Genomic DNA, 56,957 nt, shown 5'->3' with positions numbered 1-56,957 from the left:
ACCGCCTTCGATCGCGTCGTTGAAGCACGCGAGCGTCAGGTCAGCCGCCATGTCAACGCCGCCCTTCTGAACCTCGACGACAAGTCGCTCGAAGCGCTCGGCATGAACCGCGCCGATCTGCGTCGCAAGGCAAAGTCCAGCTACGTATTCTGATAACGTCAGGCGCGGCGATCCTCCCTCCACCGCGTCTGAACAGGAATACGTCGACCCGCTTGAGCAAGCTCCTCCCACGCTCGCGGGTTCCAGGCGGCGCGAAAGCGCCGCCTTTTCTTTTGCGGTAAAGGCGTTGCCGGGAACTCAGTCCTTGCGCAGGTGGAGCGTTACCCAGCCATTACGCCAGATGGTGCGAATATGGGAAAGCCTTGCGCCATTATAGGCGGAGAGCACCTTCCAGCGCTGCGATGCCAGAATGCCGGAGAGAATCACGGTGCCGCCGGGTGCAAGATGCGTGACAAGCTGCGGCGCCATCTTGATAAGCGGCCGCGCCAGAATATTGGCGATGATGAGATCGAACGGGCCATGCTTGCGGAAGGCATCCGAATGAAAGCCCGGCGCTGTCTCCAGCGTCATACCGGAAACGATGCCATTCAGCCGCACATTTTCCTTCGCCACCTTCACCGCGACGGGATCGATATCAGTCGCCAGCACGGGAATGGGACGCATCTTGCGCACGGCAATAGCGAGAACGCCGCTGCCGGTGCCGAGATCGAGCGCATTGCGCACGGTGCGCGCCCGCAGCACGTCCTCGATCATTTCAAGGCAGCCAGCCGTCGTGCCGTGATGGCCGGTGCCAAAGGCTTGGCCGGCCTCGATTTCAATCGCGAGATCGTTTGCCCGCACCTTATCTCGATCATGAGCGCCGTGAACGATGAAACGGCCTGCCCGGACCGGCTTCAAACCCTCTAGCGATTTGGCGATCCAGTCGACATCGGGAACGATCTCCTTGTCGATGACAAGGTCCGGAAAGGCGGGCGCAAGCAGCGTGCCGATACGCTCACGAAATTCCTCTTCCTGCTCGGCCATCAGATAGACCGAGGCTTCCCAGATGTCGCGCTTCTCATCCACCTCGGTCGTGGCGATCGCAACGTCCTCTTCGCCAAAATAATCCGACATCAGATCGAGGATTTCACCGGCCTTGATTTCGGTCGTGGTGACGTAAAGTCGGATTTCGCTCACGGCAGGCTGCTTTCTCTGGCTTTGGCTGTTCAATCTGCCTTTGCCATAAAACTGTCGCCAGTCCAATAAGCGCCGCGCAATTATACCTTCACGCCCTTCAGAAGGTTCTGCAGCTTCTGCTCGGCAACATCAGGATTTTCCCCGTAAGCAATTGTTCCCGCAAAGCGACCGTTGGCATCGAGCAAAATGACGGAGGCCGTATGATCCATGGTGTAATCGCCATTCGGATCCTTCTCGTCGACAGGCACCTTTTTGGCGTAGATGCGATAGCCTTTGAGCGTCTCTGCAATCTTGTCGGCAGGGCCGGTGATGCCGGTAATGCGCTTCGAGACGTTGGACACATATTGCTGCATGATCTCGGGCGTATCACGCTCGGGATCGACGGAGACGAAGTAGGCCTGCAGCTTGTCGCCGGCCGGGTCCACTTTCTCCATCCAGCCATTCAACTCAAACAGGGTCGTCGGGCAGACTTCCGGGCAATGGGTAAAGCCGAAGAACAGCGCTGTCGGCTTGCCCTGAAAAGCTTTTTCGGTGATAGGCGATCCATTTTGCGCCGTCAGTTCAAACGGCACGCCATAGGCCGTTTCCACCATCTGCTCACGGGTTTTCGTCATCTCGAGCGTCAGCCAACTGACCACACCGGCGAGAACGACCACCACGGCCCACAATACGATACGAATATTCTTCATAGTCCAATCCTACCCCGAAAGCCTTGCATATCGCAGGCTACGCACTGATAGCGAATGGGGGCCATGGCAGCAATTCAACTGACCGTATTTTGGCCGACCGCGCTGATTTGTCACAAATCGCCGCCGGCGACTTCAGATGCACCAGGCGATGCCGCTCTGCAAGGCGGAAAGGAAGATATCCGTTCCGTGCCGCACCCATCCCTCAAAGGTCAGAATTACGATGGCAAGCGAAGCCAAAGCGGCAAGACTTGCCAGAATAAACTTCAGCGGGTGAGAGACGAGCGTGTTCATGTGACGATGATAACCTGTTTCCACGGTCGCGAAAACCGCCAAAACACTGGGTTTCCACTATGCAAACCCGCAATTGTTAGGGAAAGTTTAAAATCTTGCTGCGCATGATGACCCCAGCGGTTTTCAAAGCCTCGACATGATGTCTCCCGGTTCATTTCCGGCACCGCATAAAGCTCAATCCTGCGCGGGCCTGTTAGAGAGCCATCAGAGGAAACCTGCCGTCATGTCCAACGCCATCAAGCAATCTGGCGCATATCTCGAAATCGTTTCCTTCCATCTGGGCGATCAGGAATTCTGCATCGACATCATGGCGATCCGCGAAATCCGCGGCTGGGCGCCGGTGACGCCGATGCCGCACACGCCGCCTTACGTCCTTGGCCTTATCAACCTGCGCGGCGCCGTCATTCCCGTCATCGACATGGCCGGTCGCCTCGGCATGAAAATGACCGAGCCTTCGGAGCGCTCGGCGATCATCGTTACCGATATCGGTGGCAAGCTGGTCGGACTTCTTGTGGAACAGGTCTCCGACATGATGACCATTCGCTCCGAAGACCTGCAGCCGGCGCCCGATATCATTCCGGAAGAACAGCGCAGCTTCTGCCGCGGCATCGTGGCGCTCGAAAAGAGCATGGTCTGCTTCCTGAACCTCGACACCGTCATTGCCGACGAGTTGGCGCGCGAAGCGGCTTGATCCAGGCATCTATAACGAAATTGAGAGGGGCAGGCCTTAAGGCTTGCCCTTTTGCCATGTGACCTGCTGATTATAAAGCGGCACCGTGGAAATCGCCATCTTGGCCGAACCGTCGGTCAGCTCCCGCGCATGCACCAGATAGATCAGCGTGTCATTGGCCTTGTCATAGACGCGGCTGACGACCAGTTTCTTCCAGACCAGCGACATACCCTGCCGGAACACCTCTTCCCCGCCCTTCGACAGATCGATATCGCCGATTTCCACCGGTCCCGTCTGGCTACAGGAGATGGCGTTGTTGGAGGGATCTTCGAACCAGTTGCCGTTTTTCAGCCGGTCGATGACGCCACGGTCGAAATAGGTCACGTGGCAGGTGACGCCCTTGATTTTCGGATCGGCGATCGCCTCGATAACGATGTCATTGCCCATCCAGTCGACGCCGACCTTGCCGACAACCTGCGAATGCGCGAGCGCAGCTGGCAGAAGCACCAGCAGACCCGCAAACAAACCCGACAGCGTTTTCATCCTCATCGCACCTTCTCCGTTACTCTCGATTAGACATTGGTGGGAAAGCCGCTCAGGCAACCCGTGCTACGGGACGTTTTTTCATGCTGCATGGCTGGTAACCAGTGGCCGTCAGGCGGCCGGCGACCATGCCGATCCTGTCGGCCAGATCGCGGACATGCGCGACGCCCAGGGCCCGCGCGGCGGCGAGGGAAGCGGCGGCGCAGACGACCGCGTCTTCGGCAGCATTGTGATGCACGAAACGCAGCTGGAGATGATGGGCAATGACATTGAGCTTGTGCGATACCAGCTCGGGCCAGACATGCCGGGCAATTTTGACGCTGCACAGATAGGAAAGATCAGGATAGGACTGGCGGTATTTGTCGAATGACGCCCGCATCACGCTGAAATCAAAGGCGGCGTTATGCGCGATCATCGTCGCGCCATTGATATCGTCGATGAACTCCTCCATCACCTCAGGAAATTCTGGCGCATCCTCGACATCGGCCGGCCGGATGCCGTGAACCGCAATGTTGAACGGCGAAAAGCGCATATCCCTGGGACGGATGAGACGTTCTTCCACACGAACGATCTGGCCGTCCTCTATCCACGCCAGACCGACGGAGCAGGCGCTGCCCCTCTCCTCATTGGCGGTTTCGAAATCGATGGCGATGGTTTTCAAGAGTGATTCCCGTTGTTCCCATCAGGCATAAACCGGATTGGCCTCAAAGAGAACCGGCCTCTCCCGAACGGGCTTCCAAAATCATCCAGTCGATGAACGCCACGAGGTCGGGATTATCCATCGCGCGCCTGGGATAAACGATGAAATAGGCAAGCGTGCTCGCCATGTCCTTGCCGAAGGGGGCAACCAGAGCGCCCTCCGCCAACTCGCGCGCAACAAGCGAGCGGCGCGTGAGCGCGACGCCGTGCCCGGCCTTGGCCGCATCCAGCGCGCCGTTGCTGTCGATGAAGACCGTCCCACCCGATGGATCGACTTCAGGCGCTCCCGCCGCCTCCAGCCAGCGCCGCCACTCATTCCTGTTTTCATCATGCAGAAGTGGCACGGATGCCAGATCTCCAGGCTCGCGTAACGCACCATATTTTTCAAGCAATTGCGGCGAGCAGACTGGAAGCGTGCTGTCATCGATGAAGCGAACACTCTCCAGTCCCTCGTAACGGCCAAAGCCGTGCCTTACGGCAAGATCGACATTATCCCTGGCGAAATCGACCAGCCGATTCGTGACGCTGACGCGAACGTCGACATGTGCATGCTGCTGCTGAAACGCCGGCAATCGCGGCATCAGCCATTGGATTGCAAACGTCGGCGTGCAGCTGAGCGTGATGGCCGTCACCTCGGACCGCGCCGTCAATTCTGCGGTTGCCTCGCGCATCATCCGGAAGGCAGTGCGAAGCGCGCCGTAATACCGCTCACCCTCCCGCGTCAGTTCGATGCTGCGCGGCCTTCGCGAAAACAGCTGAACCCCAAGCCGCGTCTCCAGCTCCCGTATTTGCAGGCTGACCGCGCCGGGCGTGACGTTCAACTCATTGGCGGCGAGCGTGACACTGCGATACCGCGCTGCGGCTTCAAAGGCCTGCAGACCTTTCAGCGAAGGAAGTTCGGCTGCCATAATTTAGCTCACCTCAATCATCACGCGAGAAACAATCGTTTGAATTAATCATAGAATACAGCGTAAATTGGCGCAACAGGACATGACATGGACGGTGAATCACACCGCCTTCCCTTAAGCTAAACTCAACCTGATTTCGGGTGGTCTGCGTCGATCGGCTTTGCGATCATGTCCACACCGATGGTTCCGGAGAGATCACGATGGCAATACAGAAACAGATGGATGCCCGCGAATGGGCGATGCTCATGGCGCTTTCACTGCTGTGGGGCGGATCGTTCTTTTTCATCGGCGTTGCGGTCAAGGAGCTGCCGCCGGTCACCATCGTTGCGTTAAGGGTCACATTTGCCGCGACGGCCCTCCTCATCGTCTGCCGCATCATGGGTCTTCGCCTGCCGCGCGAAACAGCGGTGTGGCGCGCCTTCTTCGGAATGGGGCTGCTCAACAACATCGTTCCCTTCTGCCTCATTGTCTGGGGGCAGACGCATATTGCCAGCGGGTTGGCTTCCATCCTCAATGCCACGACACCGCTTTTCACCGTTATCGTCGCGCATTTTCTGACCGCCGACGAAAAGATGACCGGCAACAAGCTGGCCGGTGTCCTCATTGGCTTCGCCGGCGTGGCGACCATGATCGGGCCGGCAGCCTTTACAGGATCATCCGGGCTCTGGGGCCAGCTTGCCATTCTAGGCGCGGCCATATCCTATTCCTTCGCCGGTATTTTCGGCCGCCGCTTCAAGGCCATGGGGGTGCCACCGCTGATGACCGCCACCGGCCAGATTTCCTCCTCCACAATCATGTTGATACCCGCCGCCCTTCTCATCGACAGGCCATGGACGCTCGCCATACCGAGCCTCGGGACCTGGGGCGCCTTGATCGGCATCGCCCTGCTCTCAACGGCACTCGCCTACCTGATCTTCTTCCGCATTCTCGCCAGCGCCGGCGCCACCAACCTCGCGCTCGTCACCTTCCTCATCCCGGTCAGCGCCATCCTGCTTGGATCGCTGCTCCTTGGCGAGCAACTGGAGTTGAAACATTTCGCCGGCATGACTTTGATCGCCGCGGGGCTGGCCGCAATCGACGGCAGGTTGCCGGCAAAACTCAAGGGCCTGTTTCGCAGCGCCCCGGCTTGACAGACTTGAGGGCTAAAAGCATTCTGCCGCCATGATCGTCATACGCCAGAGACACACCCGTCACTATACCCTTACCGGCCATCCGGCAGGGTCAGGTATGTCGTTGCGTTAAGACGATAGACTTTCACCCTGCCAACACGAGCAGGGTTCGCATTCCTGCTCCTTTCAGGCCACGGAGACAGGCATGCAGAACGCCAAAATTGCCGATAATCAAGACGATGAATTTCAGTTGAGCGATGTCGTTCTGCGCGCTGCGCGCCTGGATGACGCCGAAGCGCTGACAGACATGTTCAATCTGCCCGGTGTCCGCCACGGCACGCTTCGTCAGCCGTTCCAATCGGTGGAGAAAACCCGAAAGGCCATGGAAAATCGTGGTCCGAACGATGTCGTCATCGTTGGCGAATGGCGTGGGAAGATCATCGCCAATGGCGGCCTTTATCGCCGGGCGGGGCGGCAGGCACACATTGCCGATCTCGTCATCAGCGTTCATGACGACTTTGCAGGCAAAAGACTGGGGTCGCATCTCCTGGCAACGTTGATAGACACTGCCGACAATTGGCACGATATCAAGCGAATTGAACTCAACGTCTTCACCGACAACCTCCCGGCCATCAGGCTCTACGAAAAATTCGGCTTTGAACGCGAAGGGACCCTGCGTAACGACGCCTATCGAGACGGCAAATACGTCGATGCCCACGTCATGGCACGCCTTCGTTAGGCGTTCCGGCTCTCGATGTGATCGGCAAACACCTCCCGAATGGTCCGCCGCGACCATTCGGCCATCCTGTCGTTACGTCCGCGCTCCGCATCGAGGACGATCAGCGCTTTCCAGATCGCCCAGCCCCGCCCGCGCTGCCATGTCGCCTCATCCAATGCGAGCGCGCGGCGAAAGACGCTCCGGCTTTCCCTGTCGAGAACGTTCCAGGCAAGGATGAGATCGGCAGAAGGATCGCCAACCCCGCAACTGCCGAAATCGATAACCGCCGACAGGCGGGCGTTCCTTACCAGCAGATTGCCCTCGGCAATATCGCCGTGCACCCACACACCCTGCCGTTCCCAGCGGCTGGAAAGGGCAAGCTGCCATATCTCCATGGCGAGCGCCTGATCAATCTCGTCGGCAACCCGCGCCGCCGAAGCCTTCGCTTCGTCGTCATAGACCGCCAATGATCCCCCTCGGTGGAAATTATGCGCGCCAGCGGGCGGCCCCTGCGAGGCGTCGATTTGCTGAAGGCCATTCACAAAGGACGCAACGTTGATCGCGACCTGCGATAGATCGACGTGCTGCAGATGCTGGGCAAGTGGCTCGCCTTCGAGCCATCGATAAACGGACCAGCTGAAAGGATACCCCTCTCCCGGCCGCCCTAGCGCCAGTGGCACAGGGATCGGAAAAGGCAGGTGCGGCCCAAGCTCCGGCAGCCACCGATGTTCCTTTTCCACCTGCGCACCATAGCGCGCGGCGCTCGGCATCCGGATCAGCATCTCGTCACCGAGGCGGAAGCTGCGATTATCCCAGCCGCTGAGGTCCACAGGCCGCACGTCAAGTGCAGCCCATTGCGGAAACTGGCCCGCGACCAGCCTCCTTACCTGCTCTACCGTAACGACGATGCGATCATCCATCCTGTGCTTCCCGTCTCAGGCGCAAAGCTCTACCGATAGAGGACAACATTGCCATGACAGCGTCAGCCGCCAATCAGCGCCAGCCACTCATCCTCGTCCATGGTCTGTACGCCGAGTTCGGTTGCCTTGGCCAGCTTGGAGCCGGCGCCAGGCCCTGCCACGAGAATATCCGTCTTCTTCGACACCGATCCGGCCACTTTTGCGCCAAGGCTTTCTGCGCGGGCCTTCGCCTCGTCGCGGGTGAATTTCTCCAACGAACCGGTAAACACGACCGTCTTGCCGGCAACCGGGCTACCTTCCGTCGAGGGCCTTTCGGCCTCCTTGGGCCGCAGCTCGCGCATCAGCCGGTCGATGACATCGAGATTGCGCGGCTCCTTGTAGAACTCCACGATGGCGCGCGCCACCACCTCGCCGATGCCGTCGATGCTGTTGAGTTCGGCCCAGGCATCGCTCGCCGGGTCAGCCGCCGCCTTCATGCCCTCTTCGAAATGCTCATAGGTACCGTAGGAACGGGCCAGAAGCTTCGCCGTCGTCTCGCCGACGTGCCTGATGCCAAGGGCAAAAATCAACCGGTTGAGATCGATCTCGCGGCGCGCGTCGATAGCGTCGAACAGCTTCTTAACGCTCACCTTGCCGAAACCGTCGATATTCTCAAGCTTGGTGAGGTGTGAAGCCTCCTGCCGGGTCTTCAGCGTAAAAATGTCAGGCGCCGTCTTGATCGAAAGTGCCGGATCCTCGCTTTCGAAGAAGAAGTCTATCTGTTTGGTACCGAGGCCTTCGATATCAAAGGCATTGCGCGAAACGAAATGCTTCAGATGTTCCACGGCTTGAGCCCGGCACACGAAGCCGCCCGTGCAACGCGTGACCGAATCGAGCTTGCCGGTCTTCTCATTCCGCTCCCGCACGGCATGGCTGCCGCAGACCGGGCATTTTTGCGGAAAGGCATATTTTTCGGCATTAGCCGGGCGCTTGTCCAGAAGCACGTCCAGGACCTGCGGAATAACGTCGCCGGCGCGCTGGACGATCACTGTGTCGCCGATGCGGATATCGTGATCCTCAGGGCGAATCCGCTCGCCATTATTGCCGATACCTTCAATGTAGTCGGCATTGTGCAGCGTTGCGTTTGTCACGACGACGCCGCCGACGGTGATCGGCGTGAGACGCGCCACCGGCGTCAGGGCACCGGTCCGTCCCACCTGGATTTCGATATTCTCCACCGTTGTAAAAGCCTGTTCGGCCGGAAACTTGTGCGCCGTCGCCCAGCGCGGGCTGCGCGAGCGAAAACCCAGACGCTCCTGAAGATCGAGCCGATCGACCTTGTAAACAACGCCGTCGATATCGTAATCGAGATCAGGACGGGCAACGCCGATTTCATGATAATGCTCAAGCAATTGCTCGGCTGATGTGAATCGTTTCATCAGCGGATTGACCGGGAATCCCCATTCCCGGAATTTCCCGACAATGCCGTATTGCGTATCCGCGAGCCGCGTCGCCTGCCCGCCATTGGAGACCTCACCCAGCGCATAGGCAAAGAACCGCAGCTTACGTTTCGCCGTCACATTGGGATCCAGCTGCCGGAGCGAGCCGGAGGCTGTGTTGCGCGGGTTGACGTAAGTCTGCTTGCCTTCGGCCTCCATCTGGGCGTTGAGCGCCAGAAAGTCGCTCTTGGCCATGTAGACCTCGCCGCGAACCTCGACCACATCAGGCGCACCCGATGGCAGGGTATTTGGGATTTCCTTGATGGTCTTGATATTCGCGGTGACGTTCTCACCCGTCGTGCCATCGCCCCGCGTCGCGGCGGTCTTCAGCCTGCCGTTCTCGTAGCGGATGGACATGGACAACCCATCGATCTTTGGCTCGGCAGTAAAGGCAATCGAATCGTCAGGCAGATGACCGAGGAAGCGATAGACCGAGCTGACGAAATCCCGCACGTCCTCCTCGGAAAACGTATTGTCGAGTGACAGCATCGGCCGCGCATGAACGATGGGCGCAAAAGTCGGGAGGGGGGTGAAACCCACTTTTTTTGACGGGCTGTCGGCCCGCACGAGCGCCGGAAAAGCCGCCTCTATCGCATCGTTGCGCCGCTTCAGCGCATCATACTCAGCGTCCGAGATCTCCGGCGCATCCTTGCCGTGATAAAGCGCATCATGGCGGGCAAGCTCCGCTGCCAGAAATGCAAGCTCGGACGAGGCTTCAAGCTCGGTCAGCGTTTCGACGGGTTTCTGGTCTTTCGACATGGAAGAAGCCTCATAGATGAATCTGCAATGCTTTTAGCGAATTATTGCCGAACGCAAAACCATCCTCGCTTCTCATCGCACGAGAATCCGCTATTCTGGGCATCCGGATGAAACACTTGCCGGAGCCCCCGAATGGACGTCACCACACTTCTTGCCTTCGCAGCGGCCTTCCTTGTCTTTGCAGCCAGTCCGGGACCGGACAATATGACAATCGTGGCCCGGACAATCACTCACGGTGCCGCCTCGGGTATTGCCTATGGCGCTGGCACCGTTGCCGGCATCTTGATCTTCCTGACACTCGCAGCCTTCGGCTTGTCGATTCTCGCGGCCGAAATGGGGACGGTGATGGCGGTGTTGCGCTATGGCGGCGCTGCCTATCTGATCTGGATGGGCTATAAGCTCTGGACAGCCGAGCCAGTCGTCCCCGATTTGCAGCCGGTAAGGGACAGACGTGGCCTGCTGTCGATTTTCGCCACGGGAACCGCCCTTAACCTCGGCAATCCCAAAATGCCGCTGTTTTACGTCGCACTCCTGCCGAACGTGGTCGGTACGTCATTGACGGTCAATCACCTCTTGGCGCTCGCATCCGTCATCATCGTCGTGGAAACAGTCGTGATAGGCGGCCACGTGTTGCTGGCGGTGCGCGCAAGAAAAATGCTGCGCGAGCCGAGGATCGTCCGCAAAGTTAACCGCACCGCCGGTGGTGTCATGATTGGCTCTGGTGTGGCGATAGCCGTCAGCCGTTAGTCCTTGGCCGCCAGCAGGCGCGCAGCCGCAGCCCGCGCCTCATCCGTTACCGACGCGCCGGCAAGCATGCGGGCAATTTCTTCGGTGCGGTGCTGCGGCTCCATGGTGGCGACGCGCGTGGCAATGCGCTCACTGCCATCGCCCGAGGGCCCCTTGGAAATGAGAAGATGGGTCGCCGCCCGCGCCGCCACCTGCGGTGCATGGGTAACGGAGAGAACCTGTACGGTTTTGGACAGGCGGCGCAGACGCTGGCCGATGGCATCCGCCACTGCTCCGCCAACGCCGGTGTCGATTTCATCGAAGACCAGCGTGGGTGCCGAGCCGCGGTCGGCAAGCGCGACTTTCAGTGCCAGAAGGAAGCGCGACAGCTCGCCGCCCGAGGCAACCTTCATGATCGGGCCGGGGCGCGTGCCCGGATTGGTCTGGACGTGGAATTCCACCGTATCGATGCCGTCAGCCGTCGCCTGTTCGGGATCGGACGTCACCTCGACCGTAAACCGCGCCCGCTCCAGTTTCAGCGCCGGGAGTTCCGCCATCACGGCGCTCGAAAGAGCCTCCGCGGCATGACGGCGCTTCTCAGAAAGCGAGTGGGCGGCCCGGTCGAAATCAGCTTTGACCACACCGAGATTGGCCTCGAGCTTGCCGAGCTTTTCTTCACCGGCATCGAGGTCGGCGAGATCGGCAACCATTTTTTCGGCGAGAGCCGGAAGGTCAGGTACGGCGACGTTGTATTTGCGTCCAGCGGCGCGCAGCGCAAACAGCCGCTCCTCTACCCGCTCGAGCTCACGCGGATCGAACTCGGTGCGGCGCAGAGCCGCCTCCACTTCCATCTGCGCGTTGGAGAGGCTATCGAGCGCGGCATCCAGCAATTGTACGGTGTCTTCCAGAAGGCCGGGCGCCTCATGGCTCTTACGTTCCAGACGCCGCATCATCGAGGCGATGACAGGCACGGGCGAAGCATTGCCATTCAGAAATTCGCTCGCCTCAGCGATATCACCGGCAATACGTTCGGATTTCTGCATCACGGCCCGACGTTCTGCCAGCTCATCCTCTTCGCCGTCGCGCGGCGAAAGCGTTTCCAGTTCCTCGACGGAGGACCGCAGGTAATCCGCCTCACGCGCCGCCGCCTCCACCTTGGCGCGGTGGGTCTTCAGCGCCCGTTCGGCATCTTTCCAGGTCCGGTAGAGTCCCTGAACGCTCCGCGCCTCATCGCTGAGCCCGGCAAAGGCATCCAGCAAGGTGCGGTGCGCGTCGGTATCGACAAGGGCGCGGTCGTCGTGTTGGCCATGGATTTCGACCAGCAACTGACCGAGCTGCCGCATCATCTGCACGCTTACGGCCTGGTCGTTGACATAAGCCTTGGTGCGCCCGTCGGCCGATTGAACGCGACGGAAAATAAGATCGCCGTCGTCATCGAGACCATTTTCGCGCAGCAGAAGCCGGGTCGGATGATCGTTCGGAACTTCGAAAGTGGCCGTCACCTGCCCCTTGTCTTCGCCGTGGCGCACGAGGCCGCCGTCCCCGCGCCCGCCAAGGGCAAGCGAAAGACTGTCAAGCAGAATGGATTTGCCCGCACCCGTCTCGCCCGTCAACACGGAAAGGCCCGCCTCGAAACCGAGGTCGAGCCTTTCGATGAGAACGATATCGCGAATCGAGAGCTGGACCAGCATGGTCTATGCCCCGTCTCAGGCGCCGATGAGCTTCTTACCGGCGCGCGAAATCCAGGATCCCTTGTTTTCACGCGGTTCGAGACCCTGACCCTTCAGCAGCTTGTAGGAGTCAGCGTACCATTGGCTATCGGGATAGTTGTTACCGAGTACGGCAGCAGCCGTCTGGGCTTCATCCGCCAGACCCATGGCATAATAGGCTTCGGTCAGACGCGCGAGCGCTTCCTCGATCTGGTTGGTGTTTTGATATTGCTCGACCACGATGCGGAAGCGCGACACGGCAGCAAGATATTCCTTGCGCTCGAGGTAATAACGGCCGACCTGCATTTCGCGGCCGGCAAGCTGGTCGCGAGCGAAACGGATCTTGGCCTGTGCGTCGGGCACGTATTCCGAATCGGGATAATCCGTCACGACCTTGTTCATCGCTTCGATAGTACGCTGTGCGGCGCGCTGGTCCTGCGTCACGTCCGAAATCTGCTTCGAATAGGCAAGACCGATCATGTACTGAACGTAGGCGGCATCCTTCGAGCGCGGATATTGGCGCAGGAACCGGCTGCCGGACGCGATGGCCACGTCGTTCTTGTTGGTGCGTGTGGCAATGAATGTCTGCATGACAAGCGCCTTCTGTCCCCATTCGGTGAACGGGTACTGCTTGTCGATCGCCTCGAACTTGCGTGAGGCTTCCGTCATATTGCCTTTGTTCATGTTCGCCAGCGCCTGCTTGTACAGAACGTCTGGCGGATCGGTCTCCACGCCGAGCTTGGTGATGTCGATATCCGGATCGGACTGGCAGGCCGTGACGACGACGCTCGCGCCGACCAACATCAACGAAACGGCGATCCCCCGCATCGTACCCTTCATTGCACCAGACCCTACATGCTTCATTCGACAGTTCCCACTTCCCGCGCAAATACATAAGCATCGGCTTTGTATTGGCGTTCTAGCCATAAAAGCATCCGCAGGGCAACGCAATGATGACGCATTAACGCATTTTTATGGCATCGCCCCATGCAATCGCACGAATATCGGGCGATAATATGCAACTTCCTGCCCAGCCGCACGAAAAAGCCGCCCCAAAGGAGCGGCTTTTCCTGTCAATTGATAGCCCGCAGAAAATCTTATGCAGACCAGGGTGCGAATTCGGGCATGTTGACCGCCACAAATTCGCGCGCGCGAACCATCTGATGGCGGGCAGCCGGGGCTTCGACGATCTCGTAAGCCGTACGGTCGCTCAACAGCGCCTTCAGCGCATTGGCGTTGACCTTGTGACCACCGCGGTACGAACGATAGCAGCCGATGAACTGCGCGCCGGCAAGCGCCAGGTCGCCCACGGCATCCAGCGTCTTGTGGCGGACGAATTCGTCCTTGGCATAACGCAGGCCTTCCATATTGATGACGCTGTTGTCGTCGGAGATGACGACCGAGTTCTCAAGCGAGGAACCCAGCGCATAACCGGCGGCCCACAGACGCTCCACGTCGCGCATGAAGCCGAAGGTGCGGGCACGCGACAACTCGTTCTTGAACGTCTCCGCCGTCAGGTCACCCTTCCACGACTGCTTGCCGATGAGCGGCGTATCGAAATCAATGTCGACCTCGAAGCGCGTGCCGTCATAGGGACGGAATTCCGCCCAAGAAGCACCCGAATCGATGCGTACAGGTTTGATGACCCTGATATAGCGACGCTTCACACCAAGGTTCTTGATGCCAACGGATTCAATCGCCTCGATGAAAGGTGCCGAGCTGCCGTCCATGATCGGAACTTCCGGGCCGTCAACCTCGACGATGAGGTTGTCGAGGCCCATGGCGTAGATGGCTGCCATGACATGTTCGATCGTCGCGACAGACTGCGTCAGCGAGCGGCCGAGCACCGTGCAAAGATCGGTGTTACCGACATTGGCGGAAACGGCCTTCAGTTCGGTAACGCTGCCATTGTCATGAAGGCGATTGAAAACAATGCCCGTTCCAGCTTCTGCAGGCTGGAACGTCATCGAGACCGGATTGCCAGAATGCACGCCAATGCCTTTAAGCTGAACAGCATGTGCGATAGTTGTCTGAAATCCGAGCAGTCCGATGGTCATGCGTCTATGCCTTGTTTTGCAAACAGCGTCGCTTGGGGTCAGCGCCGTTCAAAGTTTTCAAGCCGGGTTTTAACGACCGGCGAAGTCAGTCTGTTCCTTTACCCATCCTCATACATACGCACATGTACGTGCCACGACAAATCACTGTTCGTTTCGGATTGTTACATGCACAAGCGGCTGAAAACGCTGATTAATTTAGTGTTAATAACGTGAAATAAACAAAACGCCCGGATCGTGAGATCCGAGCGTTTCAAGAGGCTTATGGAATCGCCTTTAGTTGGACTGGCGACGCAGGAACGCCGGGATTTCCAGCTGGTCATCATCGTGATGGCTGGAGGAAGCAGGCGTTGCGCGGCCGTGATCGTCAAGCTGGCCACGACGCGGGGCGTAGAGGCTTGCTTCCGGCGAAAGCGGGGCGCGGCGCTGCTGCGGAGCCATGCTCGGTGCGTCCATCATGTCGGAAGGAACTTCTTCCTCTTCACGGCGGCCAAGCGAGTTGGTGATGCGCTTCAGAAGACCCATCGGGCCACGCTCTTCCTGGGCAGCAGGAGCGGCATGGGTGCGGTGGTCCAGCTCAGCCTTCACGACCGGGGGGAAGTCCTCGACCTTCGGCATGCGAACCGGCTCAGGCTGGCGGGCAACCGGCGCGGGTTCCTGATAGACGGGAGCCTGCGGCTGCTGCATGCGCGGTGCCGGAGCGGCATGCTGTTCCGGCGCGTGATAGACCGGTGCCGGAGCAACCGGAGCCGGAGCGGCCTGCTGAACCGGCTGGGCCGGACGCAGTGCCGCCGGTGCTTCAGCCGGAGACGATGCAAACAGCTTGCTCTGCGGACGGAAGTCCTGAGCCGGCTGCTGGTGAGCGGCAAAACCGAGTTCACGTTCCATTTCGGCTTCAGCCGAACGGATGGTCTGAGCGATCGGGTCTATGGCCTTCGGTGCCTGCGAAACTGCGGCAGGCTGTACTGCGGCCGGAGCGGGAGCAACGGCCGCGGAAGGACGGATAAGCGGCTTTGCAGCGGCGGCTGCGGCGCGCATTTCGGCAACGTTCTGTTCGCCGACGCCTGCAACGCGGTCGATGCCCGTTGCGACGACGGAGACGCGGATGAGGCCTTCAAGCGCTTCGTCGAAGGTTGCGCCGAGGATGATGTTCGCATCCGGATCGACTTCTTCGCGAATGCGGGTCGCAGCTTCGTCGACTTCGAACAGGGTAAGGTCGCGACCGCCGGTAATGGAAATCAGCAGGCCCTGCGCACCCTTCATCGAGGTTTCGTCGAGCAGCGGGTTGGCGATGGCCGCTTCCGCAGCCTGCATCGCGCGGCCCGGACCGGAAGCCTCGCCGGTGCCCATCATTGCGCGGCCCATTTCGCGCATGACCGAACGGACGTCGGCGAAATCGAGGTTGATGAGACCTTCCTTCACCATCAGGTCGGTGATGCAGGCAACGCCGGAATAGAGGACCTGGTCGGCCATGGCGAAGGCGTCCGCAAAGGTCGTCTTGTCATTGGCAATACGGAAGAGGTTCTGGTTCGGAATGACGATCAGCGTATCGACGGACTTCTGCAGTTCCTCGATGCCCTGTTCGGCAAGACGCATACGGCGACCGCCTTCGAAGTGGAAAGGCTTGGTAACGACGCCGACCGTCAGAATGCCCTTATTGCGGGCGGCCTGTGCGACGACAGGAGCAGCACCGGTGCCGGTGCCGCCGCCCATGCCGGCGGTGACGAAGCACATATGGGTGCCGTTCAGGTGATCGATGATCTCGTCGATGCATTCTTCAGCGGCAGCGCGGCCGACTTCCGGCTGGGAACCGGCGCCGAGGCCTTCAGTGACGTTGACGCCGAGCTGAATGACCCGATCTGCCTTGGTCATGGTCAGCGCCTGGGCATCCGTGTTGGCAACGACAAAGTCGACGCCCTGAAGGCCAGCCGTGATCATGTTGTTGACAGCGTTACCACCGCCACCGCCAACACCGAAGACGGTGATGCGTGGCTTCAGCTCTGTGATATCAGGCTTCTGCAGCTGTATCGTCATTTTAACATTCCTTCTTTCTCTGGCCGCATCGCCCCGCTGGCCGATTCTTGAAACTCAACTCTGAAACCTCCGGCTTGCGCCCCGAGGCTACTCAAAAACTCTCTTTCAGCCATTGCCCCACCCGGGCTATCCGGCCGCTACCATTGCCAAACGGCGAGAACATTCCGCCTTGCGCCGCATGAATTTCGATGTCCGCCACCTGCGGATAGATCATCAGTCCGCACGCCGTCGAAAAGGCAGGCCCCTTTGCCGCGACCGGAAGACCGGCAACACCCATCGGGCGGCCGATACGGACGTTGCGGGCAAGAATGCGCCGCGCCGTTTCCGGCAGACCCGTCAGCTGGCTTGCGCCGCCGGTCAGGACGACACGCTTGCCGACAATCGGACTGAAGCCGGACTTCTGGATACGATCACGGATCAATTCCAGCGTCTCTTCGATACGTGCCCGCACGATACGGGTGACCAATGCTCTTGAAACTTGCGATGGTTGATCGCGATCATCTTCGCCAATCGGCGGGATCGAAATCATGTCGCGCTCATCCGCGCCATTCAGCAATGCCGAACCATGCACCACCTTCAGTCTCTCCGCATCTTCGATTCGTGTCGAGAGGCCTCGTGCAAGATCTGTCGTAACGTGATGGCCGCCAAGGCCGATCGCATCCGTATGGATGAGCCGGCCTTCGGCGAAAACCGAGATCGTCGTCGTGCCGCCGCCCATGTCGATGGCGGCGCAGCCGAGTTCGACTTCGTCGTCCACCAGCGCCGCGAGACCGCTGGCATAGGGCGTCGCCACCATGCCTTCGACCGACAGATGCGCGCGGTTGACGCAAAGCTCGAGGTTCTTCAACGCCGTGCGTTCGACGGTCACCACATGCATGTCGACGCCGAGAAGGTCGCCATACATGGAGAGCGGATCGCGGATACCGCGCTCACCATCCAGCGAGTATCCCGTCGGCAGCGAATGCAGGATGGCCCGGTCCTGGCGCATGGACTGCTGGCTTGCCGCCACCAGAACCTTGCGCAGATCGCTCGCTTCCACTTCCTGCCCGCCGAGATCGATGCTCGCCGTATAGATATCGCTGGCAAGCCTTCCAGCCGAAACATTGACGATCAGGCTGTCGACGGTAAGCCCCGCCATGCGCTCGGCCGCGTCGACCGCAAGACGAATGACACCTTCCAGCGCATCAAGGTCGGCGATCACGCCTGACTTCACGCCGCGCGAACGCTGGTGGCCGATGCCGATGATTTCCACCTTGTGGGTGCGGCCGGGCAGAATTTCGCTTTCCTGGCGGGGCGTCAGCCGGCCGATCATGCAAACGACCTTGGTCGAGCCGATGTCCAGCACCGAAACGATGTGGCTGCGCTTGGAAGACAGCGGCTTCAGCCGAGGCAGGCCGAAATGGGAAGAACCGAAAAAGCTCATGTGTTCTTCTCCGCTTTCTTGAGAGCCTTGGTGCGCGCGTCGACAGCAGCCTGACGGCGCTCGGCAGCGCCTTCGGTCAATTGAATGGTCGTGCGATCCGAAAGGCGCAGGTCCACCGCAGCGACATCACGCGACAGCACCTTCTCTTCCAGATCGAGCCGCGCCAGCAGTTGCAGCGCCTTCGGCAAATTTTCTTCCGGCAGCTTCACGACGATGCCGTTGTCGAGATGCAGGTCCCAGCGGCGGCCGGCGATGCGCACATAGGCGCGAACCCGGTTGCGGATTTCCGGCCAGTCCGCCAGTTGATCGACGAATCCGGCTGCACCTGTTTCCGCATCGCGCCCGACGAACAGCGGCAGGGAAGCGAACTTATTGTCACGCAGCGGCGCAATCACGCTGCCGCTTTTTTCGATGAGCGACAGTTCCGAACCGTGCTGCCAGATGCCGAAAGCCTGACGCTCTTTCAGGCGGACCTCGATGGTCTTCGGGTAAACCTTGCGGATATCGACGTCTTCGACCCAGGGAAGCTGCACGAGCTTGCGGCGCGCGGCATCGATATCGAGCGCAATCAGCGAGGTGCTGCCATCAAGGCCGAGAAGCTGGAAAACATCGATTTCCGACGTCTGGAGGTTGCCGGAGACCTTGACGTCTTCAACCGCAAAACCGGCGGCAGACGTGGTCGCCTGTGTCACGATGTTGGTGTGGCCGCCAAGCGACATGCCGTAAAGGCCAGTCGCCGCATAAAAGGCGACGGCCGCAATCGTGCCGGTATGGGCGGGAATGTGGATGCGTCCGGTCGCAAGGCTGACGCCGAAGCGCACGACGCGACGCAGCGGACGCGGCAATACCATGCGGTCGTCGGCGCTGGGCGCCGCCGCGAATTGCTCGCGCTTTTTTGCCGTCGACTTTTTGCCGATCATCGCAAACACGAAGCGTCCTCCACCATCCAGCTGACAAGGTTACCAAAGGAGCGGCCAGCATGGGCCGCCATTTCCGGCACCAGGGAGGTCGGCGTCATGCCCGGCTGGGTGTTCACTTCAAGCCAGATAACTTCGCCATCTTCTGAGAAACGGTCGTCGTAACGAAAGTCTGAACGGCTTACGCCACGGCACCCGATCGCCCGATGCGCCATAACCGCCAATGATTGAATCTTTTGGTAAATTTTCGGTGAAATTTCCGCCGGAATGACATGTTTCGAGCCACCGGCGGCGTATTTTGCATCGTAATCGTAAAAATTATGACCAAGCGGCACCACCTCGGTGACACCCAGCGCCTCGCCATCGAGCACGCCGCAAGTCAATTCGCGGCCATGGATATAACGCTCGACCATGACATGGTCGCCGTATTTCCATTCAGAGGACGTGAGTATTTGCGGCGGGTGCGACTGATCTTCCTTGACGATCACGACGCCGAAGCTCGAGCCTTCACGCACCGGCTTCACCACATAAGGTGGCGCAAGGGGATGTTCGCTAGTGAAATCGAAACGGTTCATGACGCGTTCGGCAGCGACAGGAACGCCGGCGGCGGCAGCCACCTTCTTGGCCTGCGCCTTGTCCATGGCAAGGGCGGAAGCCAAGACCCCGGAATGGGTATAAGGAATGGCGAGATATTCGAGGATACCCTGAATGGTGCCGTCTTCGCCGAAGGGCCCATGCAGCGCATTAAAAGCGACATCCGGGCGCAGCTCGTCGAGCACGGCAGCGATATCGCGCCCCACATCGACACGGGTGACTTTGTAGCCCTCGTCTTCCAGAGCCTGCGCGCAAGCATTGCCCGACGACAGGCTGACTGGCCGCTCCGACGAAAATCCACCCATAAGAACAGCTACGTGTTTGCCGCCCATCGAACCCTCTGACACCAACTCTCCGTTACGAACCATGCTGCAAACCGACCGTTTTGGAACGACGGTGATTCTGGCACATGATCCTTGAGATCAGTTAAACGCCATTAAGGTTAATGAATCGTTTACTTTCGTTAACCGCCGCGCCCAACGTGCCAAGTTCCATTAAAGAATCAGCACCGATCCGGATTCCCTCCTTGGAATCAGAGAGTTGCGAGGATTGCAACATGCGGGTTTTCAATGATCGGAAATAAATCGCGGCCATGCCCCCTGTCCATGCGAGACGATGGCAAGGCCGAAACGTTAACAGGAAGCATTATTCCCCAGACAAAATTATCTGACGTTTCAGCGCGTTAAATCCACTGCCTGAATCAGTCTCTCAATCGCTGAACGATCACGGTCTGGCAGCAGCATGCCCACCGCCTGATCAATCACATTATTCGCAATATTTCTTTTTTTGCATTCCATGGGAACGAAAATTGCGTTAACCCACTCAGCGCCTTGTTAGGCATGACATTGCAATCCTCCACAATGGAACCAATACCATGACTGAAGCGATATCTCCGGTATCGCCGACAGCTGACAATTCGAACGTTGTAAAGACAAATTCGCCTGCACGAGTTCTCACTGCCAGCCTGGTCGGCACGACCATCGAGTTTTTCGATTTTTACGTTTACGCCACGGCCGCAGTGCTCGTGTTCCCGGCCCTGTTCTTCCCGAACAATGACCCGATGACGGCGCTTCTGGCGTCTTTCGCGACATTCTCCATCGCCTTTTTCGCCCGCCCGCTCGGCGCGGTGGTCTTTGGCCACTATGGTGACCGCGTTGGCCGCAAGACCACGCTTGTCGCAGCGCTGCTGACCATGGGCGTCTCGACTGTCGTGATCGGCCTGCTGCCATCCTATGAGACAGCGGGCGTCCTTGCGCCGCTGCTGTTGGCGCTTTGCCGCTTCGGCCAGGGCTTCGGTCTGGGTGGCGAATGGGGCGGTGCCGTCCTGCTCGCCACCGAAAATGCCCCTCCCGGCAAGCGCAGCTGGTATGGCATGTTCCCGCAGCTCGGCGCACCCGTCGGCCTGTTCCTCTCGTCAGGCGTCTTCTGGATCCTGCTGCACTTCATGTCGCAGGAAGCCCTGCTCAGCTGGGGCTGGCGCATTCCCTTCGTCGCCTCAATCATCCTGATCGCCGTCGGCATGTGGGTTCGCCTGTCCATCACCGAAACGCCCGATTTCCAGAAGGCGATCGAAAAGGAAGAACGTGTGGCCGTGCCCGTCGCGGAACTGTTCCGCAACCACAAGCGCAGCCTTGTGCTCGGCACCTTCGTGGCGCTGGCCACTTTCGTGCTTTTCTACATCGGCACTGCCTATCTGCTCTCCTACAACGTCAAGGTCCTGAAAATTCCGTTCCTTGACGCGCTGGAAGTGCAGATCCTCGGCTCCGTGGTTTTCGGTATCTTCATTCCGGTCGCCGGCAAGCTTGCCGAGAAATTCGGCCGTCGTGAAATCCTGATCATCACGACCGTTCTGATCGGCCTGTTCTCCTTCCTTCTGCCCAGCCTGATGACCGGCGGGGAAGGCTCGATCTTCGTCTTCGCCGCTCTGGCGATGATGTTGATGGGCATGACATACGGCCTGATCGGCACGGCGCTTGCAGCCCCCTTCCCGACCCGCGTGCGCTACACCGGATCGTCCATCACCTTCAACATGGCCGGCATCTTCGGCGCGTCGCTGGCGCCTTACATCGCCACATGGCTGCAGGTGAACTACGGCATGGGCTATGTCGGCTATTACCTCTGCGTATCCGCCCTCATTACGCTCGCCTGCATTCTTCTGTCGCGCAAGGACGAAGTCTGATCTGAGACGCTCAACGACAAAAGCCCGCGAAACCTTCGTTTCGCGGGCTTTTGTCTGTCAAATTCTGCTTAAGCCACCGACTGTCGGCGCTCCACGTGCCCCGTCATGCAGACGCGATTGCGGCCGCCCTCTTTCGCCCGATAAAGCGCCAGATCGGCATTGTGCATGACCTTGTCGAAAATTTCGGCATCGCCGCGAAAAGCGACACCAATCGAAATCGTTACCGTGATCCGCAAGCCCTGGTAGTCCACCGGCGTCGCCGCGACGGCTGCGCGCACCCTCTCGCACATCTGCAGGAAGGCCAGCCGGTTGGTCTCCTGGACGACCACAAATTCCTCGCCGCCCAAGCGCGCGACATGCGCTGGAGGATCGAAATACTCCCTTATCCGGCTGGCGACGCTCGATATGACGAGATCGCCGACGAGATGGCTGTACCTGTCATTCACCGATTTGAAATGATCGATATCGAAAAATGCGACGCAGTAGTCGGTGCCGAGTTTATCACATGCCGCATAAAGGCCGAGCCGGTTGCTGAGACCAGTCAGGGCGTCCGTATGGCTCAGATGCAGAAAACGCTCGTGAGATTGCACGAGAATTTGTACTTCCCTCGCATTCAGCCAGCAGACCAGCAATGTCACCGTGAACGCCACAGCGCCGCCGAGCGTCACAGCCAACATGATCCCATTGAAGAGATCGGTCACGAGTCCGAACTGGGCGAGAAGCGTCAGGCCGCCAGTGCACATCAGAATGACAATGAGCGTCACGAGACAAGCAATACGAATGGAGAATTCCAGAGGCTTGAGCCGCCGCCGACCCTCGAGCGTCGCGACCGAAAAACTCATCATCTCGATCGGTTTTTTCCAAAGACCCAACATCATGCTCAAAGGCACCCAGATCAAATATTTCTGTTAGTACTTCCTAATAAAAAGACAATATAAAATTCAAAAACGAAACCTTGCTCTGGCCGATCGAGCATTCACCTCAAAAGATAGAGTAAAAAACATTGATCGACCGTTACGAAACACGTAACAGTCGATCAAAAGCAAAATTTTCTTGTCATAGGCAGCATTCGCCGGGGTTTACACCCCGAGGAACGGCTCCACTTCACGACCCGGCATGAAGAGGCCAAGGCGCTTGATTTCCCATTCCAGCCGGATGCCCGATTTCTCGAAAACACGCCTGCGGATGGTCTCGCCGAGATATTCCAGATCGTAACCGGTCGCATGGCCGGTATTGATCATGAAATTGCAATGTAGCGACGACATCTGCGCGCCGCCGATGACCAGACCACGGCCACCCGCTTCGTCGATCAGTTCCCAGGCGGAATGACCGTCTGGATTCTTGAAGGTTGAACCACCGGTCTGTTCCCGAATCGGCTGCACGGTCTCGCGGTGATGCCGCACGGCGTCCATATCCGCACGGATCTTCGCCTTGTCTTCCGGATAACCCTCAAACAGCGCGCCGGTAAAGATAAGGCCCTTGTCGGCGCCGGAATGGCGGTAGCTATAGCCCATATCCGCGTTGGAAAGCACATGCTGATTGCCCTGACGGTCAACCGCATAGACTTCCACAACACGCTCACGCGTCTCGCCGCCGTTTGCGCCCGCATTCATGCGCAGCGCGCCGCCGATGGAGCCGGGAATGCCGTAATAGAAATGGAAGCCGCCGATGCCATTATCCATGGCCATGGCCGCAATATGCTTGTCCGGGCAAATCGCACCGGCCTTGATGCGGTTTTCGCCCGCAAGCTCAACCTGGCCGAAGCCCTTGGCGGATAGGCGCACGACCACACCCGGAATGCCGCCGTCACGTACAAGCAGGTTCGAGCCGACGCCGACCACGGTCAAAGGCACGTCTTCCGGCAGAATTTTCAGGAAGGCAATCAGATCATCCGTATCGTGCGGCTGGAACATCACCTCCGCAAGACCGCCGGCTCTGAACCACGTCACGCGGTCCATGGGCGCATCCGGTGTCAGACGTCCCCGCAATTCATTTACCCCGTCGCCGAGCCTCCCCAGCAATTTAACCCCATCGACCTGTCTCATTCAGACTTTCCTGATATGCTCTTCAATTCCGACGGCAGCGCCGCTGCCCATTGCGTGATATTTCCAGCCCCCAAGAGAACCACGAAATCACCCGGATTCGCAATGGCTGCGACCTCAGACGCCAAGTCTTCCCGTTTTTCGAGGAAACGGGCATCACGGTGGCCGGCGGCCTTGATGGCTGAAACCAGCGCTTCGGAGCTTGCGCCTTCGATAGGATCTTCGCCCGCAGCATAGACCGGGGCAAGAAGAATCGTATCGGCATCGTTGAAACAATGCGCGAAATCATCAAACAGGCTCGAAAGGCGGCTGTAGCGGTGCGGCTGGTGCACGGCGATGATGCGGCCCTTGCAGGCTTCCCTCGCTGCCTTCAGCACGGCCTTGATCTCCACCGGGTGGTGTCCGTAATCGTCAAAAACCTGCACCCCATTGGCTTCGCCGGTGAGCGTGAAACGGCGCTTGACGCCGCCGAAGGATGCAAGTCCCTTCTTGATGTCGGCTTCCGAGATGCCGAGACGATTGGCAACGGCGATGGCAGCGGTCGCATTCGACACGTTGTGGCGGCCAGGCATCGGCAGGACGAGATCCTTGAAGGAGAACACCTTGCCGGTGCGGCGTCGGCGGATTTCCACGTCGAAGACCGAACGCGTGCCATCGATGCGGACATTCGAAAACCGCACGTCGGCCTGCGGGTTCTCGCCGTATGTGATGACCTTGCGGTCTTCGATCCGGCCGACCAGCGCCTGAACCTCGGGATGATCGAGGCACATGACGCCGAAACCGTAGAACGGTACGTTCTCGACAAACTGCCGGAACGCGGCGCGCACGGCATCGAAATTGCCGTAATGGTCAAGATGTTCGGGATCGATATTGGTGATGACGGCGACATCGGCCGGCAGCTTCAGGAAGGTGCCGTCGGATTCATCCGCCTCCACCACCATCCACTCGCCCTCACCCATGCGTGCATTGGTGCCGTAGGCATTGATGATGCCGCCATTGATGACGGTCGGGTCGAGATTGCCGGCTTCCAGCAGCGTCGCGACCATGGAGGTCGTCGTGGTCTTGCCGTGGGTGCCGCCAATGGCGATGGCGTTACGGAAGCGCATCAACTCGGCCAGCATTTCCGCACGGCGAACGATCGGCAGGTGCTTTTCCCGCGCCGCGACGAGTTCCGGATTGCTCTTCTTGATCGCAGTGGAAACGACCACGACTTCCGCATCACCAATATTATCAGCGGTGTGGCCGACAAATACTTCGATACCCTTCTCACGCAGACGCTGCACATTGGCGCTTTCCGCTTGATCCGAGCCCTGCACCCGGTGGCCGAGATTGTGAAGCACTTCGGCAATGCCGCTCATGCCGATCCCGCCTATGCCGATGAAATGCACAAGGCCTATGGCTTTCGGCATCTTCATGCCCCAACTCCTTCATTCTTATTCTTGAATTCCTGTACGGATTGCCCGGAAGCGATTGCTTCCACCAGATCGGCCAGCACATCCGCCGCATGCGGCTTGCCGGTTGCCTTGGCCGCTGCTGCGGTTGCGGAAAGACGATCCGGCTCCGCAAGCGCCGAGGATATGAGGCCGGAGAGCTTTTGCGGCGACAGGTCTGCCTGCTTGATGACACTTGCCCCGCCCGCGGCTGACAGCGCTGCCGCATTCGCCGCCTGATCATGATCCAGCGCATGCGGATAAGGCACGAGGATCGACGGGCGGCCGATCACCGAAAGCTCCGATACCGTCGAAGCGCCCGAGCGGCTGATAACCAGATCGGCCTCACCGATGCGCGAGGCCATGTCGCCGAAGAAGGGTGAAACGTCAGCCTTTACGCCCAGTTTCTGATAGGAGGCGATCACGCTGTCCTTGTCTTCCGGCCGCGCCTGCTGGGTGACGACGATGCGCTTGCGCTGCTCGTCTTTCAGAAGGCAGATCGCAGCGGGGACAGCGCTCGAGAAAAATTGCGCACCCTGACTGCCGCCAAACACGACGAGCTGGAAAGGCTCACCCGTCTGCGAGGCGGTGTATGGTATTTCTGAGGCCGCCAGCACCGCTGGGCGCACCGGGTTGCCTGTCGCGACAGTTTTCTCGGAATATTGACCGTTCGCGGGCGGCAGGAAGCCGCCGGCAATCGCCTTTACCCGTCCGGCAAGCGCCTTGTTGGCCCGGCCCATCACGGCATTCTGTTCGTGAATGATGGAGGGAACGCCAAGCCCGGTGGAGGCCAGCAACGGAGGCACGGTGGGATAGCCGCCGAAACCGACAACAGCGACCGGCTTCAGTTTCGCCACCAGCCGACGCGCCGCGCGCAGGCCAACCCAGAGCTTCCAGAGCGAACGCGCCACGGAAACCGGGTTTTTGGAGCCGATGGTCGCAGACGGCACAACATGAATATCATCCGCCGGGAACTTGCCCGCATAACGCTCGGCGCGGCTGTCGGTGACGAGATGCACCTGGTAACCGCGCGCCTTCAGCGTATGCGCCAGCGCCTCTGCCGGAAACACGTGGCCGCCGGTTCCACCGGCGGCAAGAAGAACGATACCCTTGCTCATGATCGTTTACTCCGCGGGAACGCCGGAACCGACGCGGAAGAAACTCCGCTCCTGCGCCCGCTTTTCGGGTCTGTGGCGTGTCAACGCCAGAAGGAAGCCGGCGGTCACGCATATCGCCATCATCGACGAGCCGCCATAGGAAATCAGCGGCAAGGTCATGCCCTTGGCAGGCATCAGTTCGAGATTGACGCCGATATTGATCATCGACTGCATGCCGATTTGAAGCACCAGACCGGCCACGGCAAAGCGGCAGAAATCGTCCTTCTCCTTAAAGGCGTGCGACAGGCCGCGCAGCACGATGAAGGCGAAGATCGCGACGAGGAACATGCAGAAAACGATGCCGAATTCTTCCGCCGCCACCGAGAAGATGAAGTCGGTATGGCTGTCGGGAATGATGCGCTTGACGATGCCCTCACCGGGTCCGCGGCCGAACCAGTCACCGCGAATGATCGCTTCACGCGCCGTATCAACCTGGAACGTATCGCCCTCACCCGTCCAGAACCGGTCGATACGTCCCGCGACGTGCGGCAACATCAGGTAGGCGGTAATGATACCGCCGACGCCGAGACCGCCGAGCATGATGATCCAGAACCACGGCACGCCGGCCATGAAGAACATGCCGCCCCACACCACCGATGTCAGGATGGTCTGACCGAAGTCGGGCTGGGCGATCAGAAGTGCGGCGACGATGCCGAAGGTGATGATCGCGAATAGATTGCCCGGAATTTCAGGATGGCGCGCCCGTTCGGCGAAGAGCCAGGCGCAGACGATCACAAAGGCCGGCTTCATGAATTCCGAAGGCTGGATCGAGAAACTGCCGATGGAAATCCACCGCCGCGCGCCCTTCACCTCGATACCGAAGAACAGCGCGAAGATCATCATAAGCAGGGAAACGATCAGCATGATGACGGCCACACGCCGCACCTGGCGGGGCGACAGGAAAGACAGGCCGATCATGATCGCCAGCGACGGCACCATGAACATGGCCTGACGTTCCACGAAGAAGAAGCTGTTGAGGCCGATACGCTCGGCGACGGCGGGTGATGCCGCGAAGGACAGCATCAGGCCAATGCCCATCAGTGCGATGAACGCCGCCAGAAAGAAACGGTCGATGGTCCAGAACCATTCCGCGACCGGACCGCGATCAACTCGGCTTACCATGGCCTTCAGTCCCCTTTTCCAGAGTGAACGAGCATCGTCATGCCATCGAGCGCCGCAACCTCTGCGACGAACGAATCACCTCTGACTTCAAAGTTCTTATATTGATCGAAGCTTGCGCAAGCCGGGGACAGCATCACGATATTGCCGGCCGTCGCGTCCTTTTCAGCATCTGCCGCCGCGTGCTGCACGGCTTTATCAAGCGTACCGGATATTTCGTAAGGCACCGCCTCGCCGAGTGTCGCGGCAAATTCCGCAGCCGCCTCGCCGATCAGATAAGCTTTTGCGATGCGCGGAAAGAGCGGCGAAAGGCTGGTGATGCCACCGGCCTTCGGCAGACCGCCGGCGATCCAGTAAATGCGGTCGAAACTCGAAAGTGCGGGTGCAGCAGCATCGGCATTGGTCGCTTTGCTGTCATTGACGAAGGTTACATTGCCGCGTCGACCCACCGGCTGCATCCGGTGCTTGAGGCCCGGGAAGGACTTGAGACCGGCACGAACCTCATCTTCCGAGACGCCGACTGCAAGGCAGGCGGCAATCGCTGCCGCGGCATTCTGTGCATTGTGGCTGCCGCGCAGGGTCTGGATACCCTCGAGATCGGTCAGCAGCGAAGACGTGCCGCCATGCGCCCGGAAAATACGGCTGCCTTCCGCATAAAGTCCTTCGGAAACGACATTACGCTTGGAAATGCGTTCGACCTTCACACCTGCGCGCTCGATGCGATCGGCAATCAGCGTCGAATGACTGTCATCCACGCCGACAATCGCCGTGCCGCTGCCAGCCACCAGCCGTTCCTTGACGTCGGCATAATGCTGCATCGTGCCGTGACGGTCGAGATGGTCGGGCGTCAGATTGAGCAGGATACCGGCGGTCGGATTGATCGTCGGGGCGAGATCGATCTGATAGGAAGAGCATTCCACCACGTAGAAACGTCCCGCCTTCGGCGGATCGAGGCTCAGCACGGCCGTACCTATATTGCCGCCGAGCTGCGTGTCGCGACCAGCCGATTTCAGGATATGCGCGATCAATGCCGTCGTCGTCGACTTGCCGTTTGTGCCGGTAATGGCGATGAAGGGGCAATCGGGCGCATGCGCCCGTCGCTCACGGACGAAGAGCTCGATATCACCGATGATCTCAACGCCAGCGGCTTTCGCCAGATCGACTGACCAGTGCGGCTTCGGGTGAGTGAGCGGCACGCCAGGCGCCAGCACGAAGGATGCGAATGAAGGCCAGTCAATGGTGCGTAGGTCCGCCGTCGTGATGCCCTCGGCCTGCGCTTTGGCGACGCTGTCGGGATTATCGTCGAAAGCCACGACATCCGCCCCGCCAGCCGCCAGTGCACGGGCGGTTACAAGACCCGAACCACCGAGCCCGAACAGAGCGACCTTCTTGCCTTTGAACGACGTGACCGGGATCATCGCTTACCTCAGCTTCAGGGTAGCGAGGCCAAGCAGCGCGAGGCCAACGGAGATGATCCAGAAACGGATGACCACCTGGCTTTCCGTCCAGCCCTTTTTCTCGAAATGGTGATGGATCGGCGCCATCAGGAAGACGCGCCTGCCGGTGCGCTTGAACCAGAACACCTGGATGATGACCGACAGGGTTTCCATGACAAAGAGACCACCGACGATGACCATGACGATCTCATGCTTGGTGGCGACGGCGATGGAGCCGATCAGGCCGCCAAGCGCCAGCGACCCCGTATCACCCATGAAGATGGCGGCGGGCGGCGCATTGAACCACAAAAAGCCGAGACCCGCGCCGATGACGGCGCCGACGATGACGGCGAGCTCACCCGTGCCGGGCACAAAATTGATCTGCAGGTAATTGGCGAAAACCGCATTACCAGCGAGATAGGAAATCACGCCGAACGTCGCGGCGGCAATCATCACGGGGACGATGGCCAGACCATCGAGACCATCCGTCAGGTTCACGGCATTGCCCGCGCCGACGATGACGAAAGCACCGAAGAGCACGAAGAAATAACCGAGATTGATCACGAATTCCTTGAAGAAGGGAAAGGCGATGGAGCTGCCGAGCGTACCGCCATGCGGAGCGGAGGCGAGCGCCACCTTCATCATGAAGAACACGGCAATCGCCGCGATCAGGAATTCGATGCCCAGACGCGCCTTGCCGGAAAAACCCTTGTCGCTCTGTTTCGTGACCTTGAGATAATCGTCGTAGAAGCCGATGGCGCCGAAACCGAGCGTCACCATCAGAACGGCGACGACATAGACATTCGACAGGTCGCCCCACAGAAGCGAGCCGCCGAGGATACCGGCAAGGATCATCAAGCCGCCCATGGTCGGAGTGCCGGCTTTCTTGAAATGCGTCTGCGGTCCATCGGCGCGGATCGGCTGGCCTTTTCCCTGGCGAACGCGCAGCGAGTTGATGATGGCCGGTCCAAACAGGAAGACGATCAGGGCCGAGGTAAACATCGCCGCACCGGCCCGGAAGGTGATGTACCGGAACAGGTTGAAGATTTGAATTTTATCCGACAGTTCGACGAGCCAGATCAGCATAATTGCCCTTTCAAAAGGCTATTTCAGACTTGGCGTTCCGTCTCGGGGAATGCCGGATACTTGTCAAGCAGGGCGGCGACAATCTTGCCGAAACCAAGCCCGAGTGACGATTTTACCATCAGCGCGTCTCCCGGTTGCACCCATTGCAGGGCGAAATCGATAAGTTCCGCCGTCGTCGGGAACCAGATGACGGTGACGCTGTCAGGCAGCGCGTCGCGCAAGGCGGCCATCGCCTCGCCTGCGAGCCACACATGTTCGATACCCGCCGCGAGCAATGGTCCGGCCAATTCTTCATGCAGTTGCGCCGAAAATTCACCCATCTCCAGCATGTCGCCGAGGACGGCAACGCGACGGCCGTGACCCTGCGTCGGCGTTTCCGCCAGCACGGCGATCGACGCCCGCATGGAGGCAGGATTGGCGTTATAGCTTTCATCGATCAGCAGGAAGGAGCCACCGTTGATCTGAAGATGGTGACGCTGGCCACGCCCCTTCACCGCCTCAAGCGATCCAAGCACCTCGAAGGCGCGATCAAGATTGGCGCCCGTGATCGCCACGGCACCAAGCACCGCCATCGCATTGTCTGCAATGTGCCGGCCCGGAATGTTGAGATGCAGTTCGCTGGTCTCGCCATTGAGGATCGCCCAGATCGTCGAGCCGGTCGCTGTGCTCTCGAAATCGGCCAAGCGGAAATCGGCCTTGGCGTGCTGACCGAAGGTCAGGATATGCTCGATACCCTGCTCCTGCGCCGCCTCCTCAAGCTGCTCGAACTGCGCGTTGTCACGATTCAGGATGACGGAACCGCCCTCCTCCACGCCCTCGAAAATCTCCGCCTTGGCGGCGGCTATCTCTTCGATGTTCTTGAAATTGCCGAGATGGGCAGGTGCGATGGTCGTGATGATCGCCACATGCGGACGGACCATCTTCACCAGCGGCCGGATTTCGCCGGAATGATTCATGCCGATTTCGAAGACGCCGAATTCGGTATCGGCAGGCATGCGCGCGAGCGTCAGCGGCACGCCCCAATGGTTATTGAAGGACGCCACTGCCGCATGCACCCGGCCCGAAGGGGCGAGCGCCTGCCGCAGCATTTCCTTGGTCGTGGTCTTGCCGACCGAGCCCGTCACCGCGATGATGCGCGCCGAGGTTCTTTCACGCGCCGCGATGGCGAGCTTGCCGAGTGCGGCAAGCACGTCTTCCACCACGATCATCGGCACGGTCAGGCGGCCGAGCGCCGGCAGCTTGGCCTCGGCCACGACCAGAAGTCCCGCGCCATTGGCAACGGCAAAGCTGGTATAGTCATGGCCGTCCACCCGATCACCCTTGATCGCGAAAAAGGCCTCGCCCTGCTTGACCGACCGGCTGTCGATGGAAATGCCGGTGATTCCCGTCGGCAAATTGCCCACCGGGCGTCCTGCCGTGATGGCGATCATGTCGGCGACTGTCCATAACCAGCTCAAATTTTCGATCCTTCCAGCCCTGCCAGTGCAGCGCGCACCTGCTCATGATCGGAAAAAGGCAGCGTCACGGAACCAACGATCTGCCCCTCTTCATGTCCTTTGCCTGCGACGATCAACGTGTCGCCGTGCGAGAGCATCGATACCGCATGACGGATGGCCTCGGCCCTGTCACCGATTTCCAGTGCGCCCGGTGCGGCGGCCATGACTTCCGAGCGGATGGTCGCCGCGTCCTCGGAGCGCGGGTTGTCGTCCGTGACGATGACGATGTCGGAAAGACGCGTGGCGACCTCGCCCATGATCGGGCGCTTGCCCTTGTCGCGATCGCCGCCACAGCCAAAGACGGTGATGATGCGGCCGGAGGTGAAGGGCCGCACCGAAGTCAGCACATTCTCCAGCGCATCCGGCTTGTGGGCATAGTCCACATAGGCGAGCGCCCCGTTTTTCGTCTGGCCCACAAGTTCGAGGCGGCCTGCGGCGCCGACCAGCTTTTCGAGCGCCTTGAGTGCCGTTGCGGCGGGAACACCCGTCGACATGGCAAGACCGGCGGCGACAAGCGCATTGGCCACCTGGAAATCACCCGCCAGCGGGATATCGACTTCGTGGATGATACCGTCATGATGCACTTCGATCATCTGCTTGTGGCGGAAATGCTCGACGCGCTTCAAAGCGAGATATTGGCCGTTCCGTCCGACAGTGCGGACATCGAGACCGGCTTCGCGCGCTGCCCGGATCGCCTTGTCCGACCAGGGATCATCGGCGAAGATCACCGCGGGAGCGCCTTTTTGCATCAGTGTATCGAAAAGCCGCATCTTCGCGGCCATGTAATCCTCGACGGTCGGATGGTAATCCATGTGATCGCGGCCGAGATTGGTGAAGCCGGCGGCAGAAAGGTGGACGCCATCGAGGCGGCGCTGATCGAGACCGTGGCTGGAAGCTTCCATCGCGGCGTGGGTCACGCCTTCGCTTGCAAGCTCGGCGAGAAGCGCGTGCAGCGTGACCGGATCGGGCGTCGTCAGCGCGCCGTAGTCCTCGCGGCCGGGAGCGATGACGCCGGTTGTGCCGATCTGCGCCGCAGCATGGCCTGCGAAAGCCCAGATCTGCCGCACGAAGGAGGCGACTGAGGTCTTTCCAGCGGTGCCGGTGACGGCGACCATGGTTTCCGGTTGTTTCCCATAAAAGCGGGAGGCGGCAAGGGAGAGATAAAGGCGTGGGTCGGTGACGACCAGAACCGGCACGTCGGCGTCTACTGCGTGCCCGGAAACAACGGCAACCGCACCCTTGGCAACCGCGTCCTTCACATAGGTCGCACCATCGGCCTTGGTGCCAGAAACCGCCACGAACAGGCTGCCCGGCGCAGCCTTGCGGCTGTCTGCGGTGATCCCCCCGATTTCGATCGCCCCTGTTTCAGACAGGAGCAATTCTTTCAATTCCGGAAACGCGTTTCCGGATATATCTCGCAAATTCATCGACTGTGTCCGTCTTGTCCCCCCGGCGCGAATCGCCGGAACATCATAAGCTAACAATCAATAAGACACGAGCAAGGCCGAGCCATCCTTGCCGAACTTCGGCTTCACGCCCAGCACCGCCGCCGTGCGGCTGATGATATCGTGCACCATGGGCGCTGCGGACGTGCCGGCAAGTGCCGCGCCATTGCCCTTGTCCGTCTTCGGCTCATCGATGAAGGACAGCACCACATATTGCGGGTCATCCATCGGGAAAGCCGACAGGAAGGCGTTGAAGTTCTTGTCGTGAACATAGCGACCGTTCACGACCTTGTCGGCCGTGCCGGTCTTGCCGCCGACGTTGAAGCCATCGACGCGCGCATTTCGGCCGGAACCGTTGACGCCGTTCCACTCGAAGAGGAAGCGCATATCCTTGCTGGCGCCGGGCTTCAGGACCTGCTTTGCCACCTGATCCGCCTGTTCGCGGGTGCGCGGCAGGAAGGTCGGTTCGATGAGTTTGCCGCCATTGACGAGGGCCGCACCGGCAACCGCCGTCTGCAGCGGCGTGGTGGAAACGCCGTGACCGAAGGAAATGGTGATGGAGTTGATCTTCTTCCACTCGCGCGGCTGCGAGGGCAGCGCCACTTCAGGCAGTTCGGTCTGCATGCGCGTGAGAAGACCAAGCCTTGTGAGGAATTCCTTGTGGCCTTCGGTGCCAACGGTGTCAGCAATCTTCGCCGTACCGATGTTTGACGAATACTGGAAGATTTCCGGCACCGAGAGCATGCGGCCCTTGCCGTGGAAGTCCTTGATGGTGAAGCCGCCGATGCGGATCGGGTAACGCGCGTCGAACATATCGCCGAGACGGACGCGGCCCGAATCAAGACCCATGGCAATGGTGAAGGATTTGAAGGTGGAGCCCATTTCGAACGTGCCGTTCGACATGCGGTTGAGCCAGCCTTCCTTCGCGCCTTCGGCCGGGTTGTTCGGATCGTAATCCGGCACCGAGGCCATAGCGAGAACTTCGCCGGTATGCACATCCAGAACCACGGCACCGGCGCCGATCGCCTGGAACTTGGTGATGGCCGAAGTCACGACTTCACGCACAATGGACTGCACGCGCAGGTCGATGGAGAGCTTTACAGGTTCCAGCGGCTGATCGCTCGTCATGCCGAGCGCCGTCAGATCGGCAAGGCCCTGGCTGTCGACGTAACGCTCCATGCCGGCAACGCCGCGGTTGTCGATATTGACGTGACCGACAACATGCGCCGCGGTCGGCCCGCCGGGATAAAAGCGGCGCTTTTCCGGGCGGAACCCGATGCCGGGAATACCAAGCGCGAGAATCTGGCTCTGCTGCTTCGGCGTCAACTGGCGGCGCAGCCACTGGAACCGCGAATTGGAGGAGAGCTTCTGGTAGGTCGTGCGCTGGTCGAGGTCCGGCAAGACCGTGCGCAGCTTTTCGATGGCCTCGTCAATATCAACGATACGATGCGGCTCGGCAAACAGCGAGACGGTGCGGATATCGGTGGCCAGCACCTCGCCGTTACGGTCGAGAAGATCAGGGCGCGACGCCATCAAGCGGTCGGCAGGCGCAATGCTCGACACCGTCTCCTGCTCGGCCATGCCATATTGCACCAGACGTCCTCCGACGACGGCGTAAAAGGCGACGAAACCAAAAATGAGAAGGCCCACGCGGCTTTTCGCCTGCGCCGCGCGCTTCTTGCGCGCGCCTTCAAATGCCGCATGATCGGCGTGGATGCCGGTCGTGCTGGCGGAAAAGTGAGCCTTGCTCTTCAAAACCATGGCGCGGGAGAGAAAAGACATCAGCGGTTCACCGATCCTGTTATCGTGTCGTCCATGTCGTCGGTTTCATCACCCACGGTGGCGGAAGCAACGGGCACGGGTGCGGGTGCCGGGCGAGAAACACGGGCACGCGGGGTCGGCACCGGAACGCCGTTCACGGCAATCTGGCCCGCCGGCGGGGATTTTGGTTTGGAAGCGCCGCCCAGCGTCGCGCCGGGCTTGGAGCCATTGACGGCAGCGGCGATGACGTCTTCAACGCTCATGCCTTCCGGCTCGGGCGGCTGCGGCAACTGCGAGCGCAGCATGGGCAACTCGCGCGGCTGCGCCAGTTGCGTCGGCAGCGTCGGCGAAAGACCGAGTTCCGTCTGATAGGCATTGACCAGACGGTGCAGGCGGTTCGGCTGCGTCAGCAATGCCCAGTCTGCCCGCAGGAGATCGATCGTATCCTTTTCAAGCTTTATCTCGGCTTCAAGCTTGCGGACCTCTTCAAGCTTCAGATCGGCCTTGTGCTTGATCGAGTAGGTCACGACCGCCGCAGCGACCATGACCCCCATCAAGATGACATCGAAAGTGCGCAGCATATCAGCCTCCCATCTTTTCAAGGCTGGCGAGATCGGGAAGCTCGAATATCGAGAAATCCGCAGCGCGCGCCGGTGCCGTGGTGCGCAGGCCCGCGCGAAGCTTGGCCGAGCGGGCCCGAGGATTGAGCTCCGCCTCCTCGTCGCTGGCGGCGATCATCGGCTTGCCGATAGTCTCGAAAATGGCGGGCTTGTCCTCCACCATCGGCAGATGCCGGGAACCCGCGGCCTTGCCCGAACGGTCGGAGAAGAATTTCTTGACGATACGGTCTTCCAGCGAATGGAAGGTGACGACGACCAGCCGCCCTCCTGGCTTCAAGGACCGCTCTGCAGCGAAGAGCGCTTGCGCCAGTTCGCCCAGCTCGTCATTGACGAAAACGCGCAGCGCCTGGAACACCCGCGTTGCCGGGTGTATCTTGTCTTTGGCTTTACGCGGCGTGACGATCTCGATCAGGCCCGCCAGATCGCGGGTGGTACGGAAAGGCTCTTCCGCCCGCTTTTTCTCGATGGCGCGGGCAATGCGACCCGGCTGCTTTTCTTCGCCGAGAAAACCGAAGATGCGGATAAGATCCCCAACCTTGGCGCGGTTGACGACATCCGCCGCCGAAACGCCGGAAGCGGACATGCGCATGTCGAGCGGGCCATTTTTCTGGAAGGAAAAACCGCGCTCGGCCTCGTCGATCTGCATGGAGGACACACCGATATCGAGAACCACCCCATCGAGGCCACCCTCCGGCGCATGCTTTGCGAGATCGGAAAATTGCGATTGGATGAGCGAAAGGCGGCCGCCATTGGCCGCGACCATGGCCTGACCGCCGGCGATAGCCGTTGGATCGCGGTCGAGCGCGATGACATTTGCGCCCTGATCGAGAATGGCCTGGGTATAGCCGCCGGCACCGAAAGTGCCATCCAGAATGACCTTGCCGGGGGCGGGTTCAAGTGCGGTGATGACTTCGCGAAGCAGCACAGGAATATGGCGCTGAGGTCCGCCATCGGCATCAGAAGATCGTCCGCCAGAATTCGCCGCCATTGACTGTCCCCGTCCTAGGCGGGGCGAGCAGCCGAAAAACCGCGCCCCGCTCTTGCTTCCGCCTGCGCCGCCAAAAACGCATCCGGTTGCCAAAGCTGAAAATGATCCGCCCGTCCGACGAAGGTGACCTCGGTAGAGATGCCGGTGAATTCCCGCACAAAATCCGTCACCATCAATCGACCTTCCTGGTCGAGCTTCATGAAAACACCGCCGCCGTGAACCAGCAGCGACATTGCGTTCGCTTCCGGCGAGAAGGCATCCATGGACGCGATCTGCCGCTCGTAGCGCTCCAGCAGATCCGGACCGCCGACACTGATTGCCGGAAAGGCGAAATCCTGGAGACAATACAGCTCCTGAATGCCGCGCTTGGCCAGCACCGAACGAAACGGAGACGGAACCGAAACGCGCCCCTTGGCGTCGATCCTGTTCGTCACGTTCGATAAAAAGCGGTCCATTACTCAACTCGCCAAAACCGCATGCCGCAAAGCGATCCATCCGCCCCGCAGCCGACACCGGTACGCACGACACATCGCCAAGCGCCAGGACAACATGCCCTGCAGCAGCCCCTCGCAGGCTCCTCACTTGTTTCAGCGATTGCGGGTCAAAAACACGACCCAATGTGGTGTGCATTTGGGATATCATGGGACACTATGGGCGTCAATGGGATGAAGCCGGCACGATACCGCCTTCGCATCGGAAATTCATAAGCCGTTAAGTTTAACGAATGGTTTACTTTGCAAACTGATACGGCATCAAAACGATGAAAGCCTGGGCAAATTTGTCCATTTTTTCGATTGAGAAACAAATGCTTGCCAGTTCACGTGGAACACGCGTCAATTAAATCTCCAAGGGCGCGGACGCCGCCCGAGGAAACCGCAGGCCGGCGGTCACCGGCCATCTATAGCATTTTGCGACAGACCAATTGCTTGCGGCCCGATTTATGCCGAAGCGACACACGTTGTGCGCCTCAGCCAGAACAGTCATTCTTCCTCAACAACAACACGACGACGGCTTGACTTTTTAAACTTTCAATTGATTTTGATTTTTGAAGTTGTGTTTTCATTGTGAGATAATGATGCTGAATTACGTGGCAGGCTTGCCTGCCTTCATAAGTTATTTTCTAACCAGCCTGCTCTGCCTCGCGGCTTTTTGCGCCGTTTACACCCGCCTAACTCCCCATCGTGAAGGAGAGTTGATCAAGGCCGGCAACATTGCCGCCGTCGTCGCCTTTCTGGGGGCGTTGATCGGCTTCAGCCTGCCGCTGGCCTCGGCGGCGGCCAACTCCGTCAGCCTTCCCGACTATGTGATCTGGGCAGTGATCGGGTTGCTGGTTCAGGTTCTTGCATTCTACATCGCCAAGCTCAGCATGACCGACCTGCACCTCAAGATAACCGAGAACAATGTGGCGGCCGGGCTCTGGAGTGGCGGCATCGCCGTCGTCATCGGCATTCTGAACGCTGCCTGCATGGCCTATTGAGGAACAGACATGTATTTGGACGTGACAGAACATCCGCGTCTTGCGCTCGGTACGATTGCCGCAATAGGCCTCTTTATGGCTTTTTCACCGGACGAAGAGGTACTTTATACCTCAGTGGAAAAATGCGTCGCCTCAGGTGTTTATCCCAAGGCTTGCCAGGCGGCATCCGAAGACGCCAGCCAACATCATCTCGCGACCGCACCGAGATTTCGCAATATGGTCGCTTGCGAGATGGAATACGGTGCGGGAAACTGCTCTGAGCTAAAGCAAAACCTCAATTCCACCAACCCGACCGGCACGGGCGTTTTCACGCCTTCACCAGCCGGGTTCGCCATGCCTCGCTCTATCGAGAACTTTGCTGACTATAGTGATTATCGTCGCCGACAGAAAAATGGCACATCGGGTTCCTCGGGCGCGATGTCGGCCTACCGAAAACGCAACGGCGATCTCGTCACGCCGGATGTGAGAGCGGGCGAACAGAACGGCGGCTCGTCCGGCGGCGGTCCAAGCAGCTGGCTGGCAAATGATGTGAAGACGCTAAACGCCAAAACGAACGTCAAGGGCCGCGGCGGATTTGGCGGCCACTCCTTTTCCGGAAGCTGACATGCGGCGCATCACAGTTCCGCCGCGTCCGGATTGGCGCGAGAAAGCCAATGCCGTTGGCTTCTCCTTTCATGAAATGCACGGCGAGCCTTATTGGGTGGATGATGCTGCCTATTGCTTCGGGCTCGAGGAAATCGAGCGCGAGATCGAAGAGCCGAGCCAGGCTCTGCACGATATGTGCATGGATCTCGTCGCCGACATCGTAAACAGCGAGGAGGCGCTAACCCGTCTTGCCATCCCAAGGGATTATCACGACATGATCCGGAGTTCCTGGCGGCGGGGCGACCAGCATTTATATGGTCGCTTCGATCTTGCCTATGACGGACGCGGCCCGGCAAAACTGCTCGAGTACAACGCCGACACGCCCACATCCGTCTTCGAAACGGGATATTTTCAATATAATTGGCTGACGGATCAGGTTGCCCTTGGAACGCTGCCGACGCAAACAGACCAATTCAATTCGCTTCAGGAAGCCCTGATCGAGGCCTTTGGGCAATTCTCGAAAGACCGGATTTTCCATTTCGCGGCGTTGAGCGACGATCAAGAAGATTGCGGCACGACGATTTATCTCATGGACTGCGCAATTCAGGCTGGCCACCGCGCCCAGTTTCTCGACATCAGGGACATCGGCATCGACGGCAGCGGACGTTATGCTGACCTCCAGAGTCGTGTCATAGAGCGCTGCTTCAAGCTTTACCCGTGGGAATACATGTTACGGGAATCCTTTGCCGCCCAATTGCCCGCACAAAGTGGCGTTTTCGTCGAACCGGCATGGAAAGCCGTGTTGTCGAACAAGGGCCTGCTGCCAATGCTTTGGCGGCGCCACCCCAATCACCCCAACCTACTGCCGAGTTTTTTCGCCGACGATCCTGAAATATATGAATTACGGGATTATGTGGTGAAACCGCTTCTGTCGCGCGAAGGCGAAAATGTCAGCCTCTACCGAAACCGGCGAGAAATCTTGTCGGCTCCAGGTAGCTATGGCGAAGAGGGGTATATTTTTCAGGCCTACGCACCCCTCTTCAAGAGCGAGTTCGGATACGCCGTGCTCGGAAGCTGGATCGTCGGTGATCGGTCCTGCGGGCTCGGCATTCGTGAAGACGCCTCGCCCATCACGGCAAATCTCTCCCGTTATGTTCCCCATATCATCGAGGGATGACCCTCGCCGAAATTCGGAGGAAAATTCGCCAGTTGGCCTGTAAGCCGGGTTCTGTATGGCCCCGGTTTGACCCGGAACGTGGCAGCCATTCATCTGGGACGGCATTTGCATGCCGCCTCGCGCAACCCACCCGGATGACGGGCCCGGAAACCGGCTGTGAACGGGCTTTCGCCCGCCCCGTGTCATCCCTATTCGGTCTTGCTCCCGGTGGGGTTTACCTTGCCGCCGCTGTTACCAGAAGCGCGGTGGGCTCTTACCCCACCCTTTCACCCTTACCATGCGAAGCATGGCGGTTTGCTCTCTGTGGCACTTTCCCTGGGGTCGCCCCCGCCGGACGTTATCCGGCACCGTATTTCCGTGGAGCCCGGACTTTCCTCACCTTACCGTCTTTCGACATTGGTAAAGCGCGGCTGCCCGGCCAACTGGCTTGGGCTGCATAACCATGTTCCGCAGCGAAAGCCACCGAAAAGCGACGGGAAAGCTCAAAGAAATGCCGGTTTGAAATCTGTCGAGAAGGCACCATCGGCGATTTGTCCGTCCCGCAGCAACAGGGCACCGAGCCGCCCAATCTCATCCGAGCTCTTGGCCGCCGTCCCATTGCCGCCAGTCAGAACGGCAATGCGCGGCGAAGACGTGAAGCCAATGGCCGGATAGCCACTTTGCGTTTTGGATACAACGCAGGCCGCCATAGAAACGCGCGAGAGATCAACGGAAGGCGCCAGCGTTCCGACGATGCCAGCGAGATGATCCCGCACGCTTTCCCGGCCACCGGAGCGGAACCATCCCCGAATCTCAGGATCGCTTGTAAGCCGCTTGTCGTCGGGATCGCCGCCGATCTTCAGATAGAATTTGCCATCGGGATAGCGGACCGGCGGCAGCAGGTAGATGTGTTTCGTCGTGTCGCGCGGCTCGTAGATCAGCGACGGCATGCCCGCATATTGCGCAAGGTCACCCTCATCTATCTCAAAGAAAGCGACAGTGCGCGCGTAAACATCCAGCGCCACAGGCTGGGGCAACAGATCTTGCATGATCGAGAAGCCGCCAGCCGCCACCAGCACGCGGTCTGCGGTATAAACCACGCCTGAAGCGGTATGCACCGATGCCCTGCCACCGTTTTCACGGGTTGAGACGACGATGTCGTCGATCAGTATAGCGCCCGCCTTCTCCGCGAGGATCGCCTGCGCTTTCACCAGCGCGCGCGGGTTGACGTAGCCGGCATTGTTCCTCTCAAACACGCCTTCGCAGCCCTGTTCAAAAGAGAAATAGGGAAAGCGGCTTTTCAGGCTCTGGTCCTCAAGCAATTCCGTGGAAACGCCAAGCCGGGCGGCTGCGGACAGAACATTCTCGACGAAGGGGTTCTTTCCGCCCCGTTCGGGCCCCACCATCAGGCAACCCACCGGCGCGTAAAACTCCACACCACTTCTCGTCGCAATATCGCCATAGCGCGCGATGGAGCGGTTGGCGAGCAACGCCCAGTCGGCATCGCCATCGATAGTGCGAGTAATCCGCGCCTCATCATAATGGCTGGCGAAGACACCCTGATGCGATTTGATGTCGGCAGGTTCAACGGGACCGATCAGCGCGACGCCATCGACTGTTTCGGCCAGATGGCGGGCGGCCGCAGCACCCATCATGCCACGCCCCACAACGATATATTTAAAATGTCCCGACATGCCGCCCTCTTTATGCGCTCACTTCCATTGCAACCTTTTAGCGGTCTGGCACAAAAATTTCAGACGAAAACCGGCGCCATTTCGGCAGCGAATTCATCTTCCGTCAGCTGACCGTTCAGAAGCAACTGCGCGCCAAGCCGCCCGATCTCGTCGGAGGATTTGGCCGCAACGAAATTACCGCCGGTCAAAACCGCGATGTTGGAGGATTGGGTATAGCCGATATAGGGATAACCGCTGCGGGTGATCGAGGCGACACAGGAACCTGATGTTACCGGGCAACCGTCAAGTTCGGGCATCAATGACAGGGCTCTTTTCGTCAGGGACTCCACCTCGGCAGGCGTTCCGTCAGAATGGAACCAGCCAACGGCTTGAGCCAGGGTTTCGAGCCTGCCCTTTTCGCTTTCACCGCCGATCTTCAAATAGACTTTTCCATCGGGATACCGCACCGGCGGAAGGATATAGACGATGTCGTCCTCCGTTTCGGCAAGCACAATCGTCGATGGCATCGTGCCGAATATCGACTGCCTTGCCTCATCCAGCTCGAAAAACACGATGGTGCGGCCAGTCGCCGTCATATCGACCTGCGACGGCAGAAGTTCCGCCATATTGGTGAAGCCGCCGGCCGCAACAATGACCTTATCGGCGGTGTAAGTCGCGCCTTCCCGCGTGATGACATTGACGCCGCGCGCCGTATCGCGGATCTGCGCTGCCGTTTCCCGCACCAGCCGCGTACCCTGCGCTTCTGCAATTGCGCATTGCGCCTTTACCAGAGCGCGCGGGTTGACGTGGCCGGCATGGCGCGGCTCGAAGTAACCGCTGTGGTCGGCAGGCAGGGAAAACATCGGAAACCGGTCGGAGACCACATCATGGCCCAGCGTCTCTACGCCAAGGCCAAGACGGTCGGCCGAGGACAGCGCGCGTGACACATAGTCGCCGGCAAGCCCCTTGCCGTTGCCGGTGAACAGGCAGCCTGCCTCCGTGAAAAAGCGGATGCCGCCTTTTGCCTCGATATCGGCATAACGGCGGATGGAACGTTGTGCCAGTTCCGCCCAGACGGGATCGCCGTCAAACCCGCGCGTGATTCGCGCCTCGTCGTAGTGGCTTGAAAAGACGCCCTTATGCGCCTTTCGATCCGCCGGCTCCGCCGGACCGATCAACGCCACGCCATCCGTTTGCACCGAGAGATGCCGCGCCGCGGCCGCTCCCATCATCCCGGCCCCGACGACGATGTATTTGAAATCCGGCATGTCACGCTCCGTATCAGCTTTGCCTCTGACTACAGCATGCCGGGCCGAACCGGAATCGCTTTTCGCAATTTTGCAATTTCGCAGACGATGAAATCCTCAGCCGGCCAGCAACGCCTGCACCTTACCGCAATAACGCTGGGAAACCGGGTTCATGCGGGTGGCGCCATGGCCGGCATTGTACCGCAGGATCGTGCTGCAAACCTGACCGCCACCCAGCTGATGCGCCGTGGCCAGATATTGCATGCCCCAGCGGATATTGGTCTCGGGATCGTAGAGCGCCTTGGTCGTGCCGCGATAGCCCATCATCCGCGCCGTCGCCGGCTTGATCTGCATGAGCCCGACCTCGCCGGCGCTGCCGCGCGCCTTGGGATTGAACTTGCTCTCCACGGACACGATCGCATGCGCAAGATTCGTGGGGACGCCATAACGCTTGGCATATTTGACGATCAGATCGGAATAGTCGTTCTTGAGCGAGGCCGGCAGGCTCTTTTCGGGAATGGGGTAACCGGGCTTGCGGAAAAAAGTCTCCAACGTCACGGTCTTGGTCTTCACATCCTCATCTTTGGCAAAAGCAATCCCCACCTGCGAAGCCAGCATAACAACGCCCGCGACGACAGCAACAACAACCCTGTTCATATGTAGAAAAAGTCTCCAGATCGGACGACCGGACCAATGAAGCGGCACAAATAATCAACGCCCGGAAAGTCGATCACGACTCTCCGCTGTCCAGTCTCCTTGATTGATATTGACGGCAGGTTCCCCTTAAGAACGTCACCGCATACAGTGACCTTCTTAAACTTCCTCAATGCGGATTAACTGTGGCATGTCAAAAAAAGCGACTTGGCTAGAGGCACATGCCGGGATTCATTTTCCAAAACCCGCGTTCAGGCGACCGAAAATTTCGGTAGACTGGCAATCAGCCGGTGCAGGGTGTCGATGGTCGAAAAATCCGCGATGCCGTCCACCAGCGCGGGCCGGAAGTGCCTCTGGAACGCCGCTACGGCGCCCTCGGTCTTTTCACAATAATTGCCCGATATTTCAACGCCGTAACCATAGATGGACAGCATCGACTGCAACGCTTCGACCGGCTGGCCGTGATCCCCGCGTTGGAAAAAACGGCCGCCGCGGATCGGCGCGGGTTCAACCCAGTGGCCGACACCCTGCCGCGACAGGATGTCCCATGGGAAATTCTCGCCTGGATCGACCTTGCGGATGGGCGCCACGTCCGAATGCGCAAGCACCCTTTCAGGCGCTATATTCCAGCGTTGGCCGCAATCGCGACATAATTCGATGACCGCGTCGATCTGCTCTTTCGGAAACGCCGGCAGCCCGCCGGGATGACCTTTATTGGCGATTTCGATGCCGATGGAACGGGAGTTGATATCCTCGTGCCCCGCCCAGAAGCTTTTGCCCGCATGCCAGGCGCGGCGCGTTTCCGGCACGAGCTGCATGATGCGCCCGTCTTCAAAAACGAAATAGTGGCTGGACACCTGGCTTTCGGGATTACAGAGCCACGAAAGCGCGCCGTCAGCCGTCGTCATGCCGGTATAGTGGAGAAGAATGATATCGGGGCCAGCAACGCCGATCCTCTCGCCATGATTGGGCGAGGGCGCAACGGCAGCGCGCCCGAAATCCGGGACAAAATCCGGCAGAGTGTCATTCATGCGACGCGGCGTTCTTTCTCAATGGCCGCATAAGCGGCGTTGAGAGCCGCCATACGCTCATTCGCGGCAGCATGCAATTCCATGGGAACGCCACGGGCGATGAGCTTGTCCGGGTGATGCTCGGCAACCAACGAACGGTAACGCTTGCGGATATCCAGGAAGTCGTCGGAAGGCGATACACCAAGCACGCGGTAGGGGTCGCGCCCGTCCATATGCACATGCCGCGCCATGATGGTTTCGAAATGATCTTCGGTGATATGGAAAATTTCCGCGATGCGACCGAGGAAAGCGAGTTCCCGCTCGTGGATCAGCCCATCGGCCTTGGCAATATGAAAAAGGCCGTCGATGACGCTTTCCAGCATCTCGCAATTGTCGTGACCGGAACCACAAAGACCAGCCAGCCGCTCGGCATAGGCCTCGTAACCGGCAACGTCCTGACGCGCGAGGTTATAGAGACGGGCAACGTTCTTTGCTTCTTCTTCCGGGAAATCGAAAATCTGCCGGAACGCGCGAACTTCGGCGTCGTTCACCACACCATCCGCCTTCGCCATCTTGGCGGAGAGGGCGATGATGGCGACGGAAAAGGATACCTTGCGGCGGGTTTCCGGGTCGCCCTCGAACAGGGTTCGGATAGCTTCGACAACGCGCCCGAGCGCATTGCCTGCCGCGTCGCCGATTGCGCCGAGCAGTCGCTCCCACAGGGATGAAATTTGCAGACAGGCGAAATCGAACATCATGCCCGCAAGCATGACGGCATATCGCCGCGAATGCAATATCTCCGGCTGCACTGCGGCATTAACTTTTATTCATCTTTGCGACAGTTTTGCTTGAGGGACAAGATGCGCCGTCCGGCGCATGCCGGGGTTTTCCACAGCACGCCATGGCGGCCCCATCCTTGCCGCGATTGAAACGATTATATTCGCCTGATTTCGTCAAGCCGCTGAAAAACCGCAAGAAATCGGCATTTTTCTTCATAAATTCACTTTACACCTACACGCGGCTGTCGCATCCATTTGCCAGACAAGATTTTGGGAAAATGTGAAAAGGAGAGCCGTGATGGCTAAACAGAAAGTCGCAATGCTGACCGCGGGTGGCCTTGCGCCCTGTCTCTCTTCGGCGGTCGGCGGCCTGATCGAGCGCTACAGCGACATCGCACCCGAAATCGATATCATCGCTTACCGCTCCGGTTATCAGGGCGTGCTCTTGGGTGACCGCATCGAAATCAACAGGGACATGCGCGAGAAAGCGCATCTACTGCACCGTTACGGCGGCTCGCCGATCGGCAACAGCCGCGTCAAGCTCACCAATGCCGCCGATTGCGCCAAACGTGGCCTGGTCAAGGAAGGCGACAATCCGCTGCGCGTCGCGGCTGACCGGCTGGCGGCTGACGGCGTCACCATTCTCCACACGATTGGCGGCGACGACACAAACACGACGGCCGCGGACCTTGCCGCCTATCTCGGTGCGAACGGTTATGACCTCACCGTTGTCGGCCTGCCGAAGACGGTGGATAACGACGTGGTCCCGATCAAGCAGTCGCTTGGCGCCTGGACAGCCGCCGAAGTCGGGGCATCCTTCTTCGACAATGTCAGCAACGAGCAGAGCGCAGCACCCAAAACTTTCGTCATCCATGAAGTCATGGGCCGCCACTGCGGCTGGCTGACGGCGGCCACCGCCCGCGCCTATATCCAGAAGACCCGCGGCAACGCGTATGTCGAAGGACTGATGATGAACTCGCAGATGAAGAACATCGACGGCATCTACCTGCCGGAAATGACCTTCGACATTGAAGCCGAAGCAGAGCGGCTCAAGGAAATCATGGACCGACACGGCTACGTCACGCTGTTCGTCTCTGAAGGAGCCGGCCTCGATTCCATCGTCGCGGAGCGCGAAGCTTCCGGCGAGGCGGTCAAGCGCGACGCATTCGGCCACGTGAAGATCGATACCATCAATGTCGGCGGCTGGTTCCAGAAACAGTTTGCCAGCCTGATCGGCGCGGAACGCTCGATGGTGCAGAAATCGGGCTATTTCGCCCGTTCAGCACCAGCCAATGGCGACGATTTGCGTCTCATCCAGGGCATGGTCGATCTCGCGGTGGAAAGCGCCCTCAATAAGGTCTCCGGCGTCACCGGTCACGACGAAGATCAAAAAGGCAAATTGCGGACCATCGAGTTTCCGCGTATCAAGGGCGGAAAGCATTTCGACCTCTCTGCAAAATGGTTCACCGAAGTGATGGAACACGTCGGTCAGCCGTTCACAGCGGCCTGATTTTACGATAGTCTAAAATAGACGGCGACAGGGAGGGCAAGGAGGAAGAGAATGTCTGGACAGGCCTGGCTGATTTTTTGCGCAGCATGTGCCGTTGTGTTCGCACTTCCCTCCCCCCTTGTATTTTCTGTCGCCTCCTATGCCGCGATTCGTGGCAGGAAGACGATCTTTGCCTCGGTCACCGGAGGCGCTCTCGGCATCGTCACCGCGATGACGATCTCGGCCATTCCGGTCGCCGGTCTCACCTATCTCCCTCAATCCTTTGTAGAAATCGTGCAATGGGCTGGCATTGGCTGGCTGATGCTGTTTCTGCTATGGACTTTTGCCACGCCGGCAGCCCAGGCGGCAAATGCCGACAATGACAATCTGCCGGGCAAATCCTGGAGCGGCATCTTCCGCGATTGTTATGGGATTTCGGCACTTCGCCCGCGCTATTTCGCGTTTTTTCTGGCGCTGCTGCCGCAGTTCGTCTCGGCCTCCGGCAACACGATCGAAACCCTGGCGATGGCGCAGGCGGCCATCCTGCTTATGACGCTTGTCATTCTCACGGTACAGGCCCTGCTTGCCGGACCGACGCTTGCGCTGGTGCGCCGCATGTCAGGTGACAAAAAGATAAGGGCGAAATACCGCACACACTTCATTTCCGGCCGCGCCGTCAGCGCGGGCTACCGGCGAATCGCGGCCTGAAACGTCCTCTGTGACGTCCCGGCTTGCCGCTATCCTTACAATAGGTTAATGAAAGCGCGACGGGTCACTGCCTGCTTCGCTTGACGCGGGGGTATCAAGAGACGGGCTAACGAAGGCGGCAACATGCGAAATTCGGGAAAATTCCGCGGAAGAAGTGCACTTCTTCTGTCTTCCACCGTGGGTCTGGCACTGGCATTGAGCGCATGCACCAGCGTCGAATATGCCGCCAAGGAAGGTCCCAATGGCCCGAAAATCACAACGGTGACTCCCACAAATACAGCCGAAGCATCAGCGCAGCCAGCAACCGTTGAAACCGCTGCAGGCGGTACACCTGCCACACAGACAGTTCAGACTGCCGAAGCCGGAGCAGCTTCTTCAGCAACAGCACTTCCCACTGCCGTCGCCGTCAAGGGCGGACGCGTGGCCCTGCCGCCAGCCTCTGAGATTGCAGCCGCTGCAGCCATCTCGGCACAGATGCAGCCGCAGCAGACCGAGATGGCACAGACCGCCGAAGCGTCCGCTGCGCCGACCACGGCTGCGGCGCTTGCTCCGGCAACCATGACGCACGCGTCAGCAGCCATCGAAACGGCCGCCAAGCCAATTGCCCACAACTCTGCCGCCGATTTGCCGCAGGTGGTTGCCGTCAAGGGCAGCTTCCCGCCCGCTCCGCCGCCGCCCGGCTCGCCCTCGATCGGCACCGAACTGACAGCGGAACGCAAGGTCATCCCGATGCCGAAACCGGGCAGCACGGTTCTGGCCTATGCCGCCGGGCCCACAAACGCTGCTCTTGCTGCCATCAGGCAGAACGAATCAATGACCGCGCCGCTGAACGCCGCGCCGGCGGGACGCGAAAAGCTGAGCGGGCTGATTACCAAATACGCCACCATGTATGATGTGCCGGAAGATCTGGTTCATCGCGTCGTGCAGCGTGAAAGCAAATATAATCCCGGCGCCTACAGCAGCGGCAATTTCGGCCTGATGCAGATCAGGCACGCGACGGCTCGCTCCATGGGCTTTGATGGCCCGGCCTCCGGCCTGTTCGACGCCGAAACCAATCTCAAATACGCCGTCAAATATCTGCGTGGCGCATGGGTCGTTGCAGGCAACGACCGCGACAACGCCGTGCGGCTTTATGCGCGCGGTTATTATTACGATGCCAAGCGCAAGGGTATGCTGCACGTTCTGCGCAAGTAATCGCATCGGCTCGGTTGGAGACGCCGCCTGAATTCGTCCGGCTTCTCGACACCGGTGACAAAAGCGCCTGAAATTTTCTCTTCGTCTTCCTCGGGCTTGACCCGAGTATCCACGATTGCAGTCCGTTATGGATCCTCGGGTCGAGCCCGAGGAAGACGTCGTGTGGAACGGGGTCCCGCCCGCTGCGTCGACGCCGATGGACCACATCGTCTTTTCGATGCCGTGATTTCACCCACAGCCCTTGTCATCAAATTGTAGCGTCACGGCTGTAGACGCCTCTCAATGACTGAGAGGTGATTAGATGACGAGTGCGGCACCCAAGACCGGCTTCAGCAAGAATACCAAACTGAAGTCTGCATTGCTCCAGCACAAGGCACTCTCCAAAAGCGGCCTGTCGGAGCGTTTTTTCGGCGTCCTCTTTTCCGGCCTCGTCTATCCGCAGATTTGGGAAGACCCTGAGATCGATATGGAGGCGATGCAGCTTGGCGACGGCCACCGCATCGTCACCATCGGCTCCGGCGGCTGTAACATGCTCGCCTATCTGTCGCGCAACCCCGCCAGCATCGATGTGGTAGACCTCAATCCGCACCATATCGCGCTGAACAAGCTGAAGCTTGCCGCCTTCCGCCATCTGCCGGCGCACCAGGACGTCGTGCGCCACTTCGGCCGCGCCAATCACCGCAGCAACAGCGTCGGTTATGACCGTTTCATAGCCGAGCATCTCGATGCCACAACCAGGGCCTACTGGTCGAAGCGCACCCTATCCGGCCGCCGGCGCATTTCGGTGTTCGACCGGAACATCTATCGCACCGGCCTGCTGGGCCGCTTCATTGGCGCGGGCCACCTCATGGCCCGGCTGCATGGCGTGAAGCTTACAGAAATGGCCAAGACCCGCACGCTCGATGAACAGCGCCAGTTTTTTGACAGCAAGGTCGCGCCGCTGTTTGACAAGCCGGTGGTGCGCTGGCTGACGAAGCGCAAAAGCTCGCTTTTCGGCCTCGGCATTCCGCCGCGCCAATATGACGAGCTGGCCAGCCTTTCCAGCGACGGTACCGTTGCGTCCGTCCTCAAGGAGCGTCTGGCAAAGCTTGCCTGCAACTTCCCGCTCAGCGACAATTATTTCGCCTGGCAGGCCTTCGCGCGCCGTTATCCCGAGCCGCATGAGGGCGCCCTGCCCGCCTATCTCAAACCGGAATATTACGAGACGATCCGTAACAACACCGTCCGCGTCACCGTCCATCACGCAACCTATACCGAGCTTCTCTCACGCAAGCCCGCAAACGCCGTCGACCGCTACATCCTGCTCGACGCACAGGACTGGATGACGGACGTGCAACTCAACGAGTTGTGGTCACAGATCAGCCGCACCGCCGCACCAGGCGCGCGTGTCATCTTCCGTACGGCGGCCGAAACGAGTGTCATCGAAGGCCGGCTTTCGCCTGACATTCGCGACCAGTGGGCCTATCTCGAGGAGCGCTCGAACGAGCTCAATGCCATGGACCGCTCGGCCATTTATGGCGGCTTCCATATTTACCAGAGGGCTTTGGCATGAAGACCATTGGCGAGAATGTGAGCCTTGCAGACAGCGCCCATGCGAGCCTCATGGACCGCATGTATCGCCACCAGCGGCACATCTACGATATCACCCGCAAATATTACCTTCTCGGCCGTGACCGGACCATATCCTGCCTCGATGTACCGAAGGGCGGCACGCTGCTGGAAATCGGCTGCGGCACCGGTCGAAACCTCCTGCTGGCGGGCCGCCGATTTCCCGACGCCAAGCTCTTCGGCCTCGATATATCCGCAGAAATGCTGCTGACCGCGTCCGAGAATTTTGCCGGCAAGGCAGAACGCCCCATTCTGCGTGTCGCCGATGCCACCGCCTTTCGCGCGTCGGAATTCGGCCAGGCCGACGGTTTCGACCGGGTCATGATACCCTATGCGCTGTCTATGATACCAGACTGGGAAAAAGCGATCGAACAGGCGCTCAAGGCTCTGAAGCCCGGTGGTTCGCTGCATATCGTCGATTTCGGCCAGCAGGAGCAGTTGCCGACGTGGTTCCGCAGCCTCCTGCAAGCGTGGCTCACGCGTTTTCACGTTACGCCCCGCGCCAATCTTCGTTATGTTCTGGCCAATATGGCTGGCCGTTTCGATGGCGATCTCGAATTTGAAGAAATCGCCAGGGGTTATGCCTGGCGGGCCGTCATCACGCTTCCGGTCGCCGATGTCGAGCATCCGAAAATCCAGCGCCTGTTGGCGGATGCCTGATTAACGAGCGCCGAATAGACGCTCCCTCGTCCGAGACATCAGCGTTTTCGGGCCGTGTCCGCACCCAATCACGCGACGATGGAGCAAATCGCTACGAATTCAGCGACTTGCGCAGGGCAAAAAGCACGTCAGCCCTTGCCATATCACTTTGTTTACCATGTTATGGGTAAATCGGGAGATACGGCGCGTCGTTTCGCAGCCGGGTGGGCAACATATTCCTCAGGGTTCCAATGCGGCTGCGTTTATCAGCGTTACTCACTGCTTTGCTGCTGATCGGCGGCTGCACCTCCACCAGCTATGACCTGCTGGAAACCGCATCCGTTTCCAAGCCGAAGTTCTCCGATACCGATCCGCAGGATTTCGGTGTCAACAATCCGCACCGGCATGAGGTCCACGGCATCGACGTCTCCAAGTGGAATGGCGATGTCGACTGGCAAACCGTTCGCAAATCAGGCGTTTCCTTCGTCTTCATCAAGGCGACCGAAGGATCGGATCGCATCGATCCGAAATTCGGCGACCATTGGCGCAGTGCGGCAGCCGCCAATATCCTGCACGCGCCATACCATTTCTATTATTTCTGCTCGACCGCTGACGCTCAGGCCGACTGGTTCATCAGAAACGTGCCGAAGGACGCGGTTACATTGCCGCCGGTTCTGGATGTGGAATGGAACCCCTCCTCGCCCACCTGCAAGACGCGCCCTGCCCCCGGCATCGTCCGCGCCGAGATGAAGCGCTTCCTCGACCGCATCGAGGCGCATTACGGCAAACGCCCGATCATCTATACCTCTGTTGATTTCCACCGCGACAATCTCGTCGGCCAGTTCAATGACTACCATTTTTGGGTGCGTTCCGTCGCAGCCCATCCGGCCAAGATTTACGAAGACCGCAAATGGGCTTTCTGGCAATACACCGCCACCGGCGTCGTGCCCGGGGTGAACGGTCCCACCGACATCAACGTCTTTGCCGGAAGCGAGAAAAACTGGCGGAAATGGATCGCTTCGGCCAAATAGAACGGCCAAGAAGCAACACTTTCTAAAATTCGGCGTTGTTCAACCACGTCAGATCGCCCGATCCGTTTTTTTGTCGCAAACATATGGGTAAAGCGGGCTAACAACCTATCGAGGAAATTCCCATGCCCACGTTCCGGTCGCGCAGCATCATTTTTGCCGCCGCTCTGTCTCTTTTGTCTTCCAGTGCAGCCCTCGCCACGCCACCGGTTGCCTCGCCTGACGATCCCAAGCAGGTCGCCTGTGGTGGTGATCTCGGCACGTTCCTTGAAGGCGTCAAGGCCGACGCGCTGGCCAAGGGCATTCCGGCAGACGCCATCCAGAAGGCGTTGGCTGGCGCGCAGATCGACCAGAAGGTGCTCTCGCGTGACCGCGCACAGGGTGTTTTCCGCCAGACCTTCCTCGAATTCTCACAGCGCACCGTCAGTCAGGCGCGCCTTGATATTGGCCGCAAGAAACTGCAGGAGCTCTCCTCCACCTTCGCCCGCGCCGAAAATGAGTTTGGCGTGCCCGCTGGCGTCATTGCCGCCTTCTGGGCCATGGAGACCGACTTTGGCGCCGTTCAGGGCGATTTCAACACCCGCAACGCGCTGGTAACCCTGTCGCATGATTGCCGCCGCCCGGAGCTCTTCCGTCCGCAACTGCTGGCGCTGATCGAAATGGTTCAGCATGGTGATCTAGATCCCGCCACCAATACGGGCGCATGGGCCGGTGAAATCGGCCAGGTCCAGATGCTGCCAAAGGACATCATCGCTTTCGGTGTCGATGGTGATGGCGACGGTCATATCAACGTCAAGAGCAGTGCGCCCGACGCCATCCTGACCGCAGCGAAATTCATCCAGCATCTCGGTTTCAAGAAGGGCGAACCCTGGATTCAGGAAGTTTCCCTGCCGGAAAACCTGCCCTGGGAAAAATCCGGCCTCGGCGGCCCGCTGACCGCTGGCGAATGGTTTGCGCTAGGTGTCACCCCACGCGATGGCAACAAGACCTTCGCAACCCTCCCCGCCGCCCTCATCATGCCGCAGGGCCGCAAGGGACCGACCTTCCTGACCTATCCGAACTTCAACATCTATCTGGAATGGAACCAGTCGTTCATCTACACGACCTCGGCCGCCTATTTCGCCACCCGCCTGATGGGCGGCCCGGTCTATGACAAGGGCAACCCCGATCCCGGCTTCGATGACGCCACCATGAAGCAGCTTCAGACCAAGCTCGAAGCCCGTGGCCACAATGTCGGCAAGGTGGATGGCATTCTCGGTTCCGGCACCCGCGTCGCGATCCAGAAGGAGCAGCAGCGCCTGGGCATGCCGGCGGACGGCTGGCCAACGGCAGCGCTTCTGCAGGCGCTTTAACAAGTATTAATGGCGCCCTCCGGCCTTTAATCTGTCGGCCGGAATCAAGGCGGAAATCGCTAATCTCGACTGGATGACTGGGGATAACACCCCGGTCATTTACTTTTTTTAAACCTCTGAAGCACTGCGTGATTGATTAATAATCGTTTATTTTCAATAAATTACCGAAAACGCTTTTTCACGGCGTGGCAAACCGTGCTGCAGCGCATCACAGAAAGCGCTTTTCAACCGCCACAAAACGGTCATATTATCGAACCTGTCAACAAGAGGAGGCACCCATGGGACTTACAAAATCTCTCAATGCCTTGGCAGTCGGTTTGGCGTTTTTGTTCGTGGCGATGATGCTTTTCATCTGACGAAACGTGAAGACCAAACGCAGTAAAGAACCGTAGATGACACGAATTTAAAAAGCGCAGATCCCTTGGGACCTGCGCTTTTTTGTATTCGGCTACCGTCGGGCGTCACATCAGGCCGCGCTACGGCGCAGACGCTCCAGCCCCAGATTTTCCAGCACAGCGTTGACCAGTGGCGCGCGGTTCATGGTGTAGAGGTGAAACTCGCTGACGCCGCGCCGCTGAAGGTCGGCGATCTGCTCGGCGGCAACCTCTGCCGCGACACGGGCACGGCCGTCGATATCCTCGTCGTAACCTTCGAAACGCTCATCCAGAAAGGCGGGGATGCTGGTACCGCAGCGACCTGCGAAACGCTTGAGCTGCGTCAGATTCTGGATCGGCATGATGCCGGGCACAACAGGAATGGTGATGCCTGCCGCCGTCACGCGCTCCAGATAACGCTCGAAGACGTCATTATCGAAGAAGAACTGCGTCAGCGCCCGTGTCGCACCGTTATCAGCCTTCCGCTTCAGCATATCGATATCGACGGCGTCACTTTCGCTTTCCGGGTGCTTTTCCGGATAGGCGGAGACGGAAATTTCGAAGTCGCCGAGGTCCTTGAGGCCCCTGACCAGCGCGGCAGCGTTCTCGTAGCCTTGCGGATGCGGCTGATAGGCCGTGCCGATGCCGGTCGAGGGATCACCACGCAGCGCCACGAAATGACGCACGCCGGCGTTGCGAAACTCCTCGACGACCTGATGCACTTCGTCGCGGCTGGCATCGACGCAGGTCAGATGCGCGGCCGTCGGCAGATGGCTGTCGCCGATCATGCGGCGCACTGCGTCCAGCGTCGGCGCCTTGGTGGAACCGCCAGCCCCGTAGGTGACGGAGACGAAATCCGGGTTCCACTTCTTCAGCTCGTCGACCGTCTCCCAAAGCTGGGTTTCCATCTCGGCGTTCTTCGGCGGGAAAAACTCGAAAGACAGTCGGATATTGCCATTGTGGCGCGTGTTTTCCGATCTCAACATGTCATGCCCTCCCGGAGCGAAGTAAAACCGCCTCTTGCGCCACATCGTCTGCCATCAGCAGCCGCTGGTCGCGGGCAACCCAGATCGTAACGTCCAGAGCTTCGTCCGACGCCTTTTCAGAATGAAGATCGACGGCGCGCTCCAGAGACAGCCCGGCCTTCTTCATCCACTCTTCCATCAGCGGGTGTGAGAAACCGAGCCGCACATGCGCGTGCTCATCACGCAGATATTCGAAGGAATGCGGCGCAAGATCGATGACGATCAGTCGCCCGCCGGGGCGCAGCATGCGCGCGGCCTCAGACAGAGCGATTTCCGGCTGGTCGAGGAAATGCAGTACCTGATGGATGACGATCAAATCGAAATCCTGTCCTTCCAGCGGCAGGTTCAGAATATCACCGTGGCGCACGGAAGCGTTGACGACGCCCGCCTTGTCAAGATTGGCGCGCGCCACCGACAGCATGTCGCGGCTGGCATCCACACCGATCGCGCGGCGATAGATGCCGCTCAGCAGCTGCAGGATACGGCCCGTGCCGGTACCCAGATCAAGGAGGGAATCAACCGGTGTCGTTCCCACCAGCTTCAGAAGCGCGCCTTCCACGGCCTCGTCGCTGACATGCAGGCGACGCAACTCGTCCCAGGCCGACGCGTTGCGGCTGAAATAGTCCTGCGCCCGCTCCGCCCGCACCCGTTTGACGGCGGCAAGCCGCTCGCTGTCACGCTGCAGAACCGCATCTGAAGGGGACGCCGCCGCAAGCAGCTGGCGGACGACACTTGCAGGCTCGCCATCCTGCCGCAAGCGGAAATACGCCCAGGCACCTTCCTGATACCGCTCGATCAGTCCCTCTTCCGTGAGAAGCTTCAAGTGACGGGAAATGCGCGGCTGCGACTGGCCGAGAATCTCGGTCAGGTCCGTGACGGTCAAGTCGCCAGCCGCCAGAAGCGCCAGCAGGCGGAAGCGCGTCGTTTCACCCGCCGCCTTCAACAGATCCACCAATTTGTCCAGACCGAACGCCACTCTGCGATGCCTCACACTCTAATCAAGATATAAAGATATCTTTATGTCGATGTTGCGTTTGATGCAAGCACTAAGTGCGGTCTTCGTCACCAAGTCTGTTCATGAAAAGAAAAAGGCCCGCTTTGCGGCGGGCCTTCCTGGATCTCTTGGTAAAGGATCAGCGCGTCAGACGCTTGTAGCTGACCCGGCCCGGCTTGATGCTCTCCGGGCCGAGGCGGCGGACCTTGTCCTTTTCGTAGTCTTCGAAGTTGCCCTCGAACCATTCCACATGGCTGTCACCCTCGAAGGCGAGGATGTGCGTCGCCAGACGGTCGAGGAACATGCGGTCGTGGCTGATGATCACGGCGCAACCGGCGAAGGCTTCCAGCGCTTCTTCAAGCGCTGCCAGCGTTTCCGTATCGAGGTCGTTGGTCGGTTCGTCGAGCAGGAGCACGTTGCCGCCGGCCTTCAGCATCTTGGCGAGGTGAACGCGGTTGCGCTGACCACCCGAGAGGTTGCCGACCTTCTGCTGCTGATCGCCGCCCTTGAAGTTGAAGGCGCCGCAATAGGCGCGCGAGTTCACTTCGAACTTGCCGAGCTTGATGATGTCGTTGCCGCCGGAGATTTCTTCCCAAACGGTCTTGTCACCCGCCAGCGCATCGCGGCTCTGGTCGACGTAACCGAGCTGAACCGTGTCACCGACAGTCACGGAACCGCTATCGGGCTTTTCCTGGCCGGTGATCATTTTGAACAGCGTCGTCTTACCGGCACCGTTCGGGCCGATGACGCCGACAATACCGCCGGGCGGCAGCTTGAAGGACAGGTTCTCGATCAGCACGCGGTCGCCATAGGATTTGGTGAGGTTCTCGGCCTCGATGACCACACGCCCGAGACGCTCAGCAACCGGGATAACGATCTGCGCATCGCCGGGACGACGGTTTTCCGCGGCTTCCACCAGCTCGTCATAGGCCTTGATACGGGCCTTGGATTTCGTCTGGCGGGCCTTGGGACTGGAGGCGATCCATTCCTGTTCACGGCTGATGGCCTTCTGACGCGAGGCATCTTCACGGGCTTCCTGCTGCATGCGCTTGGCTTTCGCCTGCAGGTAAGCGGAGTAATTGCCCTCGTAAGGAATGCCGCGGCCGCGGTCGAGTTCGAGAATCCAGCCCGTAACGTTGTCGAGGAAGTAGCGGTCGTGGGTGATCATCATCACGGCGCCGGGATAGTCGCGCAGGTGCTTTTCCAGCCAGGCGATGGTTTCAGCATCCAGATGGTTGGTCGGTTCGTCGAGCAGCAGCAGGTCCGGCTGCGACAGCAGCAGGCGGCACAGGGCCACGCGGCGGCGCTCACCACCGGAAAGGCCGGTCACGGGCGAATCGCCGGGCGGGCAACGCAGGGCGTCCATGGCCATTTCGACCTGATTTTCGAGGTCCCAGAGGTTCTGGCTGTCGATGATGTCCTGAAGCTTTGCGCCCTCTTCCGCCGTTTCGTCGGAATAGTTCATCATCAATTCATTATAGCGGTCGACGATCGCCGTCTTGCTCGCCACGCCTTCCATGACGTTCTGCATGACGGTCTTGTTTTCGTCGAGCTTCGGCTCCTGCTCGAGATAGCCGAGCGTCGCACCTTCGGCGAGCCAGGCTTCACCGGTATATTCCTTGTCGAGGCCGGCCATGATCTTGAGAACGGTCGACTTACCGGCGCCGTTCGGGCCGAGGATACCGATCTTGGCATCAGGGTAGAAGGAGAGATGAACGTTCTCCAGAACCTTCTTCGCGCCATAGGACTTGTTCAGCCCAGCCATGTGATAGATGAATTGACGTGCCAT

53 protein-coding genes and 1 other RNA gene (1 of these 54 running past the window's edge) are annotated in these 56,957 nt (G+C 59.5%); 16 read left to right on the top strand and 38 right to left on the bottom strand.

Annotated features, from left to right (window positions below):
• Window positions 1–153: the 3' portion of a hypothetical protein gene (locus AT6N2_RS00270; RefSeq protein WP_003522343.1), read on the top strand. It extends 21 nt beyond the left edge of the window; 153 of the gene's 174 nt are visible here — the last part of the coding sequence; the start codon falls outside the window, past its left edge; it ends in the stop codon at window positions 151–153.
• 144 nt (window positions 154–297) lie between these two features.
• Here the strand turns inward: AT6N2_RS00270 and AT6N2_RS00265 are convergent, their stop codons facing one another.
• From AT6N2_RS00265 to AT6N2_RS00255, 3 genes are all read right to left on the bottom strand, one after another.
• A complete protein-coding gene (locus AT6N2_RS00265) occupies window positions 298–1,176 on the bottom strand; it encodes a 50S ribosomal protein L11 methyltransferase (RefSeq protein ID WP_063950789.1) in 879 nt (292 codons plus the stop codon).
• 80 nt (window positions 1,177–1,256) lie between these two features.
• On the bottom strand, window positions 1,257–1,865 hold the full coding sequence (gene sco / locus AT6N2_RS00260; RefSeq protein ID WP_063950555.1) for a cytochrome oxidase assembly protein Sco: 609 nt from the start codon (window positions 1,863–1,865) through the stop codon (window positions 1,257–1,259).
• A 132-nt stretch (window positions 1,866–1,997) separates the two neighbouring features.
• Window positions 1,998–2,156 (bottom strand): hypothetical protein, encoded by a 159-nt coding sequence (locus AT6N2_RS00255; RefSeq protein ID WP_233282456.1) that lies wholly within the window; start codon window positions 2,154–2,156, stop codon window positions 1,998–2,000.
• Between the two features lie 223 nt (window positions 2,157–2,379).
• On the opposite strand from AT6N2_RS00255, the gene AT6N2_RS00250 reads away from it, so the two are divergent.
• Entirely contained in the window at window positions 2,380–2,847 is a 468-nt protein-coding gene (locus AT6N2_RS00250) for a chemotaxis protein CheW (RefSeq protein WP_003522339.1), read from the top strand.
• A 36-nt stretch (window positions 2,848–2,883) separates the two neighbouring features.
• Here AT6N2_RS00250 and AT6N2_RS00245 read toward each other — a convergent pair whose 3' ends face one another.
• The 3 genes from AT6N2_RS00245 to gcvA are packed head-to-tail and all read right to left on the bottom strand — an operon-like array spanning window position 2,884 to window position 4,976.
• Complete coding sequence (locus AT6N2_RS00245; protein ID WP_063950557.1) at window positions 2,884–3,375, bottom strand: CreA family protein; 492 nt, start codon at window positions 3,373–3,375, stop codon at window positions 2,884–2,886.
• Window positions 3,376–3,421: 46 nt separating this feature from the next.
• Entirely contained in the window at window positions 3,422–4,030 is a 609-nt protein-coding gene (locus AT6N2_RS00240; protein ID WP_063950558.1) for a 3'-5' exonuclease, read from the bottom strand.
• 43 nt (window positions 4,031–4,073) lie between these two features.
• Window positions 4,074–4,976, bottom strand: a complete 903-nt coding sequence (gene gcvA, locus AT6N2_RS00235; RefSeq protein WP_063950559.1) for a transcriptional regulator GcvA — start codon at window positions 4,974–4,976, stop codon at window positions 4,074–4,076.
• 200 nt (window positions 4,977–5,176) lie between these two features.
• Between gcvA and AT6N2_RS00230 the strand changes: the two genes are divergently transcribed.
• Together AT6N2_RS00230 and AT6N2_RS00225 are read left to right on the top strand one after the other, a co-directional pair.
• Window positions 5,177–6,106, top strand: a complete 930-nt coding sequence (locus AT6N2_RS00230; protein WP_063950560.1) for a DMT family transporter — start codon at window positions 5,177–5,179, stop codon at window positions 6,104–6,106.
• Window positions 6,107–6,290: 184 nt separating this feature from the next.
• On the top strand, window positions 6,291–6,824 hold the full coding sequence (locus AT6N2_RS00225; protein ID WP_063950561.1) for a GNAT family N-acetyltransferase: 534 nt from the start codon (window positions 6,291–6,293) through the stop codon (window positions 6,822–6,824).
• Here the strand turns inward: AT6N2_RS00225 and AT6N2_RS00220 are convergent.
• Window positions 6,821–7,723 (bottom strand): aminoglycoside phosphotransferase family protein, encoded by a 903-nt coding sequence (locus AT6N2_RS00220; RefSeq protein WP_063950562.1) that lies wholly within the window; start codon window positions 7,721–7,723, stop codon window positions 6,821–6,823. The genes AT6N2_RS00225 and AT6N2_RS00220 overlap by 4 nt on opposite strands.
• Window positions 7,724–7,785: 62 nt before the next feature.
• The gene (ligA, locus tag AT6N2_RS00215) at window positions 7,786–9,960 is read right to left on the bottom strand and encodes an NAD-dependent DNA ligase LigA (RefSeq protein WP_209087583.1); all 2,175 of its coding nucleotides are present in this window, start codon (window positions 9,958–9,960) and stop codon (window positions 7,786–7,788) included.
• Between the two features lie 132 nt (window positions 9,961–10,092).
• On the opposite strand from ligA, the gene AT6N2_RS00210 reads away from it, so the two are divergent.
• Window positions 10,093–10,707: a LysE family translocator gene (locus tag AT6N2_RS00210; protein ID WP_209087581.1), complete on the top strand. Its 615-nt coding sequence runs from the start codon at window positions 10,093–10,095 to the stop codon at window positions 10,705–10,707.
• On the opposite strand, the gene recN is transcribed toward AT6N2_RS00210, so the two are convergent.
• The 8 genes from recN to AT6N2_RS00170 form a co-directional block, all read right to left on the bottom strand.
• The gene (gene recN, locus AT6N2_RS00205) at window positions 10,704–12,377 is read right to left on the bottom strand and encodes a DNA repair protein RecN (RefSeq protein WP_209087579.1); all 1,674 of its coding nucleotides are present in this window, start codon (window positions 12,375–12,377) and stop codon (window positions 10,704–10,706) included. The genes AT6N2_RS00210 and recN overlap by 4 nt on opposite strands.
• 15 nt (window positions 12,378–12,392) lie before the next feature.
• Window positions 12,393–13,259: an outer membrane protein assembly factor BamD gene (locus AT6N2_RS00200; RefSeq protein WP_063950566.1), complete on the bottom strand. Its 867-nt coding sequence runs from the start codon at window positions 13,257–13,259 to the stop codon at window positions 12,393–12,395.
• Window positions 13,260–13,492: 233 nt separating this feature from the next.
• Window positions 13,493–14,452: a UDP-3-O-acyl-N-acetylglucosamine deacetylase gene (gene lpxC / locus AT6N2_RS00195; protein ID WP_063950567.1), complete on the bottom strand. Its 960-nt coding sequence runs from the start codon at window positions 14,450–14,452 to the stop codon at window positions 13,493–13,495.
• A 273-nt stretch (window positions 14,453–14,725) separates the two neighbouring features.
• On the bottom strand, window positions 14,726–16,483 hold the full coding sequence (gene ftsZ, locus AT6N2_RS00190) for a cell division protein FtsZ (RefSeq protein WP_063950568.1): 1,758 nt from the start codon (window positions 16,481–16,483) through the stop codon (window positions 14,726–14,728).
• Window positions 16,484–16,574: 91 nt separating this feature from the next.
• Window positions 16,575–17,906 (bottom strand): cell division protein FtsA, encoded by a 1,332-nt coding sequence (ftsA, locus tag AT6N2_RS00185; RefSeq protein WP_063950569.1) that lies wholly within the window; start codon window positions 17,904–17,906, stop codon window positions 16,575–16,577.
• Window positions 17,903–18,835 carry a cell division protein FtsQ/DivIB gene (locus AT6N2_RS00180; protein WP_172801646.1) on the bottom strand — a complete coding sequence of 311 codons (933 nt, stop codon included), beginning with the start codon at window positions 18,833–18,835 and terminating at the stop codon, window positions 17,903–17,905. Before AT6N2_RS00180 ends, ftsA begins: the two co-directional genes overlap by 4 nt.
• Complete coding sequence (locus AT6N2_RS00175) at window positions 18,823–19,749, bottom strand: D-alanine--D-alanine ligase (RefSeq protein WP_063950571.1); 927 nt, start codon at window positions 19,747–19,749, stop codon at window positions 18,823–18,825. Before AT6N2_RS00175 ends, AT6N2_RS00180 begins: the two co-directional genes overlap by 13 nt.
• A gap of 94 nt (window positions 19,750–19,843) precedes the next feature.
• Window positions 19,844–20,011 carry a hypothetical protein gene (locus AT6N2_RS00170; protein WP_155737563.1) on the bottom strand — a complete coding sequence of 56 codons (168 nt, stop codon included), beginning with the start codon at window positions 20,009–20,011 and terminating at the stop codon, window positions 19,844–19,846.
• 280 nt (window positions 20,012–20,291) lie between these two features.
• On the opposite strand from AT6N2_RS00170, the gene AT6N2_RS00165 reads away from it, so the two are divergent.
• Window positions 20,292–21,596, top strand: a complete 1,305-nt coding sequence (locus AT6N2_RS00165; RefSeq protein ID WP_063950572.1) for an MFS transporter — start codon at window positions 20,292–20,294, stop codon at window positions 21,594–21,596.
• Between the two features lie 68 nt (window positions 21,597–21,664).
• Here AT6N2_RS00165 and AT6N2_RS00160 read toward each other — a convergent pair whose 3' ends face one another.
• The 13 genes from AT6N2_RS00160 to mraZ form a co-directional block, all read right to left on the bottom strand.
• Window positions 21,665–22,474, bottom strand: a complete 810-nt coding sequence (locus tag AT6N2_RS00160) for a GGDEF domain-containing protein (protein WP_209087577.1) — start codon at window positions 22,472–22,474, stop codon at window positions 21,665–21,667.
• Between the two features lie 201 nt (window positions 22,475–22,675).
• Window positions 22,676–23,641 carry a UDP-N-acetylmuramate dehydrogenase gene (gene murB / locus AT6N2_RS00155; RefSeq protein WP_209087575.1) on the bottom strand — a complete coding sequence of 322 codons (966 nt, stop codon included), beginning with the start codon at window positions 23,639–23,641 and terminating at the stop codon, window positions 22,676–22,678.
• Window positions 23,638–25,053: a UDP-N-acetylmuramate--L-alanine ligase gene (gene murC / locus AT6N2_RS00150; protein WP_209087574.1), complete on the bottom strand. Its 1,416-nt coding sequence runs from the start codon at window positions 25,051–25,053 to the stop codon at window positions 23,638–23,640. The genes murB and murC overlap by 4 nt, the downstream gene beginning before the upstream one ends.
• Window positions 25,050–26,186, bottom strand: coding sequence for an undecaprenyldiphospho-muramoylpentapeptide beta-N-acetylglucosaminyltransferase (gene murG, locus AT6N2_RS00145; protein WP_209087572.1), 1,137 nt, complete (start codon window positions 26,184–26,186; stop codon window positions 25,050–25,052). Before murG ends, murC begins: the two co-directional genes overlap by 4 nt.
• Before the next feature lie 6 nt (window positions 26,187–26,192).
• Window positions 26,193–27,347 carry a putative lipid II flippase FtsW gene (gene ftsW, locus AT6N2_RS00140; RefSeq protein ID WP_063950576.1) on the bottom strand — a complete coding sequence of 385 codons (1,155 nt, stop codon included), beginning with the start codon at window positions 27,345–27,347 and terminating at the stop codon, window positions 26,193–26,195.
• 5 nt (window positions 27,348–27,352) lie between these two features.
• Window positions 27,353–28,762, bottom strand: a complete 1,410-nt coding sequence (murD, locus tag AT6N2_RS00135) for a UDP-N-acetylmuramoyl-L-alanine--D-glutamate ligase (protein WP_209087570.1) — start codon at window positions 28,760–28,762, stop codon at window positions 27,353–27,355.
• 3 nt (window positions 28,763–28,765) lie between these two features.
• On the bottom strand, window positions 28,766–29,866 hold the full coding sequence (mraY, locus tag AT6N2_RS00130) for a phospho-N-acetylmuramoyl-pentapeptide-transferase (protein ID WP_063950578.1): 1,101 nt from the start codon (window positions 29,864–29,866) through the stop codon (window positions 28,766–28,768).
• 23 nt (window positions 29,867–29,889) lie between these two features.
• Window positions 29,890–31,323 carry a UDP-N-acetylmuramoylalanyl-D-glutamyl-2,6-diaminopimelate--D-alanyl-D-alanine ligase gene (locus AT6N2_RS00125; protein ID WP_209087568.1) on the bottom strand — a complete coding sequence of 478 codons (1,434 nt, stop codon included), beginning with the start codon at window positions 31,321–31,323 and terminating at the stop codon, window positions 29,890–29,892.
• Entirely contained in the window at window positions 31,320–32,789 is a 1,470-nt protein-coding gene (locus AT6N2_RS00120; protein ID WP_209087566.1) for a UDP-N-acetylmuramoyl-L-alanyl-D-glutamate--2,6-diaminopimelate ligase, read from the bottom strand. Before AT6N2_RS00120 ends, AT6N2_RS00125 begins: the two co-directional genes overlap by 4 nt.
• Window positions 32,790–32,846: 57 nt before the next feature.
• Complete coding sequence (locus AT6N2_RS00115) at window positions 32,847–34,589, bottom strand: peptidoglycan D,D-transpeptidase FtsI family protein (RefSeq protein WP_063950581.1); 1,743 nt, start codon at window positions 34,587–34,589, stop codon at window positions 32,847–32,849.
• A complete protein-coding gene (gene ftsL / locus AT6N2_RS00110) occupies window positions 34,589–35,149 on the bottom strand; it encodes a cell division protein FtsL (RefSeq protein ID WP_063950582.1) in 561 nt (186 codons plus the stop codon). The genes AT6N2_RS00115 and ftsL overlap by 1 nt, the downstream gene beginning before the upstream one ends.
• 1 nt (window position 35,150) lies before the next feature.
• On the bottom strand, window positions 35,151–36,176 hold the full coding sequence (gene rsmH, locus AT6N2_RS00105; protein ID WP_209087564.1) for a 16S rRNA (cytosine(1402)-N(4))-methyltransferase RsmH: 1,026 nt from the start codon (window positions 36,174–36,176) through the stop codon (window positions 35,151–35,153).
• A gap of 14 nt (window positions 36,177–36,190) precedes the next feature.
• The gene (gene mraZ / locus AT6N2_RS00100; RefSeq protein WP_004430734.1) at window positions 36,191–36,631 is read right to left on the bottom strand and encodes a division/cell wall cluster transcriptional repressor MraZ; all 441 of its coding nucleotides are present in this window, start codon (window positions 36,629–36,631) and stop codon (window positions 36,191–36,193) included.
• A 620-nt stretch (window positions 36,632–37,251) separates the two neighbouring features.
• Between mraZ and AT6N2_RS00095 the strand changes: the two genes are divergently transcribed.
• The 3 genes from AT6N2_RS00095 to AT6N2_RS00085 are packed head-to-tail and all read left to right on the top strand — an operon-like array spanning window position 37,252 to window position 39,415.
• Window positions 37,252–37,653 carry a DUF350 domain-containing protein gene (locus AT6N2_RS00095; RefSeq protein WP_209089561.1) on the top strand — a complete coding sequence of 134 codons (402 nt, stop codon included), beginning with the start codon at window positions 37,252–37,254 and terminating at the stop codon, window positions 37,651–37,653.
• Between the two features lie 9 nt (window positions 37,654–37,662).
• Window positions 37,663–38,256, top strand: coding sequence for a DUF1190 domain-containing protein (locus AT6N2_RS00090; protein ID WP_209087562.1), 594 nt, complete (start codon window positions 37,663–37,665; stop codon window positions 38,254–38,256).
• Window position 38,257: 1 nt separating this feature from the next.
• A complete protein-coding gene (locus AT6N2_RS00085; RefSeq protein WP_209087560.1) occupies window positions 38,258–39,415 on the top strand; it encodes a glutathionylspermidine synthase family protein in 1,158 nt (385 codons plus the stop codon).
• Between the two features lie 24 nt (window positions 39,416–39,439).
• Here the strand turns inward: AT6N2_RS00085 and rnpB are convergent.
• From rnpB to AT6N2_RS00055, 6 genes are all read right to left on the bottom strand, one after another.
• Window positions 39,440–39,841: RNase P RNA component class A (rnpB, locus tag AT6N2_RS00080), an RNA gene on the bottom strand.
• A gap of 56 nt (window positions 39,842–39,897) precedes the next feature.
• Window positions 39,898–41,088, bottom strand: coding sequence for an FAD-dependent oxidoreductase (locus AT6N2_RS00075; protein ID WP_209087558.1), 1,191 nt, complete (start codon window positions 41,086–41,088; stop codon window positions 39,898–39,900).
• Window positions 41,089–41,147: 59 nt separating this feature from the next.
• Window positions 41,148–42,335, bottom strand: a complete 1,188-nt coding sequence (locus AT6N2_RS00070) for an NAD(P)/FAD-dependent oxidoreductase (protein WP_209087556.1) — start codon at window positions 42,333–42,335, stop codon at window positions 41,148–41,150.
• A 96-nt stretch (window positions 42,336–42,431) separates the two neighbouring features.
• A complete protein-coding gene (locus AT6N2_RS00065) occupies window positions 42,432–42,971 on the bottom strand; it encodes a lytic transglycosylase domain-containing protein (RefSeq protein ID WP_063950589.1) in 540 nt (179 codons plus the stop codon).
• Window positions 42,972–43,219: 248 nt separating this feature from the next.
• On the bottom strand, window positions 43,220–43,999 hold the full coding sequence (locus AT6N2_RS00060) for an N-acetylmuramoyl-L-alanine amidase (RefSeq protein ID WP_063950590.1): 780 nt from the start codon (window positions 43,997–43,999) through the stop codon (window positions 43,220–43,222).
• Window positions 43,996–44,736: a J domain-containing protein gene (locus AT6N2_RS00055; protein ID WP_063950791.1), complete on the bottom strand. Its 741-nt coding sequence runs from the start codon at window positions 44,734–44,736 to the stop codon at window positions 43,996–43,998. The genes AT6N2_RS00060 and AT6N2_RS00055 overlap by 4 nt, the downstream gene beginning before the upstream one ends.
• 319 nt (window positions 44,737–45,055) lie before the next feature.
• Here AT6N2_RS00055 and AT6N2_RS00050 point away from each other — a divergent pair, with 319 nt between their 5' ends.
• From AT6N2_RS00050 to AT6N2_RS00020, 7 genes are all read left to right on the top strand, one after another.
• Window positions 45,056–46,267: a pyrophosphate--fructose-6-phosphate 1-phosphotransferase gene (locus AT6N2_RS00050; RefSeq protein WP_209087554.1), complete on the top strand. Its 1,212-nt coding sequence runs from the start codon at window positions 45,056–45,058 to the stop codon at window positions 46,265–46,267.
• 51 nt (window positions 46,268–46,318) lie between these two features.
• Window positions 46,319–46,954: a LysE family translocator gene (locus AT6N2_RS00045; protein WP_063950593.1), complete on the top strand. Its 636-nt coding sequence runs from the start codon at window positions 46,319–46,321 to the stop codon at window positions 46,952–46,954.
• A gap of 123 nt (window positions 46,955–47,077) precedes the next feature.
• A complete protein-coding gene (locus AT6N2_RS00040; RefSeq protein ID WP_144577340.1) occupies window positions 47,078–48,148 on the top strand; it encodes a lytic transglycosylase domain-containing protein in 1,071 nt (356 codons plus the stop codon).
• Between the two features lie 301 nt (window positions 48,149–48,449).
• Window positions 48,450–49,700, top strand: coding sequence for a DUF3419 family protein (locus AT6N2_RS00035; protein ID WP_209087552.1), 1,251 nt, complete (start codon window positions 48,450–48,452; stop codon window positions 49,698–49,700).
• Entirely contained in the window at window positions 49,697–50,416 is a 720-nt protein-coding gene (locus AT6N2_RS00030; RefSeq protein WP_209087551.1) for a class I SAM-dependent methyltransferase, read from the top strand. Before AT6N2_RS00035 ends, AT6N2_RS00030 begins: the two co-directional genes overlap by 4 nt.
• A gap of 230 nt (window positions 50,417–50,646) precedes the next feature.
• A complete protein-coding gene (locus tag AT6N2_RS00025; RefSeq protein WP_209087549.1) occupies window positions 50,647–51,426 on the top strand; it encodes a glycoside hydrolase family 25 protein in 780 nt (259 codons plus the stop codon).
• A gap of 122 nt (window positions 51,427–51,548) precedes the next feature.
• Window positions 51,549–52,775 carry a lytic murein transglycosylase gene (locus AT6N2_RS00020; RefSeq protein ID WP_063950598.1) on the top strand — a complete coding sequence of 409 codons (1,227 nt, stop codon included), beginning with the start codon at window positions 51,549–51,551 and terminating at the stop codon, window positions 52,773–52,775.
• 466 nt (window positions 52,776–53,241) lie between these two features.
• Here AT6N2_RS00020 and metF read toward each other — a convergent pair whose 3' ends face one another.
• From metF to ettA, 3 genes are all read right to left on the bottom strand, one after another.
• Window positions 53,242–54,135, bottom strand: coding sequence for a methylenetetrahydrofolate reductase [NAD(P)H] (gene metF, locus AT6N2_RS00015; RefSeq protein ID WP_063950599.1), 894 nt, complete (start codon window positions 54,133–54,135; stop codon window positions 53,242–53,244).
• 1 nt (window position 54,136) lies between these two features.
• Window positions 54,137–55,150 (bottom strand): ArsR/SmtB family transcription factor, encoded by a 1,014-nt coding sequence (locus AT6N2_RS00010; protein ID WP_063950600.1) that lies wholly within the window; start codon window positions 55,148–55,150, stop codon window positions 54,137–54,139.
• A gap of 157 nt (window positions 55,151–55,307) precedes the next feature.
• On the bottom strand, window positions 55,308–56,957 hold the full coding sequence (gene ettA / locus AT6N2_RS00005) for an energy-dependent translational throttle protein EttA (RefSeq protein WP_004442830.1): 1,650 nt from the start codon (window positions 56,955–56,957) through the stop codon (window positions 55,308–55,310).

Origin of the sequence: Agrobacterium tumefaciens, assembly GCF_017726655.1 — a bacterium.
In the GTDB taxonomy this organism is placed as follows: Bacteria; Pseudomonadota; Alphaproteobacteria; order Rhizobiales; family Rhizobiaceae; genus Agrobacterium; species Agrobacterium tumefaciens_B.
Note: the sequence above shows the minus strand (reverse complement) of the source record. Positions and strands in the feature narration are given on the sequence as shown.

Bases quoted from the DNA above. Each gene is read 5' to 3' on its own strand.
- AT6N2_RS00245 (WP_063950557.1), bottom strand. From the start codon at position 3,375: ATGAGGATGAAAACGCTGTCGGGTTTGTTTGCGGGTCTGCTGGTGCTT.
- ftsW (WP_063950576.1), bottom strand. From the start codon at position 27,347: ATGGTAAGCCGAGTTGATCGCGGTCCGGTCGCGGAATGGTTCTGGACC.
- AT6N2_RS00055 (WP_063950791.1), bottom strand. From the start codon at position 44,736: ATGATGTTCGATTTCGCCTGTCTGCAAATTTCATCCCTGTGGGAGCGA.
- AT6N2_RS00045 (WP_063950593.1), top strand. From the start codon at position 46,319: ATGTCTGGACAGGCCTGGCTGATTTTTTGCGCAGCATGTGCCGTTGTG.
- AT6N2_RS00020 (WP_063950598.1), top strand. From the start codon at position 51,549: ATGCCCACGTTCCGGTCGCGCAGCATCATTTTTGCCGCCGCTCTGTCT.
- AT6N2_RS00250 (WP_003522339.1), top strand. From the start codon at position 2,380: ATGTCCAACGCCATCAAGCAATCTGGCGCATATCTCGAAATCGTTTCC.
- ftsL (WP_063950582.1), bottom strand. From the start codon at position 35,149: ATGCTGCGCACTTTCGATGTCATCTTGATGGGGGTCATGGTCGCTGCG.
- AT6N2_RS00090 (WP_209087562.1), top strand. From the start codon at position 37,663: ATGTATTTGGACGTGACAGAACATCCGCGTCTTGCGCTCGGTACGATT.
- AT6N2_RS00220 (WP_063950562.1), bottom strand. From the start codon at position 7,723: ATGGATGATCGCATCGTCGTTACGGTAGAGCAGGTAAGGAGGCTGGTC.
- AT6N2_RS00115 (WP_063950581.1), bottom strand. From the start codon at position 34,589: ATGTCTTTTCTCTCCCGCGCCATGGTTTTGAAGAGCAAGGCTCACTTT.
- murG (WP_209087572.1), bottom strand. From the start codon at position 26,186: ATGAGCAAGGGTATCGTTCTTCTTGCCGCCGGTGGAACCGGCGGCCAC.
- AT6N2_RS00025 (WP_209087549.1), top strand. From the start codon at position 50,647: ATGCGGCTGCGTTTATCAGCGTTACTCACTGCTTTGCTGCTGATCGGC.
- AT6N2_RS00095 (WP_209089561.1), top strand. From the start codon at position 37,252: ATGCTGAATTACGTGGCAGGCTTGCCTGCCTTCATAAGTTATTTTCTA.
- murD (WP_209087570.1), bottom strand. From the start codon at position 28,762: ATGATCCCGGTCACGTCGTTCAAAGGCAAGAAGGTCGCTCTGTTCGGG.
- gcvA (WP_063950559.1), bottom strand. From the start codon at position 4,976: ATGGCAGCCGAACTTCCTTCGCTGAAAGGTCTGCAGGCCTTTGAAGCC.
- AT6N2_RS00030 (WP_209087551.1), top strand. From the start codon at position 49,697: ATGAAGACCATTGGCGAGAATGTGAGCCTTGCAGACAGCGCCCATGCG.
- AT6N2_RS00175 (WP_063950571.1), bottom strand. From the start codon at position 19,749: ATGGGCGGCAAACACGTAGCTGTTCTTATGGGTGGATTTTCGTCGGAG.
- murB (WP_209087575.1), bottom strand. From the start codon at position 23,641: ATGAGACAGGTCGATGGGGTTAAATTGCTGGGGAGGCTCGGCGACGGG.
- AT6N2_RS00040 (WP_144577340.1), top strand. From the start codon at position 47,078: ATGCGAAATTCGGGAAAATTCCGCGGAAGAAGTGCACTTCTTCTGTCT.
- AT6N2_RS00160 (WP_209087577.1), bottom strand. From the start codon at position 22,474: ATGATGTTGGGTCTTTGGAAAAAACCGATCGAGATGATGAGTTTTTCG.
- AT6N2_RS00225 (WP_063950561.1), top strand. From the start codon at position 6,291: ATGCAGAACGCCAAAATTGCCGATAATCAAGACGATGAATTTCAGTTG.
- AT6N2_RS00065 (WP_063950589.1), bottom strand. From the start codon at position 42,971: ATGAACAGGGTTGTTGTTGCTGTCGTCGCGGGCGTTGTTATGCTGGCT.
- AT6N2_RS00075 (WP_209087558.1), bottom strand. From the start codon at position 41,088: ATGTCGGGACATTTTAAATATATCGTTGTGGGGCGTGGCATGATGGGT.
- AT6N2_RS00230 (WP_063950560.1), top strand. From the start codon at position 5,177: ATGGCAATACAGAAACAGATGGATGCCCGCGAATGGGCGATGCTCATG.
- AT6N2_RS00060 (WP_063950590.1), bottom strand. From the start codon at position 43,999: ATGAATGACACTCTGCCGGATTTTGTCCCGGATTTCGGGCGCGCTGCC.
- ftsA (WP_063950569.1), bottom strand. From the start codon at position 17,906: ATGAGCTTTTTCGGTTCTTCCCATTTCGGCCTGCCTCGGCTGAAGCCG.
- mraY (WP_063950578.1), bottom strand. From the start codon at position 29,866: ATGCTGATCTGGCTCGTCGAACTGTCGGATAAAATTCAAATCTTCAAC.
- AT6N2_RS00120 (WP_209087566.1), bottom strand. From the start codon at position 32,789: ATGAATTTGCGAGATATATCCGGAAACGCGTTTCCGGAATTGAAAGAA.
- AT6N2_RS00255 (WP_233282456.1), bottom strand. From the start codon at position 2,156: ATGAACACGCTCGTCTCTCACCCGCTGAAGTTTATTCTGGCAAGTCTT.
- ftsZ (WP_063950568.1), bottom strand. From the start codon at position 16,483: ATGACGATACAGCTGCAGAAGCCTGATATCACAGAGCTGAAGCCACGC.
- metF (WP_063950599.1), bottom strand. From the start codon at position 54,135: ATGTTGAGATCGGAAAACACGCGCCACAATGGCAATATCCGACTGTCT.
- murC (WP_209087574.1), bottom strand. From the start codon at position 25,053: ATGAAGATGCCGAAAGCCATAGGCCTTGTGCATTTCATCGGCATAGGC.
- ettA (WP_004442830.1), bottom strand. From the start codon at position 56,957: ATGGCACGTCAATTCATCTATCACATGGCTGGGCTGAACAAGTCCTAT.
- AT6N2_RS00070 (WP_209087556.1), bottom strand. From the start codon at position 42,335: ATGCCGGATTTCAAATACATCGTCGTCGGGGCCGGGATGATGGGAGCG.
- AT6N2_RS00170 (WP_155737563.1), bottom strand. From the start codon at position 20,011: ATGGCCGCGATTTATTTCCGATCATTGAAAACCCGCATGTTGCAATCC.
- ligA (WP_209087583.1), bottom strand. From the start codon at position 9,960: ATGTCGAAAGACCAGAAACCCGTCGAAACGCTGACCGAGCTTGAAGCC.
- AT6N2_RS00165 (WP_063950572.1), top strand. From the start codon at position 20,292: ATGACTGAAGCGATATCTCCGGTATCGCCGACAGCTGACAATTCGAAC.
- AT6N2_RS00200 (WP_063950566.1), bottom strand. From the start codon at position 13,259: ATGAAGCATGTAGGGTCTGGTGCAATGAAGGGTACGATGCGGGGGATC.
- lpxC (WP_063950567.1), bottom strand. From the start codon at position 14,452: ATGACCATCGGACTGCTCGGATTTCAGACAACTATCGCACATGCTGTT.
- mraZ (WP_004430734.1), bottom strand. From the start codon at position 36,631: ATGGACCGCTTTTTATCGAACGTGACGAACAGGATCGACGCCAAGGGG.
- AT6N2_RS00050 (WP_209087554.1), top strand. From the start codon at position 45,056: ATGGCTAAACAGAAAGTCGCAATGCTGACCGCGGGTGGCCTTGCGCCC.
- AT6N2_RS00210 (WP_209087581.1), top strand. From the start codon at position 10,093: ATGGACGTCACCACACTTCTTGCCTTCGCAGCGGCCTTCCTTGTCTTT.
- rsmH (WP_209087564.1), bottom strand. From the start codon at position 36,176: ATGGCGGCGAATTCTGGCGGACGATCTTCTGATGCCGATGGCGGACCT.
- recN (WP_209087579.1), bottom strand. From the start codon at position 12,377: ATGCTGGTCCAGCTCTCGATTCGCGATATCGTTCTCATCGAAAGGCTC.
- sco (WP_063950555.1), bottom strand. From the start codon at position 1,865: ATGAAGAATATTCGTATCGTATTGTGGGCCGTGGTGGTCGTTCTCGCC.
- AT6N2_RS00085 (WP_209087560.1), top strand. From the start codon at position 38,258: ATGCGGCGCATCACAGTTCCGCCGCGTCCGGATTGGCGCGAGAAAGCC.
- AT6N2_RS00035 (WP_209087552.1), top strand. From the start codon at position 48,450: ATGACGAGTGCGGCACCCAAGACCGGCTTCAGCAAGAATACCAAACTG.